Genomic DNA, 55,763 nt, shown 5'->3' on the forward strand with positions numbered 1-55,763 from the left:
CACCACCAACTGGAACAGCTCCCACAGCTCGTCCGGCACCAAGCGCTCCACGATCGTCACGCGAGCAGCTTACAAGCCCAAATGAGATAGCTTCTTACTCGTGGCCAGCCGTTCGGCAATGTCATCGAGGGTGAGGACCACGAAGCCGCCGTCGGTCATCTCGCCCAGCACCGTGTGCCAGACGTCGTACTGCAGGATGGTCAGTCGGTACAACGGCAGGGCCCGGGACAGATCCTGTGCGGTGAAGACGCTGCCTTCGGCGGTCAGGAAGGTTTCCGTGCCAGGGAAACGGTCAGCGGCGGTCATCACAGCGACTCCAGCTTCGGTCGACGGGTGCGGCGGGGCGGACGAACCTCGCCCTCGGGCAGGCGGATCTCGGGGATGGAATCCGGCATCAGCTCCAGGGCGCGCTGCTGTTCGGCGCTGGACCCCCAGAAGGCGATGCGCGGTTGATCCGGTAACGGCCTCACCGCTCCAGCCAGATGAAGCCCATCTCAAGGAAGCGGGCCAGAGCCTCGCCCGCTTCCTTGCGGCCGATACCGAGCCGTTCGCCGAGCTTGATGACGGTGATCGGCACGATGCCGCCTTTGAGCTGAGCACCGAGCACGGTGTGCCAGACGTCGTACTCCGTGGCGGTCAGTCCGATGAACGGCAGCTTGGCGGAGAGCTCCTTCGATGCCATGTAGAAGGTGTGGCCGAGGAAGTCAAAGTTTTCCTGCTTGCCAGTAGCCGGTTCCAGCTCAGGAGACGGATTGACCGTGACCGTCTCACCTGGCTGAAGCCGGATGGCAACCACGTTGTGCGTACCCGCTGGCTCAGTGGAGGGCAGCGCGGCAGGTTGGCCGGGCCGCGAAGCGGGGAGGCGGGCCACACGGCCACCCTTCGATGCACTGATCACCCTCAAGGGTTATCTCAGGGCATAACTTTTGTAGGGTTCCAACCCGCAGTTGGCGCGCTGGTCCGACGAGTGTGGGGTTATAACCCCCGGTTACCAGTGAGTAACGGGGGTTATAACCCCACACTCGCGCGACGTTTCCTCAGGTCAGCGCGTTGCGCCTCTTTTAATGCAGAGCCAACCGTCACACCGTCCCCGACGCCGGGCCTCCGGCGGGCTGACTGTCCGGGCCGCTGCCGCCGGACCCGGGCCCTTGGGGGCCCTTTCCGCGCCTACCGACCCCGATGCCGATGCCCCTGCCCTGCCGCCGGCCCTCCAATCGGCAGGACGTCCTGTGCCCTGCGGCGCACAGGACGGGCAGGGGCGAAGCCGAGCAGTCCACCGGAAAGGCGGTACCCACCGAGGGGTCGGCCCGGGTCTGTCCATGCTTGCGGGGGGGGGGGCGACCAGGGCCGGGAGGGGGTGTGGTGGAGGAGGAGGGCTGCGGCCAAGGGCTGGTTTTTCGGACCTTGGGTCCGAAAAACCAGCCCTTGTGGAGGGTTTTCGCAGGTGAGGCTCCGGGCTACTGCTGGTCGGGGACGGCCTTGATGGTCCGGCGGCGGCGGGCCTCGGTGTTGCCGATCTTGCGGGGGCCGGTGGCGCGGGCGTCGGGGGTGATCTGCGGGGCGTCCAGTGCTTCGCCGACCAGGCGGCGGATCTCCGGGTTGGCGGCGAAGAAGTAGCGGGGGTTGACGCGGTAGCGGGTGGGGTCCGGGTTGTCGGCCAGGTGCAGGGCTTCGAGGCGGGCGAGGGAGTCGTAGACGGTGGAGACGGAGGTTCCGCAGTCCGCGGCGATCTCCTCCACGTCGGCGGTGACCGTGTCGAAGACCGCCCCCCGGCTGACCAGCCATTCCAGGACGCTGCGCTGGCCGGCGGAGAGGTTGAGGGTGTAGACGGGCGGCATGCCGAGGTCGTCCGGGTCGAATCCGCCGCGGTGGTCGTGGGTGGCGGCGCTCATCGGTCGGCTCCGATCGTGGTGGTGCTGCGGGTGCGGCGCGGGCCGGAGGGTTTCTGCGCCTGCTTCGCGGCCGCCTTCTGCGCCGCGGCGACGGCTTTGGCGTCGGGGACGATGGCCGGCGGGTCGAGGCGGCGGCACGCCTGCACCTGGGCTTCGCCGCTGCCTTCCCAGAACCGGCGGGGGTTGAGCTGGTAGGTCTGGCTGCGCGGGCTGGTCTTCAGCAGGATGTTCAGCTTCACCAGGCGGGCGAGCGCCGTCTTGGCGGTCGTCTCGGTGGCGTGGATCTCGGTGGCGACGGCGGCCGGGGTGACCTTGACGGCCGCGCCGGCGCCGCCGTTGGAGCGGACCCAGTCGATCGTCGCCCACTCCGCGCCGGACAGCGCCAGGCTGTAGAGCGGGGCGTCGTCGGTGTAGGCGTTGAGGGTGTAGGAGCCGTCCATGGTGTGCGGCGTCCGGCTCTTCGGCGCCGGCAGTACCGCGCCGGTGTCCAGGTTCACCAGGGCGATGTTGCCCCTGCGGGCCATCGTTGCTCCTCATCACGTGTGGTGGTCGTTGCGGGGCGCCGGTTCTGCCAGTCGGCGCCGTCTCGCTGCACAAGGGCTGGTTTTCCAGACGTTGGCTCCAGAAAACCCGCCCTTGTGGACGTGAACCTACAGGTCTTCGGCCGAAGGACGCGGTCAAGTCGGGGTGTGTCGGTTCGCTTCCTTCCGGCCCTTCCACCGCCGGTACCGCTAACGTCTGGTTTTCTGACCTTAACGGCTGGAAAACCAGACGTTAGCTCGGGCATCGCCGCAGGTCAGGGGATGTTCCCCCTTCTTAAGTAAAGGCACGCGTGCCCCGGGGCCCCACCCCGCTTCGGGTTTCAGCTCCGCTCTCGGCGCACCGGTGCGATCGCGGCCGGGGGTCGACGGACCGGACAGGACCCCTGGCTGCGGGTTCCAGTGGTCACTACCGCGCGCCCGTCTGCACCAGCCATCGCACGGGACCCCGGCCGTTGCTGAAGGGGCTTTCCCGCCCCTGCCAACGGCCTTCGGTGGCGACTCGGGAACCACTGTGTCCTGGGTGGTGACCCCCGCCGCTGCCGGGGCCCGGCGTCCTTCGAGGGCCTGGCCCGGGCGGAGGGTGGTGCGGTCCGCAGTCCGGCGGCGCCAGCTCGGGCGGAGGGGCCGCCCCGGGTGCCCGTTGGTCGTACGGGCAGAGACCTGTCGGCAGGGCGGCTACCGGTGCGGCGGGGTGGGGTGGTCAGCCGATGCGGCCGAGGTGGATCACGATGATGGTGACGGTGGTCTCGGTGATCTCGTACATCACGCGGTAGCGGCCGACGTGCATCCGGCGGAGGTCGGCGGAGCCGTACTCGGCGCTGCCCGGCGGGCGGGGGGAGTTCGCGAGCAGGTCGACGGCGTCCATGAGCTGCCGCAGGCCTTCCGGGTCGTCCTGGAGGAACCGGGCGGCGGCGTTGATGGCCGACTCGTCCCAGATGATCGTGTAGCTCAAGCAGCGGGCCCCAGTCCGAGCTGGGTGCGGACCTGCTCGTGCGGGACGCCGGTGGTGGCGCCGGTGGCCTGCTTGGCCCGGTACTGGGCGAGGGCGAGGGCGTCTTCGAGGTCGGCCAGTTCCTGGGGGTTGATCAGGACGGCGGCGGGCTGGCCGTGGTCGGTGATGGTGATGCGTTCACGGGCGTGGGAGGCGCGCCGGACCAGCGAGCCGAGGCAGGCCCGGGCTTCCGTGATCGGCAGGGTGTCACTCATGTACAGAACTGTACACTTCCTGCTCTTTCTGTACAGTCGGCTCGGGGAATGGCCTGGTAACGCGGGCGCCGTACAGAAGGGGGCTGGCCCCAGGCACGAGGCCAGGGGCCAGCCCCGGGTAAACCGGGTTTATGCCGGGCCCGCTCAGGCCGGCTCCTCGGAGAGCTCGATGCTGTGCTCGGTGTTCAGCAGGTCGATCAGGGCGCGGGCGATGGCGGCGGCCTGACGGGGGGTGGTGGCCGAGCGGATGCTCTTCGCGAAGGTGTCCGCGTCGGCGGGGTCGACGGTCAGCGTCGCCAGCGCCGGTGCGGTGGTCGCGGGTTCCGGTTCGGTCGGTCGGCCCTCGGAGTAAACCGGGTTTACTCCGGGCCGGGGCGCGGGGGCTTCCGCCGGGGCGGTGGGGGAGGGGTAAACCGGGTTTACATCGGCTGCGGTCCGGGGGCGGGTGACCGTGGCCTTCGGCTTGTCCTTGGCTTCGCGGGCCCGGGTGACCTGCTCGTCGGTTGTCAGGGTTCCGGCGCGAGTCGCGGCGCCGAGGCGGCGGGCTTCCTTGACGCCGATCTCCTTGCTCTCCACCATCTCCTTGACCTCGGGGGCCAGGTGGAGGAGCGCCAGGCGCTGGCCGACCCAGGCCGGGGTCTTCCCGAGGCGGCGGGCCACGGCGGCCTGGTTGCCGTCGTGGACGGTGTCGAGGAGTTCCTTGATGGCCTCGGCCTCCTCGATCGGCGGGACGTTCTCGCGGTGGATGTTGGCGATCAGCGCGGCTTCGAGCATCGCGGCGGCGGTCGGGGCGAGGTCGTCCTGGAGGTCGACCCGGATCCGCTCCAGGCCGGCGCGTTCGGCCGCGCGCAGGCGCCGGTTGCCGTCGAGGGCGACGAACGAGGCGTCGCCGAGGTGCTCCTCGGGCACGCCAGGGTGGGCGTCGAGGAAGGCCATCCGCGACACCACGGTGATGGCGGTGATCTGCCCGCTCTCCCGCATGCTCGCCGCGGTCTCGTCGATCGCCTCCTCGCTGTAGGTCTTGCGGTGGTTGCGGGGGTTGAAGACGACATCCGTCAGCGGGACGCTCGATGCCTTGCGGGCCCGGCCGAGCGCCTCGCTGCGGGCTTCGGCCGAGGCCAGGTCGCCGCCCTTGGCGGCGCTGAGGCTGCTGAACGCGGACCCGCCGCCGGCGCTGGCGAGCTTCTTGGCGATGCTCATCCGAGCCTCCGGCGGATCTCGCGCATGCGCTGCGCCTGGGTCGAGGACGGGGCGTACTGCAGGAGCGGCTGCTTCACGTGCACGGCCTCCCGCTGTTCCTTCAGGTCGGGTACGACGCTGAGCACCGGCGGGTCCTGGAGGGACTGCCACTGTTCGAGGGCGGTGGCCACGACGTAGCCCTTGCGGACGTCGTACTTGTTGACGACCAGGCCGAGGCGGTCGATGTCGACCTCGTAGTCGAGGGAGACCGTGTTGATCTGGCCTTCGAGCATCAGGTAGGCGTGGGCGGAGGAGTCCTCGGCCTCGACCGGGATGACGACGCCGGAGTTGCCCTTCGCCTCGTTCTTGCGGCGGTGCGCGTAGTAGATGCCGGCGTCCATGGCCAGGCCGAGGTTCGGCGGGGCGTCGATGACGATGACGTCGAAGTGCTCCTCCAGCGGGGCCAGGGCCCGCTGCAGGAGGGCTTCGCGGGGGCCCCGGACGCCGCCGAGCTTCGAGTCGAGGAGGAACGCCTCGAACGAGGACGGCAGGAGGAACAGCCGGCCGTCGAAGTGCTCGGGGGCGATCGGGACGATGTGGTCCATCAGGGAGCCGACCACGCGCTCGCGTTCGACCATGTGCGTCACCAGGCTCTCGGTGCCCGGTGCGATCTGCTTGCACGCCAACTGCTCGGTGAGGTGGCCCTGCGGGTCGTAGTCCACGAGCAGGACGCGCAGGCCCGGCATCGCCGGGAGCTTCGAGGCGCCGGTGGTGGCGGGCAGGCCGAGCGCTATGGCCTGCGCGAGGCCGGCGGCCACCGTGGTCTTGCCGACGCCGCCCTTCTGGTTGCAGACGATGAAGCGCCGGGTGAGGCGGGGGATCGTCAGGTCCGTCAGCGGCGCGGCGTGGGAGTCCACCCACGCGCGGATGGCCTGGGCCAGGCCCTGGACGAAGGAGATGTCCCGGGCGCTGCATTCGGCCTTGAAGGTGTCGTACAGGCCGGCCGGCAGCCAGGTGTTGAAGCTGTCGGCGCCCGCGGTGTCGACGGTCGCGTCCTGGCCGGCTTCGCGGCCCAGCCACCGTTCGACCGCCTCGGTCACCGCGACCTGCATGTCGATGCCGAGTTGGGCGGCCCGGGTCTTCAGCGCTTGGCGGAGAGTCGGCGGAAGCTTGGACGCAACCTTTTCCCGCTCTCCATCGGAGTATGGAGATGCCATGACGTCACCATAGTGGCGTCGGGGTGGATTTGATGCACTGCGGGCGGGATCCGGCGTGCCGCTGGGAGCGGGAGGGGGAGGGTAAACCGGGTTTACATCGCCCTCGGCGGAGGCGCGGGGGAGGGGGAGGGTAAACCGGGTTTACATCGCCCTCGGGGCAGGCGCGGGGGAGGGGGAGGGGGAGGGTAAACCCGGTTTATGTCTCTCCGTCAGCGGGCGGCGGGGTCCGGTGGCTGCCTGCGCAGCTCGCCGTCGGCTACTGGAAGGTGACGCGGTGGGGGAGCAGTCCGACCATGACCCGGCGGGGGGCGTCGGGGATCGGGCGCTCGAAGTCCATGCCGTACCGGGCGGCGAGTTCGAAGAAGCCGTCGGTGGAGGTGTCCGGGACGAACGTGTCGACGGTGCCGCGCACCTCCAGGTAGCGGTAGGGCTGGTCGGGGTCGTTGACCGACAGGGCCGCGTTCGGGTTGGCGGCGAGGTTGCGGTACTTGTAGCGGGCGGTTTCGGTGGTGAACCACAGCCGCTCGCCGTCCCAGCGGAACCAGACGGGGTTGACCTGGGGCGTGCCGTCGGGCCGGATCGTGGCCAGGTGTCCGAACAGCGGGCGTTCGAGCAGGTCGAGGTGGCTGTCGGGGATCTTCGTCACAGCAGGGCTTCCTTCAACTCGGATTCGGAATCGGACTCGGTGACGGCGGTGGCGGTGGCGGCGGGTCGGTGCCCCTGCGCCGGGAACGCGGTCCGCAGCCAGTCGCGGACCAGTTCCGGTCCGCGCCCGCCGCCGCACACCGCGACGTACCCGTCGGGCCGCACCAGCGCCAGCGCGAACCGGCCGTCGTTGCGCTTGAGCCCGGCGTCCCGGGGCGCGGTGTCCGACAGCAGCGCGTCGGTGGTGTCCAGGTAGCGGGTCTCGACCAGGTCCCCGTACTGCTGCTGCAGGGTGGCCGCCAGCGCGGTGGCCGCGGCCGGTACCGCGTGGTCGCCGGGGCCGGCGACCAGCAGCGTCATCCGCAGGTCCGTCAGCGCCAGGCGCAGTGGTACCCGCCGGGTGGTGCGCCGGTCCCACACCGTGCGGTCGGGTGCCAGCGCGCCGGTGGTGAACCCGCCCACGGAACCGGCGGGTCCGACGGCGGCGCCCTGCCGGTAGACGTAGGTCAGTCCGGCCAGGCCGGGCACGTAGGCGATGTCGCCCAGCCGCAGTGCCGAGGCGACGCGCAGGGCGGTGTCCCGGAGGGCGACGTGCCAGCGCTTGGTGGGCGTCCAGGCCCGGGTCTGCAGGTCGGCCTGGCGGATGACGGTCCGGGCGACCTGGCCGCGTTCGTCGGCGTAGCTGTCCAGCAGCGTCTCGTGCGCGCGGCCGGCGTGGACCAGGGCGAGCTTCCAGGCGAGGTTGTGGGCGTCCTGGACCCCGGTGTTCAGGCCCTGTCCGCCGGCCGGGCTGTGGATGTGGGCGGCGTCCCCGGCCAGGAACACCCGTCCCACCCGGGTGCGTTCGGCGTGCCGGGCGTGGACCGAGAAGCCGGTGGTCCAGGTCGCGTCGTGCAGGGTCAGGCCGCCGGGGCCGCGGTCGTCGAGCAGGCGCTGGATCAGGGCGAGGTCGATGTCCTCGCGGGTGGTGCCCGCCGGGGCGGCGGTGAACACCCGGAACCTGCCGCCGGGCAGGCCGACCAGCACCACGACGCCCTTGGGGCCGCAGAAGTAGTAGTTGGCGTCGTGGACCAGCGGCCCTTCGACGCGCACGTCGGCCAGGGCGAACAGCGGGGCGTAGGTGCTGCCGTCGAAGGCGATGCCGAGGCGCTCCCGCACGGTGCTGCTCGCGCCGTCGCAGCCGAGCACGTAGGAGAACTCCTCGCGCACCGCGGTGCCGTCGGCCGTGCGCAGTTCCACCGTCACGCCGTGGGCGTCCTGTTCGAGCGCGACGAGTTCGGTGCCCCACTCGACCTCGCCGCCGAGTTCGGACAGGCACTCGCCGAGCAGGGCCTCGACGTCGGGCTGGGGCAGCGTCACCGGCCGGGTCCGGTCGTCGAACCGGATCCGGGCGACCTCCCGGTTGTTGGAGTGGTAGCGCAGCGATTCGATCGGCAGTCCGTGGGTCTCGATCCGCTTCCCGCCGCCGAGCCGGCGCAGCACCTCCAGGGTGCGCGGCCACACCGCCAGTGCCTTGCTCAGCGGGGAGGGGCCCTGGGCGCGGTCCACGCAGCGCACCGGGACGCCCCGGCGCCGCAGTTCGGCAGCTGCGGTCAGCCCCACCGGCCCGGCGCCGACCACCAGGACCGGGCGCCGGTCGGCCCCTGCCTCCTGCTCGTACATCTGCTCCACGTTCCACCTCTGGGTGAGTTCCGCAAACTGGACAGGCCGCTCCGGGCGCCGTGCTCCCGCCGCGACGGCGGCGGCCCGGGGTTCTTCCACCGAGGCTAGGGACCGGCCGGTCGGCGCAGAACGGAACTGCCCCCGAAGTGGCACGGCGCTGTCCCGCAGGTGGCACCGCGGTCCCGCAACGCGCGCGGTCCCGCCCACCGGGACGGTGGACGGGACCGCGGCGGGGGCGGTGCGGCTCAGTCGCGGCGCAGCCCGGCGCGCACGATCACCGCGCCCAGCAGGACGACGACCGCGTCGATGAGCAGGGCGTCGTGGATGCCGTTGAGCACCGAGCCGGAGGCGGCGGCGCGGGCGGTGGCGATCGAGGACAGCACCGGGATGCCGACCGTGATGCCGACCTGCTGGGTCATGGACGCCAGGCCGCTGGCGAGGCCCTGCTCGCTGTCCGGCAGGTTGGAGGTGGCGGTGACCATGTAGCCGACGATCGCCGAGATGTGGCCGAACGCGCCGGCGGAGGAGGCCGCGAGCATCAGCGTCAGCGCGCCGCCGCCGCCGTTGCCGACCAGGAACAGCAGGCTGGTGGCCACGGCCTGCAGCAGCAGGCCGCAGGTCAGCACCGTGCGGTTGCCGAAGCGTCCGATCAGCCGGGGGGCGGTCATGCCGCCCACGAACGCGGCCACGCCGATGCCGCAGAAGGTGAAGCCGGTCTCCAGCGGGGTGTAGCCGAACACGTCCTGCAGGTAGAGGGTGAGCAGGAAGATGACCGAGCTCTCCATGGTGAAGGTGATCAGGCCGCCGAAGTTGCCCCACTTGACGCTGGAGCGGCGCAGCACCTGCACCGGCGCGAGGGGTGCCTCGCTGCGCAGTTCGATCATCCAGAACGCGGCCAGCAGCACGGCGGCGGCGGCCAGCGGGATCAGTGCGGCGGCGCTGCCCCAGCCGTGCTGCCCGGCGGCGGTGACGCCGTAGACCAGGGCGAGCAGGCCGGTGGTGACGGTCGCCGCGCCCGGGAGGTCGAGCTTGGCGCGCTCGCCCCGGCTCTCCGCGAGGATCTTCGGGGCGATCAGCAGGATCGCGACGGCCACCGGCACGTTGATGAAGAACGCCCAGCGCCAGCTCAGCAGCGAGGTCAGGATGCCGCCGAAGATCGCGCCGACGGTGAATCCGGCCGAGATGAGCGTGCCGTTCAGTCCGAGGGCCCGTGCGCGCAGCGGTCCTTCGGGCAGTGAGGTCAGCAGCAGGGACAGCGCGGCCGGGGTGGCCAGTGCCGCGGCCAGGCCCTGGGCGACCCGCGCGGCCAGCAGCATCGCCGGGGTGGTGGCCAGGCCGCCGACCAGGGAGCCGGCGGCCAGCAGCACCATGCCGATCAGCAGCATCTTGCGACGGCCCGCCAGGTCGCCCAGCCGGCCGAACAGCAGGGTGAAGCCGGCCGAGGGCAGCATCATCGCGGTGGAGACCCACTGCAGGTTGCCCAGTGAGAAGCCCAGGTTGTTGCCGATCTCCGGCAGCGCCACGTTCAGCACCGAGAAGTCGACGGCAAGCATGAACTGCGAGCCCAACAGCAGTGTCAGCGTCAACCGTTGACGCGAGGTCATACGGGGCGCCACCTCTTCAGCGGGCTGCGCCTCAAGAACGGCGGAGGTCATAGCGGTCCAATCGTGAGTTCGGCTGCTCGTCTTTCGGAGCGTAGGAAGCGCCGTGGTCCCCCTCAACGGAACTGCGCCCAAAGTGCTCCCGCCCTGCCTCCAAGGGGACAGGCGGGCGGGTCAGCTAGCTGCCAGGGGGCGGGGCGGGGGCGCAGGTTGATGCCGATTCCGGTGGGTGGGCGGTCGGGGGGCGGGAGCATCCGTGCATCCGAGGAACCGCCGTGCGGCGGGGAGGGAGAGGCGATGCCGGGACCCAGGGGCTTCTACATAGGCTTGATGTTCGACCGGGCGGCGGCCAGGCACGGCCGGGCGCCGGTGTTCCTCGACCGGCCGCTGGACCTCGCGCCGGACGAGGGGACGGAGTTGACGGTGGGCCGGCTGGCCGCGCTGGTGCGCGGGGCGGCCGGGCGGCTGGTCGGGGCCGGTGTGCGGCCCGGTGACCACGTGGCGCTGTACAAGTCGGACAACTTCGACATCGCGCTGCTGGCCGCCGCGGTGCAGCGGGTGGGCGCGGTGCCGGCGCTGCTGTCGCCGAAGCTGGAGGGTGCCGTCGCGGCGCGGTTGCTGGAGCGGCTGGAGCGGCCGTGGCTGCTGACCGATGCGGGGAAGCTGGCGCTGCCGGGGTTCGTGCCGGCGGCGGCGCGCGAGGTGCTGGTCGTTCCCGGGCCGGGCCCGGGCGGCGGCGGGGCGGTGCCGGCGGGCGGGCGGGCGCTGGCGGGGTGCCCGGTGGCGCCGTTGGCGGGGGTGCGGGTGCCGGGGGTGCGCGAGCCGGCGTTCATCAGCCACACCTCGGGCACCACCGGTCTGCCGAAGCTGGTGGTGCAGTCGCCGGACGCGCTGTGGCAGCGGCTGCGGTTGCAGCGGCTGGTGGCGGCGGCCACCTGGCGGCGCGAGACGGTCGCCCTGCACCTGAGCTTCGTGCACGCGCGCTTCTACAGCGCCCTGGACCTGGCGCTGAACCACGGCAACCCGCTGCTGGTGGCGGTGGACGGCGGCCCGGAGTCGATCGGGCCGTGGTTCGCGCGGCACCGGCCGGGGGCGGTGGAGACCCAGCCCAACGTGTACATCGACTGGGAGGAGCTGGCCGGCCACCCGGGCCGGCCGCTGGCCAACGTCCGCTACTACAGCGCCACGTTCGACGCGATGCACCCGCGGACCGTCCGGACCCTGCTGGAAGCCTCCGAGCGGCGCCGTCCGGCCTTCATCCAGCTCTACGGCCAGTCGGAGACCGGGCCGGTCACCGGCACCTGGTACACCCGGCGGGACCTGCACCGGCTGGACGGCCGCCGGGTCGGCCGCGGGCTCCCGGGGATCACCCGGCTGCGGATCGTCGGCGACGACGGGGCGGTGCTGCCCGCGGGCGCCACCGGGCACATCGAGGTCAGCAGCCGCACCCGGGCGCAGACCTACCTCGGGGAGGACGCCCGGTTCCGGGCGAGCCTGCACGGCCGGTGGTGGCGGATGGGCGACACCGGTTTCATGGACCGGCTGGGCCGGGTGCACCTGCTGGACCGGGCGGTGGACCGGGTGGAGGAGGTCGACTCGAACCTGCGGCTGGAGGACGACCTGATGGAGCGCCTGCCGGAGCTGCGGGAGGTGGTCATCGTGGCCGGCCCGGACGGGCAGGCGGTGCCGGTGGTGTGCACGCGCGGCGACCTGGCGCTGGACGCCGCCCGCTGGCGGCGGGCGACCGAGGGGATGCCGGCGCTGGGGCCGGTGCGGCACCTGCCGTTCGACGAGGTGCCGCGGACCTCGACCTGGAAGGTGCGCCGGCCGGAGCTGGCGGCGCTGCTGGCGGACGGGGGCCCGGTGCCCGCGCGGGGAACGCGCGGGCGCTGACCCCCCGTCCGGTGCGGGGGCGCCGGGTCGGCCCGGCGCCCCCGCCGCGGCTTCAGCCCTGGTCGGCGAAGCCGGTGCGCCAGCTGCTGTGCCGCGGGCTCCACCCCAGCGACTTGGCGCGGGTGTTGAGGGCGCCGCGTTCCCAGGGGGCGCCGCCCGCGGTGCGCTGCGGGGCGGGCCGGTCCAGGGCGGCGGCCAGCGCGGGGACCCACTCGTGCGCGGGGGCCGGTTCGTCGTCGACGACGTTGACCGGGCCGCTGGGCCACTGCAGGGCCTGCAGGGTGGCCCGGGCCGCGTCGCGGACGTGCACGAAGGAGCTGACGCCGTCGTCGGCGGCCAGCACGCCCCCGGCGAGCTTGCCGGCCATCAGGCCGCCGGGCGCGTACCAGGTGCCGGGGCCGTAGAAGGCGCCGAAGCGCAGGAGGACGTGCTCGTCGATCTCGGCGACGGCCTCCTCCAGGGCGGTGACGCCGCCGATGGTGGTCTGCCGGGGCTGGGGCGCGCCGGTGTCCAGCGGGGTGTCCTCGTCGGCGGGCCCCTCGCCGGGCCGGTAGGCCCAGGAGACGGACTGGGCGACGATCCGGCGCACGCCGGCCCGCTTGGCGGCGTCGACCAGGTTGCGGGTGCCCTCGACGCGGATGCGGGCGTTGTCGGCGGAGCTGCCCCCGCTGAGCGAGGTCAGCTGGTGGACGACGGCGTCCGGGGCGGCGTCCTCCAGGGCCGCGGCGACGGCGTCGCGGTCGAACGCGTCGAGCCGCACGCCCCGGGCGCCCAGGGCGGCGAGCCGCTCCAGGCCCTCGGCGGTGCGGGTGCCGCCGGTCACGGTGTGGCCCGCGCCGACCAGCAGCGGCACCAGGAGGGTGCCGATCGCGCCGGTGCCGCCGGCGATGAAGATGCGCATGATGGGGCGTTCTCCTCGGGGTTGTCGGGGGCCGGACGGCGTGTCCGGCCGCTGTGCGCCGGCACCCGGCCGCCGTCGCGGGTTCCCGCTCCGCGGGGGCGGAGTCGTGACCCGGCGGCCGGGTGCCGTCAGGGCGTCCCGCGGCCGGCCTCGGCCGCGAGGGCGTCGGCCGCGGGAGCGGGCAGGGGGGCCGGTCCGGCCGGGGCGGACCCGGCGCGCCGGTCGGTCGTCCACAGCGCCAGCCCGGCCAGCGCCATCACCGCGCCGGCGGCGCACACCCCGCCCCAGCCCCACAGCGGGTACAGGGTGACGGCGACGGCGCCGCCGGCCGAGCCGCCGAGGAAGTAGGCGGACATGTAGGCGGTGGTGGTGCGGGCCCGCAGCTGCGGCGGGAACAGGTAGATGCGTCCCTGGTTGAGCACGTGGACGCCCTGGACCCCGATGTCGAGCAGCACGATGCCCAGGACCAGCGGCAGCGGGTGCCGGCCGGCCGCGAGCAGCGCCCAGGACCCGGCCAGCAGGGCGAGCAGCGCGCCGGTGGCGCCGTGGGCGACGCCGCGGTCCTGGAGCCGGCCGGCGGGCTGGGCGGCGGCGGCCCCGGCGGCGCCCAGCAGGCCGAACAGGCCGATCACCGAGGAGCCGTAGGAGTAGGGGCGGTCGCTGAGCATGAACGGCAGCGCGGTCCACAGCAGTTGGAAGGCGCCGAAGCCGAGCGCCCCGGCCGCCATCCGCCGGCGCAGGAACGGCTCGTCGCGGACCAGGGCGGCCACCGAGCCGAGCAGTCGCAGGTAGCCGGCGCCGGGCGCCGCGGGCAGGTCGGGGAGCTTGGCGTGCAGCGTCACCGCGAGCACGGCGGCGGCGACGGCCGCGATGCCGTAGACCGGGCGCCAGCCGACCGCGGAGTCGATCAGGCCGGCCACCGTGCGGGCGAGCAGGATGCCCAGCAGCAGGCCCGTCATCACGGTGCCCACGACCCGTCCCCGCTGGTGGTCGCCGGCCAGGGTCGCGGCGGTGGGGACGAGCACGTTGATGGCGGTGCCGGCGGTGCCGGCGGCGGCGAGCAGGCCGATCAGCGGCCAGATGCCGGGGGCCAGGGCGGCCCCGGCCAGGACCACCGCGTCCACGGACAGCAGCAGGGTGACCAGGCGGCGGCGGCCGGCCAGGTCGCCCAGCGGGACGATGAACAACAGCCCTGCGGCGTAGCCGAGTTGGTTGAGCGTCACGCACAGTCCCGCGGTGGCCGGGCCGGTGCCGAAGGCGTGCTGCAGCGCGGGCAGCAGCGGCTGGGCGTAGTAGTTGTTGGCCACGATCACCCCGCAGGCGGTGGCCAGCAGCAGGACCAGCCCCCGGGACAGGCCGGCCGGTCCCGCGCCGGCGGGCGGCGGTTGACTGTTGCTCATGTCAGCACCGTAGGCATTCCGTTCGGGCGGCACATGCCGCGTAGGGGGATCCGGGATGTTCCTTTCGGGGTGCGCCGCGGCGCGGGTGCGTCCTCGGGGGCGGCGCGGGTGCGTCCTTGGCGGCAGTGGCGTTGCCGGGCCCCGCGGGGGCTGCCTAGCGTGGTGGGCGCGGTCGTCGGGAGCCACTCCCCCGGGCTCCCGGCCCGCCGCCCGCCCCGGTGCTCCCGGGCCCGCCGTGCCGTCCGCGCGCGCCGTGCGCCCGGGGCCCCGCGCATCCCGCCCACACGTCCTTGGAGGAAGCATGTCCCGTTCCGTCTGCCGTCCCGGTGCCCTGCGATGAGGGCGCTGGTTCCCACCGGGCGTCCGGAGGAGATGGTGGTCCTCGCCGAGGCGGAGCTCCCCGAGCCCGCGCCCGACGAGGCCCTGGTCGAGGTCCGGGCGTTCTCGATCAACCGCGGCGAGGTGTTCCAGCTGCACGGCCCGCTGGAGCGGATCGGCCGGCCGGGCAAGGACGTCGCCGGCGTGGTGGTGCGGGCGGCCGCGGACGGCTCGGGGCCGGCCGTGGGCCAGCGCGTGGTCGGCCACCCGCCGGCCCGGGGCTGGGCCGAGTTCGTCGCGGTGCCGACCTCCTCGCTGGCGGTCCTCCCGGACGGGGTGTCCTTCGAGCAGGCCGCCGCGCTGCCGTTGGCGGGCCTGACGGCGCTGCGGCTGCTGCGGCTGTGCGGGCCGCTGGCGGGCCGCCGGCTGCTGCTCACCGGCGCCTCCGGCGGCGTCGGCCACTACGTGGTGGAGCTGGCGCTGGGCGCCGCGGCCGACGTCACCGCGGTGACGGCGACCGCGGAGCGCGGCAAGCGGCTGGCGGAGCTGGGCGCGGAGGTCGTGCACGAGGTCTCCGACGCGGTCGGCCCCTACGACGCCGTGCTGGAGTCGGTCGGCGGCACCTCCACCCCGCAGGCGCTGGCGCTGCTGGCGCCGCGCGGCCAGCTGGTGTGGTTCGGGCAGGCCTCGCGGACCCCGGCGCAGCTGAGCTTCTTCGAGTTCTTCAAGGGCCCGCGCTCGGGCGTGATCCGGCACTTCCACTACGAGCACTCCGACGAGCCGTTCCGTCCGGACCTGGAGGAGCTGGTCGAGCTGGTGGCCGAGGACCGGCTGCACCCGCACATCGGCCGCCTCGCCGACTGGCGGGAGACCGCCGCCGCGCTGAACGACCTGCGCGACCGGAAGATCGTCGGGAACGCCGTGCTGACCGTGAGCGGCGGCTGAGACCCGCCCCCGCCGGGGCGCCCGCGCCGGGCCCGCCGCGGCCGTCCGCGCGCACCGCGACCGCGGTGCGGCCGGACGGCCGCGGCGGGCCCGGCGTCCGTTCACAGGGCGTCGAAGTCGACGGTGACCCGCTCGCCGCCGACGGTGCTGCGGCAGGTCAGCACGTAGCCGTCGGCGCTCTCGTCGGCGCCCAGCGCCAGGCTGCCCTCGGTGTCCACCCGGCCCAGCACGACCTTCGCCCGGCAGGTGGCGCACACCCCGGTGCGGCAGGAGTACGGGGTCTCCGGCCGGGCGGCGAGCGCTGCGTCCAGGACGTTGGCGCCGGCCGGGACCCGCAGCACGCTGCTGCGGCCGTCCAGCCGGACCGTCAGCTCGCACCCGGCCGCCGCCACCTCCGCCCCGGCCGACCCGGCTGACCCGTCCGGCGGGCGCGGCGGCGCGGGCGGCGGGCCGGCGGGCAGCGCGCGGGTGGTGAACAGCTCGGTGCGCACGTGCGCCGTCCCCCGCTCGGCCAGGACCTCCTCGGCGGCCTCGACCATGCCGGGCGGCCCGCAGACGTACCACTCGTGGGCGCCCGCCGGCAGCAGGCGCGGCAGCAGCGCGCGCAGCCCGGCCCGGTCGAGGCGCCCGGCGGGGAGCCCCGCCTGCCGCTCCTCCCGGGAGAAGACCCGCAGGACGCGCAGGCGGTGCCGGTGCCGGTCCTTGAGGTCCGCCAGTTCCTCGGTGAGCATCGCGGTGTCCGCCCCGCGGTCGCCGGCCAGCAGGGTGACGGTGCTGTCCGGTTCGGCGGCCAGCACCGCGGCCGCCATCGACAGCAGCGGGGTGATCCCGGACCCCGCCGCCAGCGCGGCGATCCGCCGGCCCCGGCCCCGGCCGGGGTCGCCGGGGGCGAGGGCGAACCGCCCGGCCGGGGGCAGCGCCTCCACCAGGTCGCCCGGCCGCAGGCGGCGGGTGGCGTAGGACGAGTAGGCGCCGCCGTCGACGGCGCGGACCGCGATCCGCAGCGTCCCGTCCCGGGCCAGCTCGGCCGGGACGGAGCACAGCGAGTACGAGCGGCGGGCCTCGGCGCCGTCGAGGTCGGCGCGGACCACCAGGTGCTGCCCGGGCGCGAAGGCGAAGCCGGCGCGCAGTTCCGGCGGGACGCGCAGGGTGATCAGGACGGCGCTGCCGTCGGCGGCGGCCGGCCGCACGGCGGCGACCGGCAGCGGGTGGAAGCGGGTGCGCGGCCGGGGGCGCGCCGGGGCGGGGGCCGTCACACGTGCTCCTTGAAGTGGTCGAACGGTTCGTCGCAGGGCGCGCAGCGCCACAGGCTCTTGCAGGCCGTGGACCCGAAGCGGGCCAGCAGGGCGGTGTCGGGGGAGCCGCAGCGCGGGCACGCGGGCCCGGGCCGCCGCACCGGGGTGAGCGGCAGCAGCCGCCGCTCGGGCGGCAGCGCGGGCCCGCCGGCGCCCGGCCGGGGCGGGGCGATGCCGGCGGCGGTGAGCTTGGCCGCGGCGGCGGGGGTGATCCAGTCGGTGGTCCAGGCCGGCGACCAGCGGGTGTCCACCCGTACGGCCGTGGCGCCCGCGCCGAGCGCGGCGGTGCGGATGCCCGCGCGGATGGCGTCCATCGCGGGGCAGCCGGTGTAGGTCGGGGTGATGGTGACCACCGTCGCGCCGTCCGCCGCGGTGCGCACCGCGCGCAGGATGCCGAGGTCGTCGATGGTGACGGTGCCGATCTCCGGGTCCGGGACGGCGCGCACGGCGGCGGCGATCCGCTCTGCGGCGCTCACCAGCGGGCCCCGGGGTGGGCGCGGTGCAGGGCCTGCATCTCGGCCAGCAGCGGGCCGAACGCCTCGGTGTGCAGGCCCCGGCGGCCGCCGCCGGGGCGCCAGTCCCCCTCCGGCCGCACCAGGGTGGCGCGGGCCAGCACCGCGGTGACGTACCGCGTCCAGTCGGGCAGCAGCGCGGCGGGGTCGACCCCGGTGCCGTCCGCGGCGGCGGCCGTCCACAGCGGGTCCTCGGCGAACAGTTCGTGGGTGTAGGGCCACAGGGCGTCGACGGCGTCCTGCATCCGCCGACGGGACTCGCTGGTCCCGTCCCCCAGCCGCAGGGTCCACTGGGTGGCGTGGTCCACGTGGTAGGCCGACTCCTTGGCGAACTTGCCGCCCAGCGCGGCCAGCACCGGGTCGGCGCAGGAGGCCAGCGCGGTGTGCAGCAGCTCCTGGTAGGTGCCGAAGAACAGCAGCTTGGCGACGGCGTGGGCGAAGTCCGCCTCGGGGAGTTCCACCAGCTGCGCGTTGCCGAACTCGCGGTCCCCGCGCAGGAAGGCCAGGTCGTCCTCGGTGCGGCCGGCGCCCTCCAGGTCGCCGGCGTGGGCGAGCAGGGCCCGGGCCTGGCCCAGCAGGTCCAGGGCGACGTTGGCCAGCGCGACGTCCTCCTCCAGCTGGGGCGCGCGGGTGCACCACCAGGACAGGCGCTGGGCCGCGATCAGGGCGTCGTCGCCGAGCCGCAGCGGGTAGCGGTGGTCGGTCACAGGTGCCGCACCCCCTCCGGGAGCTCGAAGTGGCCGGGGAGGCGGTAGTCCTTGTCGGCGGCCGGGTCGAGGAGCGCCCCGTGCTCGTCCGGGTCGAACGCGAAGACCGCCTCCGCGGGCACCACCCACAGCGAGACGCCCTCGCTCCGGCGGGTGTACAGGTCGCGGGCGTTGCGCAGGGCCATGGCGGCGTCCGGGGCGTGCAGGCTGCCGGCGTGCAGGTGGGCCAGGCCGCGCCGGGCGCGGACGAACACCTCCCACAGCGGCCAGTCCGGGGCGGGCGCGGTGCTGTTCATGCGGCGTGGTCCTCCTCGCCGGTCGGTGCCGCTCATGCGGCGTGGTCCTGCTCGCCCGCCGTCCCGGCCGGGGCGGCGGGCCCGGCGGGAGCCCCGGCGCGAACGGTGGTGGTGGGAGCTCCGGTACGAGCGGTGGTGGTGGGAGCTCCGGCGCGAACGGTGGTGGTGGGAGCTCCGGTACGAGCGGTGGTGGTGGGAGCTCCGGTACGAGCGGTGGCGGTGGGAGCTCCGGTACGAGCGGTGGCGGCGCGGGCGAGCCCGCCCGGGGCCGCGGGGGCGTGCTTGGCCGCGTAGGCGGCCGCGGCCTCCCGGACCCAGGCGCCCTCCTCGTGGGCGCGGCGGCGGTGGGCCAGGCGCTGGCGGTTGGCGGGCCCGTCGCCGCGCACCACGCGGGCGAGTTCCGCGTAGTCGGGCTCGGTGAAGTCGTAGTGCCCGCGCCCGGCGTTCCAGCGCAGGCCGGGGTCGGGCAGGCGGACGCCGAGCGCCTCGGCCTGCGGGACGCAGATGTCGACGAACCGCTGGCGGAGCTCGTCGTTGGTGAAGCGCTTGATGCGCCAGGCCATCGACCGCTCGGAGTGGGTGGAGGCGGTGTGCGGGGGGCCGAACATGGCCAGTGCCGGGTACCACCACCGGTCGACGGCGTCCTGCGCCATGGCCCGCTGGGCGGGCGTGCCGCGCATCAGCGTCCACAGCGAGTCGAAGCCCTGCCGGTGGTGGAAGGACTCCTCCTTGCAGACGCGGACCATCGCGCGGGCGTAGGGGCCGTAGGAGGAGCGGCACAGCGGCACCTGGTTGACGATCGCCGCCCCGTCCGTCAGCCAGGCCAGGGCGCCGGTGTCCGCCCAGGTCAGGGTCGGGTAGTTGATGAAGGAGAGGTACTTCTGGCGGCCCTCGTGCAGCGCGTTGAGCAGGGCGGCCCGGTCGGTGCCGAGGGTCTCGGCGGCCGCGTAGAGGTAGAGGCCGTGGCCGGCCTCGTCCTGGACCTTGGCCAGCAGGACGGCCTTGCGCTTGAGCGAGGGCGCCCGGGCGATCCAGTGGGCCTCCGGCTGCATGCCGACGATCTCGGAGTTGGCGTGCTGGGCGAGCTGGCGCAGCAGGTTCTCCCGGTAGGCGTCGGGCATCCAGTCGCCGGGTTCGACCTTCCGGTCGGCGGCGATCAGCGCCTCGAAGCGCGCCTGCCGCTCGTGCGGCTGCGGCACCGCGGCCGCCGCCCGTCCCGCGGCCCTGACCTCCGTCCGTCCCTCGGCCCGCCCCGGGGCCCCGGCGTCCGCCCGTCCGGCCCGGTCGACCTCCGCGAGGAGCCGGTCCAGGCCCGGCGGCACGGGCGCCAGGTCACCGCTGTCTGCCGGTCGTCCCACGGTGGAGCCCTCCCTGTTCCGGGGCCGGTGCCCTGATGGCGGCCCCTGCCGTGGCAGCACCGTAGGAAGGCGCGGGGGCCGGTCCGGGGGCGGTTTCAGTTAGCTGCCGCGGTGCGGGCCGGGCTGTCAGCTAGGTGCCAGCGCCCGCGGCCGGGCGGGCCCGGCCGCGCAGAGTGGTCCGCCGTCGGGATCACACGAGGGGAGCGGGGCCGATGGCCGAGCGGGGAGCTGCGCGGACGACCGGGCGGTCGGGGCCGGAACCGGGGCCGGAGCCCGCAGCGGTGCTAGTGCCGGTGTCGGAGCTGGAGCTGCGGCTGGGCATCCGGGTGCTGTCCGGCACGCCGCGGACGGTGGTCGCCACCATGCCGGTGCCGGGCAACCGCCAGCCCTTCGGGGTGCTGCACGGCGGGGCGTCCCTGGCGCTGGCGGAGACGGCCGCCTCGGTCGCGGCGTGCCTGCACTTCGCCCCGGGCACGGCGGCCGGCACCGAGCTGAGCGCCACCCACCTGCGCCCGGTCTCGGCCGGCCTGGTCACCGCGACGGCGAGCGCGCTGCGCCTGGGGCGCACCCACGCGACCTACGAGATCTCGGTCCGCGACGAGGCGCAGCGCCTGGTCTGCAGCGCCCGGATGACCTGCGTGGCCGTCCCGGACGCGGCCCGGAGCCGCTGACCCACCCAGTTCAGGAGGCACCATGACTTCACCGGCCCCGCCGTCCGCGCGCCCGGCGGCCCTGTCGCCCTCCGCGCACGCGGACACCTTCGCCCGCGACCGCCTGCCACCCCGGCACGAGTGGCCCGAGCTGCACTTCGACCTGCCCGAACTGCGCTACCCGCAGCGGCTGAACTGCGCGCAGGAACTGCTCGACGGCACGATCCGGCGGCTGGGCGGCGACCGGCCGTGCCTGACGGACGGATCGGGGACGACCTGGTCCTACGCGCAGGTGCGCGACCGGGTCGACCGGGTCGCCCGCTACCTGGTCGAGGAGAAGGGCCTGGTCCCGGGCAACCGGGTGCTGCTGCGCGGCCCCAACTCGCCGTGGCTGGCGGTGTGTTGGCTGGCGGTGCTGAAGGCGGGCGCGGTGGTGGTGGCCACCGTGCCGCTGCTGCGCCCCGCGGAGCTGCGCACCGTCGCCGACCGGGCGCGGGTGCAGCTGGCGCTGTGCGACGAGCGGTTCGCCCGGGACTGGGAACTGGCCGCCCCCGGCGTGCCCACCGTGCTGTTCGGTACCGGAGGCGCCGGAGACAACGGAGGCGACGGCGACGACCGTAAGGACGGCGGCGACGGCGGCGAGCTGGGCCGCGCGGCGCGGGAGCGGCCGGCCGGCTTCGCGGCGGTGCCGACCGCCGCCGACGACGTCGCGCTGATCGCGTTCACCTCCGGCACCAGCGGCGAGCCCAAGGCCACCGCGCACTTCCACCGCGACGTGCTGGCCGTCGCCGACACCTTCTCCGCGCGCGTCCTGCGGCCCGGGCCCGAGGACGTGTTCGCCGGCAGCCCGCCGCTGGCGTTCACCTTCGGACTGGGCGGCCTGCTGGTGTTCCCGCTGCGGGCCGGCGCCCGGGCGGTGCTGCTGGAGGACGCCGGCCCGCGCGCCCTGTTCGCGGCGGTTCCCCGGTTCGGGATCACCACCCTGTTCACCGCGCCGACGGCCTACCGCGCCGCGCTGGACCTACTCGACGGGACGGACCTGTCGCCGCTGCGCCGCTGCGTGTCGGCCGGCGAGCCGCTGCCCGAGGCCACCTGGCGGAAGTTCCACGAGGCCACCGGGGTGCGGATCGTCGACGGGCTCGGGTCCACCGAGATGCTGCACGTCTTCATCGCCTCGGCCGGGGACGAGATCCGCCCCGGCTCCGCCGGCCGGGTCGTGCCCGGCTACCGGGCCCGGGTGGTGGACGCCACCGGGGAGCCGGTGCCCGACGGGGTGCCGGGCCTGCTCGCGGTGCAGGGCCCGACCGGCTGCCGCTACCTGGACGACCCGCGCCAGCGCGTCCAGGTCGAGCGGGGCTGGAACCTGACCGGCGACACCTGCGTCCGGGACGCCGACGGCTACTTCTGGTACCGGGCGCGCGCCGACGACATGATCGTCTCCTCCGGCTACAACATCGCCGCCCCCGAGGTCGAGCAGGCCCTGCTGGAGCACCCGGCGGTGGCGCTGTGCGCCGTGGTCGGCGTGCCCGACGAGCGCCGCGGCCACCTGGTGAAGGCGTTCGTCCAGGTGTCCGCCGGCGCCCGTCCGGGCCCCGACCTGGTGGCGGAGCTGCAGTCCTTCGCCAAGCGGCGGATCGCCCCGTACAAGTACCCCCGCCTGATCGAGTTCGTCACCGCGCTGCCGCACAGCAGCACCGGCAAGCTGCAGCGCGCCGCCCTGCGCGGGGCCGGCCCGCGCCACCCCAGCGAAAGCGAGTCCCCGTGCTGAACCAGGACGCCCCCCGCCCGGCCCCGGGCGGCTCCGACCGATGGACGACGCCCGGCGGGGTCGGGGTGGACCGCGCGGTCCGCCCCGCGGGCCGCGCCGCCGACGCCCGCGCGGCCCTGGAGGAAGCCCTCGACCGGCGCCGCGGACTGCTGCTCTTCCGTGGCCGGGACCGGGCCGTCGGCTACACCGACCCGCCGGTGGAGGTCACCGTCCGCGGCGACCGGATGACCCTGGCCGCGCTGAACGACCGCGGCCGGGTGCTGCTGCCCGTGCTGCGCGACGCCGTCGCCCCGCACCTGCGGCTGGACCCGACGAACCGGGCCGACCTGGTCAGCGGGTGCGCGCCGCCCCCGGCCGCGGGCTTCGCGGAGGAGGAGCGCACCCGCCAGCGCGGCGTCTTCAGCGCCCTGCGCGCGCTGGCCGGCGCGCTGGCCTCGCCCGGGGACGGGCTGCTCGGCCTGTACGGCGCCTTCGGCTACGACCTGCTGTTCCAGGTCGACCCGGTCGAGCTGGTCCAGCCCCGCGGCGCCGCCGACCGGGACCTGGTGCTGCACCTGCCCGACCGGATCCTGGAGCTCGACCTGCGGCGCGACGAGGCGGTGTGCCACGCGTACGAGTTCTGGGCCCGCGGGCTCGGCACCCGGGACCTGCCCCGCGGCACGCCGTCCCGCCCGTTCGTGCCCCGTGCCCCGGCGCGCCGCCGCGACCACGAGCCGGGCGAGTACGCGCGGCTGGTGCGCCGGGCGATGCCGCTGTTCGCCGCCGGGGACCTCTTCGAGGTCGTCCCCGGGCAGGTGTTCCACCGGGCCGGGCGGCAGCCGTCCGAGCTGTTCCGGCGGCTGCGGGCGACCAATCCGGCGCCGCACAGCCTGCTCGCCAACCTCGGGGGCGGCGAGTACCTGGTGGGCGCCTCCCCGGAGATGTTCGTCCGGGTCCGCCGGGAGGCGGGCGGGTCCGGCCCGCGACTGGTGGTGGAGTCCTCCCCGATCAGCGGCACCGTCGCCCGCGGCGCCGACGCCCTGCAGGACGCGGCGCGGGTGCGCGAGCTGCTGGGCTCGGTGAAGGAGGAGTCCGAGCTGACCATGTGCACGGACGTCGACCGCAACGACAAGGCGAAGGTCTGCGTGCCGGGCACGGTGGAGGTCACCGAGCGGCGGCGGATCGAGATGTACTCGGCCGTCATCCACACCGTCGACCGGGTCCGCGGCGAACTGCGCGCCGACCGGGACGCGCTGGACGCGTTCCTGGCGCACCTGTGGGCGGTGACCGTCACCGGCGCGCCCAAGCTGGCGGCGGTGGAGTTCATCGAACGCCAGGAGCGCTCGCCCCGGCGCTGGTACGGCGGCGCGGTCGGCCGGCTGGGCTTCGACGGGACGCTGGACACCGTGCTGACCCTGCGCACCGTCCAGCTGCGCGACGGGGTGGCCACGGTGCGGGCCGGCGCGACGCTGCTGTACGACTCGGACCCGGACGCCGAGGAGCGCGAGACGGAGCTGAAGGCCGCCGCGCTGCTGCGGGTGCTGGAACCCCCGGCGGAACCCCCGGCGCCACCCGCCGCGGCCGCGCCGGCCCGGGCGGCGGCACCGGGGCCGGGCAGCGGCCGCCGGGTGCTGCTGGTGGACCACCGCGACTCCTTCGTCCACTGCCTGGCCGACTACCTGCGGCAGACCGGCGCCCGGGTCGACACCTACCGCAGCGGCCGGCACCTCGCCGCGCTGGAACGGGAGCGGCCCGACCTGCTGGTGCTCTCCCCGGGCCCCGGCCGGCCCGGCGACTTCGACGTCAGCGGCACCCTGGCCGCGGCCGAGCGGTTGGGCGTGCCCGTCCTGGGGATCTGCCTGGGGCTCCAGGGCCTGGTCGAGCACTACGGCGGCGAACTGGCGACGCTCGGGCGCCCGGTGCACGGCAAGCAGTCGGCGGTCCGGGTGGTGGCCCCCGACAGCGCGCTGCTCGCGGGGCTGCCGCCGGTGTTCGAGGTGGGGCGCTACCACTCGCTGCACGCGCCGGCCGGCGCCGTGCCCGAGGAACTGCGGGTCACCGCGGTCTCCGACGACGGCGTGGTGATGGCGGTGGAGCACCGGCGGCTGCCGATGGCGGCGGTGCAGTTCCACCCCGAGTCGATCATGACGGCGGACGGCGGGGCCGGGCACGCCGTGGTCGCCAACGCGGTGGCGGCGCTGTGCGGCCGGACGGTGCCGGTCGCGGTGCCCGCCTGACGGCGGCGGGCGGCGCGGACGGCGGACCCGGTGCGGGCGGCGGGGTGCGGGCGGCGGGGGTGGTGCGGCCCCGCCGCCCGCCGGCTCACGCGGGTTCCACCAGCCCGGACTGCGAGGCGCGCACGCCCGCCTGGAAGCGGGAGGCGGCCTGGAGCCGGTTCATCAGCTCGGCGACGTAGCGGCGGTAGGTGCGCACCGACATGCCGAGCTCCCGGGCGGCCCTGGCGTCGGTGTAGCCCTGACCCAGGGTCCGCAGCGTCCGGGCCATGGTGTCCTCCTCGTCCCAGTCCACCCGGGCCCGGGCCAGTACGGCGAGGTCCGCGGCCTGGTTCCACACGGCGGTGTGCAGCAGCCGCAGGGCGCGGACCTGGCCGGGGTCCAGGACCACGGTGAGGCCCTCGCCGCCGGCGACCACGGCCGCGCTGCTGTCGTACACGGTCATGGTCGGCAGCGCGGAGGGCGACAGCCGCACCTGCGCGCCGCGGGCGGCGAGGTCGCGCAGGCCCGCCACCGCGTCCTCGTCGCCGAGCAGGCCGGAGGGGAACAGCAGCCGCACGTCGGCCCGGTGGGGCGGCAGCCGGGCGTGCAGCCGGGCCAGCGGGAGCGGCGCGCTGAGGGTGGAGTTGAAGGCCCGCACGGTCACGGTGGTGTGGCTCGCCCGGTGCAGCAGCCGGGCGGCCAGTGCCTGCACCTGGTCGGGCCCGGGCGGGGCCGGCTCGTCGACGGGGACGAGGTCGTGCAGCCGGGCGGCCAGCTCGGCCAGCTGATCGGCGTGGTGGCGCAGCGCTTCGAGGCGGTGGAGGCGCGGCCCCTGGGCCGCTCTCGCATAGGAGGTGCTCACGGTGGGTCTCCTTCGCGGGCGCCGGTGCGGCTACCGGCCGTCTCCCGGGCCGGTGGCGCGGCGGACGGTGGCGTGGGTGGGCGGTTCGGCCCGCCAGGTCCCGGCGGCCGGGCGGGCCGAACCGAGCGACCACCGGGCGGTGCGGCGGCCCCGCCCGGCCGGGGCGGCGGGGCGGGCGGTGGCGGACAGCGCCCGCAGCACCGCCAGCAGGGCGGCGAGTTCCTGCGGCGTGGGGTTGCCGCGCACCAGCCGCACGGTCGGCGGCGGGGGCGCGGCCGCCGGTACGGGCGCGGGCGGCCGTGCCGGGACGGCGACGGCGAGGGCGACGGGCGCGGGCGTGGAAGGCGCGGGCCGCGCGGGCCGCGCGGGAGCGGTGGGGGTGCGGGTCGCGGTCATACCGGCTGGTTCCCGTGCTTGCGCTGGGGCAGGTCCGCGTGCTTGGCCCGGAGCATGCGCAGCGAGCGGATGAGCACCCGCCTGGTGTGGCGCGGGTCGATGACGTCGTCGACCAGGCCGCGTTCGGCCGCGTAGTACGGGTGCATCAGTTCGCCGCGGTACTCGGCGACGCGCTCGGCCCGGGTCAGCTCCGGATCGGCCGAGGCGGCGATCTCGCGGCGGAAGACGACGTTGGCGGCGGCCTCGGCGCCCATCACCGCGATCTCGTTGGTGGGCCAGGCGAAGGACAGGTCGCAGCCGATGGAGCGGGAGTCCATCACGATGTAGGCGCCGCCGTACGCCTTGCGCAGGATCACCTGGACCCGGGGGACGGTGGCGTTGCAGTACGCGTACAGCAGCTTGGCGCCGCGGCGGATGATGCCCTCGTGCTCCTGGTCGGTGCCGGGCAGGAAGCCGGGCACGTCGACCAGGGTGACCAGCGGGATGTTGAAGGCGTCGCACATCTGCACGAAGCGGGCGCCCTTCTCGGAGGCGTCGATGTCCAGCGCGCCGGCGCCCGCCATCGGCTGGTTGGCGACGATGCCGACGACCTGCCCGCCGATCCGGGCGAGCGCGCACACGATGTTGGGCGCCCAGCGCTCGTGCAGCTCCAGGCTCTCGCCGCCGTCGACGACCTCCCGGATCACCGCGCGCATGTCGTACGCCTGGTGCGGGTCGGCCGGGACCAGGTTGACCAGCGCGTCGCCCCCGTCCTCCTCGTCGTCGGGGCCGCCGTCGTCGGGGGGCAGTTCGCGGTTGTTGGCGGGGAGCATGTCCAGCAGGTAGCGGACGTCCTCCAGGCAGGACTCCTCGTCGTCGTGCAGGAACGTCGAGACCCCGGAGACGGCGGCGTGCACGTCGGCGCCGCCCAGCTGCTCGTGGGTCACCCGCTCGCCGGTGACCGCCTGGACCACGTCCGGGCCGGTGATGTACATCTGCGCGGTGCCGCGCACCATGAACACGAAGTCGGTCAGGGCGGGCGAGTAGGCCGCGCCGCCGGCGCACGGCCCGAGGATCACGCTGATCTGCGGGACCACGCCGGACATCCGCACGTTGCGGGTGAAGATGCCCCCGTAGCCGGCCAGCGCGGTGACGCCCTCCTGGATGCGGGCGCCGGCCCCGTCGCACAGGGCCACCAGGGGCGCGCCGGCCGCCTCGGCCAGGTCCATGACCTTGTGGATCTTCTCGGCGTGGGCCTCGCCGAGCGCGCCGCCGAAGACCCGGAAGTCGTGCCCGTAGACGAAGACCTGACGGCCGTTGACCGTGCCCCACCCGGTGACGACGCCGTCGCCGGGCGGCTTGCGGCGCTCCAGCCCGAAGCCGGTGGCGCGGTGCCGGCGCAGCCCCTCCACCTCGGTGAAGGAGCCCTCGTCCAGCAGCATCGCGATGCGTTCGCGCACGGTGCGCTTGCCGCGGGCGTGCTGGCGCTCGGTGGCCGCCGGGTCGGGGCCGTCGAGCAGGGCCGCGCGCAGCCCGGCCAGCTCGTCCAGCCGTTCGCGCATGGACGGCGCGGTGTGCCGGAACGAGCGCTCCAGCTCGCCGACCAGGTCGTTCGCCGGGTCGGCGGCCGGGCCGTTCGCCGGAGTGCCCGCCGGGGTGCCCGGGGCGGGGCGGGGGGACGGTGCGCCGGACGGCAGGTCCTGCCGGTCGGCCGTCGGGGATGAGAGCGGTGCTGATGCGGTCATCGGTGCTCCGTAAAGTCGTCCGTCGGGCGGCCACGCTAATCCGATTCGCCGTCCCGACGGCCCCCACCTTCCCCAAGGAGGCCGCGGCGGCCCGTTGGGAACACGCGGGATGCCACTTAAGGGGAAATGCCGAATGCACCCCGCATTCCTCCGCCGGACCATTTCCGGAACCACCTGGGGCGCACCCGGAGGGAGGATCGGAACAACGGGCGCCCCCACCGCCGGAACGGGCGGTAGCGTCGCGGGGAATTCCCCCACGACGACCCGTCACCATTCCGATCCCTCCGGACGGCGCTCCGGAGGACCGGTGAAAGGAAGCGGACATGGCTGATCCGCCGGCGACGCCCTCCTACTCCCGGCACCGCGCGGTGGTGGTGGCGGACCCCTTCCCCGTCCCGCGGGCCGCGATCGCCGCCCTGCTGCGGCGGAGCGGCGCGGCGGACGAGACCGTCGAGGCCGCCTCCCCGCAGGCCGCGCTCGACGCGGTGCGCCGCCTCGACGCGGCCGTGCTGATCACCGAGGTGGACCTGCTGGCGCCCGGGGACGGCGTGCTGCTGTGCCGGCAGGCCAAGGCCCTCGCGAAACCGCCGTCCGTGCTGGTGTTCACCGGCGCCGACGACCCGGCCGTGGTGGCGGCCTGCCTGAGCGGCGGCGTCGACGCCCTGGTCCACCGGACGGCCTCGCCCGAGCGCCTGGTGCGGGCGGTGGAGGCCGTCGCCGTCGGACGCCCGGTGTGGTACCTGAGGGAGCCGCAGCCCGGCACCCTCCCGTTCCCCGCCGGCCGCGACCGCCTCCCGGGCATGACCGGGCGCGAGCAGGAGGTCCTCGGGCTGCTGCTCAGACGCTTCTCCAACGAGGAGATAGCCCTGGAGCTCCATTTGGCGCGGCAGACCGTCAAGAACCACGTGAGCAGCGTCCTGCACAAACTCGGAATGGCCAACCGGCGGGAACTCCTCGGTTCCGTCCGGGGAATCCACGGGTCCGTCCCGGCCGGCCCGCTCCGGGTGCCGGCCGCTGCCTCCTGAGTGGTACCCGGGCACCCCGGAAGGGGAATTAAGAACGGCGCCGGGAATTCCTAGGATCGACGCAGGACGAAGGGCCGGACGGTTTCTCCCCGGATCCGCGCCCGCCGTCCGGCACCCGTTCGGCGGCGGTCTCCCCTGACCGCCGCCGGACCGTCCGCCCGAACCGCCCGCTCGAACCGCCCGCCCGGGCGCGCCCCACCGCGCCCGGGCCCCGGTCCGTCCCGCCCCGCTATGGAGGAACAAGTCGTGATCACCAACTCCGGTCGCTTCCACGGCAAGGTGGCCCTGGTCACCGGCGCCAGCCGCGGGATCGGCCTCGCCGTCGCCCGGCGGCTCGTGGCCGAGGGCGCCCGCGTGTGCGTCACCGCGCGTTCCCCGCAGCCGCTGGCCGAGGCCGTGGCCGAGCTGGGCGGCCCGGAGCACGCCATCGGCGTGGCCGGCCGCGCCGACGACCCGGAGCACCGGGCCGACGCCGTGCGCCGCACCCTCGACGCCTTCGGACAGCTGGACGTGCTGGTCAACAACACCGGCATCAACCCGGTCTTCGGCCCGGTCCTCGACATCGAGGAGTCCGCGGTCCGCAAGGTGTTCGAGGTCAACGTGCTGGCGGCCCTGGGCTGGCTGCGGGAGGCCCGGGACGCCTGGTTCGCGGAGAACGGCGGCGCGGTGGTCAACATCACCGCCGTGGCGGGACAGCGCCCGGCCACGGGCATCGGCGTGTACGGCGCCAGCAAAGCCGCCGTGATCCACCTGACCAAGCAGCTGGCCCAGGAGATCGGCCCGCGGATCCGGGTCAACGCGGTCGCGCCGGCCGTCGTCCGCACCCAGTTCGCGGCCAAGCTGTACGAGGGCCGCGAGGAGGAGATCGCGGCCGGCTACGCGATGGGCCGGCTCGGCACGCCCGAGGACATCGCCGCCACCGCGGCCTTCCTCGCCTCCGCGGACGCCTCCTGGATCACCGGCCAGACCATCACCGTGGACGGCGGCCTGATCGCCGCCGGCGGGGGGATCTGACCCCCGTGGACCCGCGACCGGTCGGGCTCCGGCTGCGCCGGCTGACCTGGCGGCTGGTGTCGCTCCCCCTCCCGGCCCCGCTCCCCCTCCCGGCCCCGTCCGCCCTCCCGGCGCTGACCACCCTCGGCGTCCTGTGGGTGCCGGTTCCCCGGGCCGGGGCGGCCGGCCGCTGACGCCCCGCCCCTGATGCCCCGCCCCGGGAGACCGGGCGCGGGGCATCGGCGTGCGCGCCGCGGGACGCCGCGGGACGCCGCGGCCCCGGAGCGTCCCGGCGGCCGGACGGCCGTGCGTCCCGGTGGCCCGGTGGCCGGACGGAGCGCAAACGCGTGCCGCCCCCGGGGGGAGGCCGGGGGCGGCACGCGGGCGGTGCGCGGGCGGGGAGCCGCGCCGTTCAGTCGGCGAGGTAGTAGCGGCTGATCGTCCGGGCCGCGCACACCGGCCGGTCGGCGCCCTCGGCCTCGACCTCCACGGCGAGGACCACCTGGACCCCGCCCGCGACGTCCTTGACCTCGTCGACGGTGGCGGTGGCGCGCAGCCGGGAGCCGCTGGGGACGGGGGCGAGGAAGCGGATCCGGTCGGCGCCGCAGTTGACGCCCATGGTCGCGCCGCCGACCTCGACGAGCTGCGCCTCGAAGGAGGGCAGCAGCGAGACCGTCAGCCAGCCGTGGGCGATGGTGGTGCCGAAGGGCCCGGCCGCGGCCCGCCCGGGGTCGGTGTGGATCCACTGGAGGTCGTCGGTGGCCTCGGCGAACCGGTCGATGCGCGGCTGGTCGACGACGGTCCAGTCGGTGGGGCCCAGCCGCAGGCCCGTCGCGGCGTGCAGGTCCAGCGGGCTGGTGAAGTGCCGGGGCGTTGCCACGGGGTGGTTCCTTCCTGCTGCGGTCGGCCGCTGCGGCCGGGTGGGGGTGGGGGAGAGGTGGCCGGGCGGGGTGGCCGGGCGGGGCCGCTTCAGCCGAGCGGGCCGCCGGCGACGTACAGGACCTGCCCGGAGACGAACCCGGCCCGGGGGCCGGTGAAGAAGGAGACGGCCTCGGCGACGTCCTCGGGGGTGCCGACCCGCTGGACCGGGATCGCGGCGGCGCCGCGGGCCTGGAACTCCTCGAAGGTGATGCCCATCCGGGCGGCGGTGGCGGCGGTCATCTCGGTGGCGATGAACCCGGGGGCGACGGCGTTGGCGGTGACGCCGAACTTGCCGAGTTCGAGCGCGAGCGTCTTGGTGAAGCCCTGCAGGCCGGCCTTGGCGGCGGCGTAGTTGGCCTGGCCGCGGTTGCCGAGCGCGGAGGAGCTGGAGAGGTTGACGATGCGTCCGAAGCCGGCGGCGACCATGTGCCGCTGGACCGCGCGCGACATGAGGAACGCGCCGCGCAGGTGGACGCCCATGACGGTGTCCCAGTCGGTCGCGGTCATCTTGAACAGCAGGTTGTCGCGCAGCACCCCGGCGTTGTTGACCAGGACGGTGGGCGCGCCCAGCTGCTCCGCGACCCGGGCGACGGCGGCGGCGACCCCGTCCTCGTCGGCGACGTCCGCGCCGACGGCCAGGGCCCGGCCGCCGGCCGCGGTGATCCGCTCGGCGGTGGCGGCGGCCGCGTCCCGGTCCAGGTCGAGGACCGCGACGGCGTGGCCGTCGGCGGCCAGGCGCAGGGCGGTGGCGGCGCCGATGCCGCGGGCTCCCCCGGTGACGACGGCGACGCGCTGCTCGGTGGCGGACATCGGTGGGTCCTCCTCAGTGTCGGGTGGCCGGAGCCTACGGCGGGCCGCGCGGGAAAAGCCGCGGAACACCTCCGAGGAAACACCCGCAAAAAAGCGCCGGTGCCTCTTCCGACACACGGCCGGAATCGATGGGTGAATTCTCCTTGGCCGGTCCCCGGGCGGGCCGTAGCGTTTTCCTCATCCCGGGCGGCCGGGAATCGGGACTCCCCGGGCCCCGACCGCCACCGCATTACTGGAGGATGAAATGCCGATCGTTACCGTCCAGCAGGGCCCGCGCACCGTCGAGCTGAAGCGCGACCTGGTCGCGCGGATCACCGACGCCTTCGTGGAGGCGTACGCGATTCCCGCCGAGACCGTCCAGGTGTGGATCCAGGAGACCGGCCCGGAGAGCTGGGGCGCGGGCGGCAAGCTCATCGCGGACAGCTGAGCGGCTTCCCGAGGTCCTGGACGCACCCCCGGCGTCCGGGACCTCGGCCGCGCCGGTCGAGGAGCCCGTACGAAGTGGAGAGCACATTGGACACCGGCGCACCGCCGGCCCGGACGGCGGCACTGGACGCCGCCCGGCTGTCGGCCTGGCTAGAGCACGCCCTGCCCGCGACGCCCGGGCCGCTCGGCCGCGTGGAACTGCTCGCGGGCGGCCGCTCGAACCTGACCTACCGGCTGAGCTGGGGGGAGCGGGACCTGGTCCTGCGCCGCCCGCCGCTGGGCCACGTGCTGCCGACCGCGCACGACATGGGCCGCGAGTACCGGGTCCTGGCCGCGCTGGCGCCGACCCCGGTGCCGGTGCCCCGCCCGTTCGGCCTGTGCGAGGACACCTCGGTGATCGGGGCGCCCTTCTACGTGATGGAGCTGGCGGTGGGCGGCACCTACCGCAGCGACGCCGACCTGGCCCCGCTGGACGCCGGGGCCGCGGCCCTGACCACGCACGCCCTGGTGGACACCCTGGCCGAGCTGCACGCGGTGGACCCGCGGGCGGTCGGGCTGGACGGCTTCGGCCGGCCCGAGGGCTTCATGGAGCGCCAGGTGCGGCGCTGGCGCAAGCAGTGGGACGCCTCCCGCACCCGCGAGGTCGCCGGCGCCGACGAGCTCAACGACCTGCTGGCCGCGCGCCTGCCGCGCTCGTCGCGGGCCGCGCTGGTGCACGGCGACTACAAGCTGGACAACCTGCTGTTCGCGCCCGGCGACCCCGGACGGGTGGCCGCGGTGCTGGACTGGGAGATGTCCGCCCTCGGCGACCCGCTGTCCGACCTGGGCATGCTGTGCATGTACTGGGACGGCTTCGCCGGCATCGCGCGCGCCCCCGTCCCCTCGCCCGGCGTGCTGCCCGGGTGGCCCGACCGGGCGGCGGTGGTGGAGCGCTACGCCCGGCACGGCCGGGTGCCGCTGGACGACCTGGACTGGTACGTCGCGTTCGCCTTCTACAAGATCGCCGCGATCCTGGAGGGCATCCACTGCCGCACGGTGCAGGGGCTGACCCTCGGCGAGGAGTCCGCCGACCTCGCGCCGGCGGTCGCGCTGCTGGTCGACCGCGGCCACGCCGCGCTGCGCGCCCTGGGCTGACCCGGGCCGACCAGGCCGGCGCCCCGCCCGCTCGCGCATCCGCACCGCCCCCGCACCGCCCCTCCCGCACCCCGTCCGCGCCCGCCCGCGGCGCCCGCACCCCCGTACGCGCCCGCGCCCCGATTCGGAGATGACCCGATGGACTTCGCCTACGACGCCCGCACCCAGGACCTCCTGGCCCGCATGCGGGCCTTCCTGGACGAGCACGTGCTGCCCGCCGAGCCCGTCTTCGCCGCCCAGCACCTGGCCGGCGACCCCTGGGGCCGCCCGGCGGTGCTGGAGGACCTCAAGGCGGAGGCCCGGCGCCAGGGGCTGTGGAACCTCTTCCTGCCGGGCGACGAGTTCGGCGCCGGCCTGACCAACCTGCAGTACGCGCCGCTGGCCGAACTGACCGGCCACAGCCCGCAGTTGGCCCCCGAGGCGGTCAACTGCGCGGCGCCGGACACCGGCAACATGGAGGTCCTGGCCGCGTTCGGCACCCCGGAGCAGCAGGACCGCTGGCTCAAGCCGCTGCTGGAGGGCGAGATCCGCTCGGCGTTCTGCATGACCGAGCCGGAGGTCGCCTCCTCCGACGCGTCGAACATCGGCACCCGGATCGAGCGCGACGGCGACGAGTACGTGATCAACGGCCGCAAGTGGTGGTCCTCGGGGGCGATGGCGCCCGAGTGCGAACTGCTGGTGGTGATGGGCAAGACCGACCCCGGCGCGCAGCGCCACCGCCAGCAGTCGATGGTGCTGGTGCCCCGGGACACCCCGGGCGTGCGGGTGGAGCGCGGGGTCACCGTCTTCGGCTACACCGACGGCGCCCACGGCGGCCACGGCGAGGTGGTCTTCACCGACGTCCGGGTCCCGGCCGCCAATCTGATCGGCGAGGAGGGCGGCGGCTTCGCCATCGCGCAGGCCCGGCTCGGGCCGGGCCGGATCCACCACTGCATGCGGCTGATCGGCATGGCCGAACGGGCCTTCGCGCTGATGTGCGAACGGGTCTCCCGGCGGACCGCGTTCGGCAAGCCGCTGGCCGAGCAGGGCGTGATCCGCGAGTGGATCGCCGAGTCCCGGGTGCGGATCGAACAGGCCCGGCTGCTGGTGCTGAAGACCGCCTGGCTGATGGACACCGTCGGCAACAAGGGCGCGCACACCGAGATCCAGGCCATCAAGATCGCCGTTCCGGTGATGGCGGAGTGGGTCCTCGACAAGGCGATCCAGGCGCACGGCGGCGGTGGCGTCTCCCAGGACTTCCCGCTCGCCCAGCTGTGGGCGCACGCCCGCACGCTGCGCCTGGCCGACGGCCCGGACGAGGTGCACCGCGCCTCGCTGGCCCGCCGCGAGCTCAAGCGGTTCCAGCCGGAGTGAACCGGCGCCACCGGGAAGCCGGTCCCCTCCCGGAAGCGGGCGGGAGCCGGCTTCCCGGCGTTCGCGGACCACGCGGCGGGCACCGCCCGGGAAACCACCCGGAGAACCGCCGGGGAAAGCGTCCGGAAAGCACCGCCCGGTACCCGCGGTACCGGGCGGACCGGAATTCGAGTACCGGAGAGCCCATGGAATTCCCGGTCCGCGTTCGTAGTGTTTCCCGCATGACGAGCAACGATTCCGAACGGAACACCCGTAAGAGTTCCCCATCGTCATTCCTCAGCCAGGGCGCCGACCGCGTCGTGGTCACGGGAATCGGTGTGGTCCTCCCGAACACACTGTCCGTCGACCAGTTCTGGTCCAACATCTCCGGCGGCCGCTCCCAGGTGGGCCGGCTGACCCGATTCGACGGCGCCGAGGCCGGCCTGCCGGTGTACGCCGCGGCCGAGATATCCGGCTTCGACCACCACCCGTTCCTCCCGGAGCTCACCGACCCGCACGCCGCCAAGTACTCCCGGGAGATCCTGATCGCGATGTCCGCGGTCGCCGAGGCCCGCCGCGACGCCGGACTCGCCACGGGTGACGTGGACCCGCGCCGGCTGGGCATCATCATGTCCTCCTCGCGCGGCCCGTTCTCCTGGTGGCGCGACGTGCTCACCGGCGCGGACCCGGCGGCGTTCGGCGACAAGGGCGCCATGTTCCGCGGCCTGCCCGGCTGCCCCGCCAGCCTCTCGGCCATCTACAACGGCGCCCAGGGCCTGGTCACCACCGTCAGCAACGCCTGCGTCGGCGGCCACCAGGCGATCGGCCTGGCGGTGCGGGAACTGCGCTCGGGCGCGGCGGACGCGATGCTGGTCGGCGGCCACGAGTTCCCGATCGTCCCCGAGGTCGCCGCCTGCTACCGGGCCATGGGCCACGGGGTGATCTCCTCCGAGCGCGAGGACCCGACCCGCGCGGTGCGCCCCTACAGCAACGACCGCGAGGGCTTCGCCCTGGGCGAGGGCTCCGTGGTGCTCTGCCTGGAGCGCGAATCGGTGGCCCGGGCGCGCGGCGCCCGGGTGTACGCGGAGATCCTGTCCGTCGCCTCCCTGAACGAGGCCGCGCACCCCACCACCATGGACCTGACCGGCAAGGTCACCGCGTCCGTGGTCGAGGACGCCCTCGCCGTGGCCGGGCGCTCGGTGGCCGACGTCGACTACTACTGCGCGCACGGCACCGCCACCCGCTACAACGACATCGCCGAGTCCCGGGCCCTGCGCGCGCTGTACCCGGAGCTGAGCGCCGGCAAGCTGCCCCCGCTCAGCTCCAACAAGCCGATCTACGGTCACACCTTCGGCATCGCCGGCATCATCAACACCGCCGCGACCAGCCTGATGCTGCACCACCAGACGATCGCCCCCACCATCAACCTCAGCTCGATCGACCCCGAGTGCGACCAGGACCACGTCTTCGAGGGCGCCCGCCGCACCGAACTCGACCTGGCCGTCTCGATGTCCTTCGCCTTCGGCAGCCAGACCTCCGTGGTGGCCCTGGGAGCGGCGGCGTGAACGCGCCGCTGATCGCCGCGGACCCCGACGCGCTGGTGCGCGCCCTGGTCCGGCCCGGGGAGCACGTCCACCTGGCGGGCACCCCCTCGCGGCCCAACGCGCTGACCCACGCCCTGTGCCGGGTCCTCGGGGACCGGGGCCACCTGACGGTCAGCACCACCGCGGTCCACTCCTCCGCGCACGCGTTGGCGCTGTCCGGCGTCGCCGACAAGGTCATCGCCGGCTTCGCCGGGGACACCTACCCCTCCCCCCGCCCCAACCCGCTGTACGAACGGCTGCCGCAGGGCGAGCCGTTCGCGTTCGAGGCCTGGTCGCTGCTGAGCTACGTGCAGCGGCTGATCGCCGGAGCCACGGGCGCCCCGTACGCGGCCACCGGGTCGCTGGCCGGGACGGACCTGGCCGAGGACAAGCCGGACACCCTGTTCCGGGTGCCCGACCCGGCCGACCCGCGGGCCGAGGTCACCCTGGCCGCACCGCTGCGGCCGGACGTCACCCTCATCCACGCGGTGGCCGCCGACGAGGACGGCAACCTCGCGCTGGTGCCCCCGCTGGGCGAGGGCGCCTGGGCGGCCTACGCCGCCAAGCGCGGAGTGGTCGCCTCGGTCGAACGGATCGTCAGCCGCGAGGAGCTGCGGGCGATCGCCGACCGGGTGCTGATCCCCGGCACCCGGGTGCTGGGCCTGTGCGAGGCGCCGATGGGCGCCCACCCGCAGGCGCTGCGTACCGGCGGCCTCGCCGGGGTCACCGGCTACCGCGACGACTACGCCTTCCTGGAGGAGATCGTCGACTCCTGCCACGGCCCCGAGCGCGGACGCGACTGGTACCGCACCTGGGTGGAGGGGACCGGCTCGCACGAGGGCTACCTGAACCGCCTGGGCTGCGTCCGGCTCGCCGAACTGGCCGAACCCGCCGAACCGGCCGCCACCGCCACCGGTACCGGCCCCGGCACCGGAGCGCACCCGCGCGGCCCGGAGCAGCGGGCGGGCCGCACCGCACCCGTCCCGGTGCCCGCGCCCCGCGCACCCCTCGGCCACCAGGTCGCCGCCCGGGCGGCCGGCCGCGCCGGCACCGCGCTGCTGGAACGTCCCGCCGAACTCCCCGCCCCGGCCGCGCCGCCGCCCCCCACCCGGCAGGAACGCCTGATCGTCCTGGGCGCCCGGGAGGTCGCCGCGCAGGTCCGCGCGCACGGCTACGACACGCTGCTGGCCGGCATCGGCTCCTCGCACATGGCGGCCTGGCTGGCCGCCGACCTGCTGCGCGACGAGGGCCGCGACGTGAAGGTGACGGCCGAACTCGGCATGTACGGCTTCACCCCGCAGCAGGGCGACGTGTTCCTGTTCAGCCTGCTGCACGCGGCCGGCAGCGAGATGCTGGCGGGCATCCCGGAGATCCTCGGCGGCATGGTCGCGGCCAACCCGCGGGCGCTCGGGGTGCTGGCCGCCGCCGAGATCGACGGCACCGGGACCATCAACACCAGCGTCTCCGGCGACGGCCGCTGGCTCACCGGCTCGGGCGGCGCCAACGACATCGCCTCCAGCACCGACTGCGTGGTGATCGCCCCCTCCTCGCGGCGCCGCTACGTGGAGCGGGTCGCCTACCGCACCAGCCCCGGACACCGGGTCAAGTCCGTGGTCAGCGACTTCGGCAGGTTCGTCCGCGACGCCCCCGAGGAGCCGTTCCGGCTGGCCACCTGGCTGTCCGACGCCGACCCGGCGGAGCACGCCCCGGAAGAGGTCGCCCGGCAGGCCGCGCACGCCGTCGCCACCCGCACCGGCTGGAACGCCCGGACCGACACCGCCGTGCCCGAGGAGCCCGTCACCGAGCGGGAGCTCGCGGCGCTGCGCGCCCTGGACCCCGACGGCCGCTACCGCTGACGCCGCCCCGCCCACCCCACACCCCGCACCGAGGAGCCCGACCATGCACACCCGCACCGAAGGCAGCACCTGGACCGGATCCGGCCTCAGGTTCTCCGGCTTCGGCCACTACTTCCCCCGCGAACTGCGCAGCCACCAGGGCGAGGTGACCCTCGGCGGCCGCACCTACCCGCCGGGCGCCGCCGACGAGTTGGGCGTGCGCAGCCTGCACGTCGCCGCCGAGGACGAGACCGTGGAGTACATGGCGGTCCGCGCGGCCCGGGCCGCGCTGGAGGACGCCGGGCACGCGGCCGAGGACACCGACCTGGTGGTCCTGGCCAACTGGACCGACCGGCAGTGGATCCCGGAGATCGCGCCGGGCGTCGCCACCGCCCTCGGCGCGCACGGGGCGCTGGCCTTCGACGTGTGCGGCGCGTGCACGGGCTTCGTCCACGGGGTGCAGATCGCCGCCTCGATGCTGACCGCCCACCCGGGCTGGCGGCGCGCCGTGGTGGTGGCCGCCGACCGCTTCTCCCACCGGGCCCGCCCCGGCACCCGCGGCCAGCTGGTCTTCGGCGACGCGGCCGGCGCGGTGGTGCTGGAGAAGGGCGACCCGGGCGACGGCAGCGCCCTGCTCGACTCGGTGCTCGACTGCGACTCCACCCAGGCCGACACCGTCGCGGCCCGGCCGCCGGAGGGCTGGCTGCGGCCCCGCCCCGAACTGATCGACCTCGCCGTCGGCTCCAGCCTCCGGGTCGCCGGCGACGTGCTGGAGCGCAACGGGCTCAAGACCTCGGACCTGGACTGGCTGGTGCCCCACCCGGGCAACAACGCCATCCACGCCGGGGTGCGCGACGGGCTGGACCTGCCCCGGGAGAAGTTCCTGACCAACTTCGCCACCCGCGGCAACACCGGCTGCGCCTCCATCCCGATCGCGCTGTCGGAGTACCTGCGCACCGGGGTCCTGCACCGCGGCGACCTGGTGCTGTCCACCGCCGTCGGCTCCGGCTGGTACTTCGGCGGCCTGCTCTACCGGCTCTAGCCGGCCCGTGCCCCGCCGCCGGCCCGGCCCGCCCGTGCCCCGCCGCCCGCCCGTCCTCCGTTCCGCCCCGTCCTCCGTTCCGCCCCGTCCGCCGTCCCGCCCCGTCCCGAAGGAGCCCCCGCGGTGTCCTCCCCCCTGTCCTCCCCCGCTTCCGCCGCCGCCCCGCCGTTCGCCGTGTGGACCGACTTCGGCGGTGTGCTGACCCAGCCGGTCGACACCACCTTCCGCGAGTTCAGCACCCGCTACGGCATACCGCTGCACGCGCTGAAGGAGTCGATGCGGCTGGTGGGCGAAGCCCACGGCACCGACTCCATGGGCGTGCTCGACATACCGCTGCTCGACGAGGACACCTGGGCCAAGGAGGTCGAGGCGGAACTGGAGCGCACCTTCGGCCTGGAGTGCGACCTGTCGGACTTCGGCGACCGCTGGTTCGCCGGCCGGCCGGCGAACCGGGCCTGGGCCGCGCACCTGGCGGCCTTCCGCGCGAGCGGCGCGTTCGTGGGCCTGCTGTCGAACCTGCCGCCGTCGTGGGAGCGGCACCGCGCGGCCGTCGCCGACGACTCCCGTTTCGACGCCGTCGTCTGCTCCCACCGGGTCGGCACCCGCAAGCCGGAACCGGAGATGTTCCGGCTCGCGGCCCGGCTGGCCGGCGTCGAGCCGCAGGCGTGCGTGCTGGTCGACGACGTCGAGAAGAACACCGAGGGCGCCCGCGAGGCGGGCTGGCACGCGGTGCTCTTCCGCGACGCCGAGCAGGCCGCCCGCGAGGTCGGGGAACTGCTCCGGCAGGCGCTGGACGGCGCGGCCCCCGTCCCCGCCCCCTGAAGCCCCGGCCCGAGCCCTCCCACCTCCTGGAGCCACCGCCATGACCGTCATCACCTTCCCCCGCGACGCGGCCCGCCCCGCCGGCGCCCCCCGCGCGGACGCCGCCCGCGGCGCCGGCACCGCCCGCACGGACACCGCCGACCTCGCCACCCAGCGCACCGTCTCCCGGCACCTGGTGCACCGGGCCGCGCTGGCCGAGGTCTTCCTGACCGACTTCCGCTCGGTGGACGCGACGACCTTCCACGCCGCGGCCCAACTGCCCGCCGACCACGCCTACTACGGCGACCACACCGGCAGCCCCGCCATGCACGACCCGCTCGCGGTGTTCGAGGGCGTGCGGCAGATGCTGCTGTGCGCGATGCACCTGCAGCACGACGCGGGCTCCGCCACCAAGTCGATCACCGCGACCGCCCGGATGGAGATCACCGACCCCGAGCCGCTGCGGGCCGCCGGACCGCTGGACCTGGTCCTGCTCGGCTCGGTGCTGCTGGTCAAGGAGTACGAGGGGGCGGTCTCCCGGGTCGTCCACCAGGTGCGGGTCACGGCCGGCGGCCACGAGGCCGGCACCGTCACCGTCGACACCGCCCAGCGCCCCGACGCGGTCTACCAGAAACTGCGGATGGGCCACCGCGACACGCTGCCGCCCACCTCCGACACCGTCGAGCGGCACACCGGCGGCGCCCCGCTCGCCCCGCACCTGGTGGGCCGCGAGCGCGACGCGAACGTGGTGCTGCGGGACGTCCGGCCGAGCGCCGACGGCGCGGTGGCCCGGCTGCGGGTCCCGGTCGCCCACCCGAGCATGTTCGACCACCCCCAGGACCACGTGCCCGGACCGGTCATGATGGAGGCGGCCCGGCAGGCCGCCCTGTTCGCCGCCGGCGAGCACCTGGGCCTGGCCCCGTCCAAGCTGTTCCTGCGCCGGGTGGACGCCTCCTACCTGCGCTTCGCCGAACTCGACTCCGACATCACCGTGCGGGTCGGACCGGTCGACGGCAGCGTCCCCGGCCGGGTCGGCGCCCGGGTCGACTTCGAGCAGGACGGCACCGCCGTCGCCTCCCTGTACGTCGAGCTGGGCAGCACCGCGGCCCGGCGCCCCGCCGGGGAGGTGCGCGATGCGGTTTGACGCGGTCTACCTCAGCGCCCCGGCGACCGTCCTGGGCGAGGGCCTCCACACCCGCGAGCAGGCCGTCGCCGACGCCCTGATCAGCGCGCAGGACGCCGAGCGGTACGGCTACCGCGGGCTGCCGACCGCCACGGCGGCCCCGGTGGAGCTCGCCGAGCGCGCGGCCCGGCGCACCCTGGCGGAAGCCGGGCTGCCGGCGGCCGACCTGGGCGCGCTGCTGCACGCCTGGACGCACCACCAGGGCCACGAGTTCTGGTCCCCGGCGCACTACCTGGCCGACCGGCTGGGCGCCGCCGCCGCCGTCCCGCTCGGCATCCAGCAGATGTGCAACGGGGGGCTGACCGCCGTCGACCGGGCCGCGCGCGACCTGGCGGTCGACCCCGGCGCCGGGCCGGCCCTGGTGACCACGGCCGACTGCTTCCCGGCGCCCGGCTTCGACCGCTGGGGCGGGGACTACGGCGTCGCCTACGGCGACGGCGCGACCTCGGTGCTGGTGGACCGGGTGCCGCACGCCGGCGCGGTGCGGCTGCTGTCGGTCGCCACCGTCGCGGTGGCCGCCCTGGAGGGCATGCACCGCGGCAACGCCCCGTTCACCCCGGCGCCGGTCAGCGGCACCAAGACGCTGCTGCCCCGGGTGTCGAAGAAGGAGTTCCGCGCCCTGCGCCCGGAGCTGGACTTCGGCCCCGTCGCCTGCCGGGCGGTGGTCGACGTGGTGGGCCGGGCGCTGGCCGACGCCCGGGTCGCGCCCGACGACGCCCGGCTGCGGGCGGCCGGGCTGCCCCGGCTGGCCCGCCACGTGATGGACGGCCCCTACCGGCTCGCGTTCCTGGCGGCCTGCTCCGCCCCGGTCGTCGACCTGGGCGGGGACACCGGCCACCTGGGCGCCGGCGACGCCGTCGCCAACCTCGCCGACCTGCTCGCCACCGGGGCGGCCGGCCCCGGCGAACTCCTCGTCCTGCTCAGTGCCGGCGCAGGTTTCACCTGGTCCGCCGCCGTTGTGGAAGTGATGTGAGATGACCACCGCAATCCAGACCCCGACCCAGACCCCGCCGCGCCCCGCCCGCGACACCGCGGCGCTGCCCGACCCCACCGCGATGTTCCGGCTGGACGGCCGCGTCGCGGTGGTGACCGGCGCCTCCAGCGGGATCGGCGCGCACTTCGCCCGGGTGCTCAGCGCGGCCGGCGCCCGGGTCGTGCTGACGGCCCGCCGCGAGGAGCCGCTGCGCCTGCTGTCCGAGGAGCTGCCGGGCAGCCTGCCGGTGGTGTGCGACGTGACCCGCGCCGACCAGCGCGAGCAGCTGGTGCGCACCGTCGCCGAGCAGCTCGGCCCGATCGACGTCCTGGTCAACAACGCGGGCCTGTCGGAGGTGGTGCCCGCGGAGCGGCAGAGCCCGGAGAGCTTCGACGCCATCGTCTCGGTCAACCTGTCCGCGGTGTTCGCCCTCAGCAGCGTCATCGGCGCGGGCATGCTCGAACGGGGCCGCGGCAGCATCGTCAACGTGGCCTCGGTCTACGGGATGGTCGGCAGCGGGAGCCTGCCGCAGGCGGCGTACGCGGCGAGCAAGGGCGGGGTGGTGAACCTGACCCGGGACCTGGCCGCCCAGTGGGCCCACCGGGGGGTGCGGGTCAACAGCCTGTGCCCCGGCTGGTTCTGGTCGGAGATGACGGCCGACATGCTGGAGAACGACAAGGGGCGCTCCTGGGTCGAGCGCCGCACCCCGATGCGCCGGGCCGGCGAGCTGTACGAACTGGACGGGGCGCTGCTTTTCCTGGCCGGCGACGCCAGTTCCTACGTGACCGGCAGCGCCATCCCGGTGGACGGCGGCTACCTGAGCATCTGAGCGCCCGGCCCCCGCGGGCCGGGCCGTCCGGGCCCCGCCCCGCGGTCGCAGCGCTCAGGCGGCCGAGCGCTGCGACCGCTGCGGCTGGTGCGGCCGGACCAGGCCGGTGGCGACGGCCTTGTTGACGGCGTCTATCCGGGAGACGGCGCCGAGCTTGTCGAACAGGTTCCGCAGGTGGCGCTTGACGGTGCCCTCGGTGATGCCGAGCCGGGCACCGATCTGGCGGTTGCTCAGGGCGGCCGCCACCAGCGTCAGCACCTCGATCTCGCGGGCCGACAGCCGCCGCTCGTCCGCCGTCCCGTCCCCGGTCCCGGGGTCGGCGGCGCGGCCGGTGGGCAGGGAGAGGGTCACCACCGCCTGCTCGGGGCCGCGGGTCTGGCGCACCGCCGCGGTCATGGTCTGCCACGAGGCGCTCTTGTGGACGTAGCCGCACACGCCGGAGGCGACCAACTGGCGTACCAGCAGCGGGTGGTCGTCGGTGCTGACGATGACGATCCGCAGCCGGGGGCAGTACTGGAGCATGCGGCGCACGGTGGCGACCGGGTCGTCGTTGTGCGGCATCCGGATGTCGAGCAGCGCGACGTCGGGGCGGTGCTCGGCGACCAGCCGCACGGCCGACACGGCGTCCCCGGCCTGGGCGACGACCTCGAAGTCGTCCTCGGTGCCCAGCATCTCGCACACCGCCTCGCGCAGCAGGGTGTGGTCGTCGGCGACCAGGATGCGGATCCGGCGGTCAGTCATGGTCGTTCTTCCTCTCGTCGATCGGGATCCACAGGGACACCTCGGTGCCCTGCCTGGGTGCGGAGGAGACGGTGGCGGTGCCGCCGAGCGCGGCGGCGCGCTCCTCCATGGCGAGCAGGCCGTTGGCGCGGCCGGGGCGCCGGACGGCCGCCGGGTCGAAGCCGTCGCCGTCGTCGCGCACCGTCGCGCAGACCTCGTGCGGGGCGACGGTGACGATCGCGCTGACCAGGCCGGCCCCGGCGTGGGCGAGGGCGTTGCGCAGGGCCTCGCGGACGATCACGAACACCTCGTCGCCGACGGGCCCGGGCAGGCGGCTGTCGTCGCCGTAGACCCGCAGCCGCACCTCGGTCCCGGCGGGGGCGGCGGCGCGCAGGTAGTCGCGCAGCGCCGCCTCCAGCGGCGGCGCCGGGGCGCTCGCGCCGTCGGCGGGCGGGGCGCCGCGCAGGGTGGCGACGAGTTCGCGGGTGGCGCCGAGGGCCTCGGACAGGGCGGCCCGGACGTCCTCCAGCCGGCCGCTCCGGCTCTCGGCCTGGCTCGCCGGGGTGTGTTCCAGCAGGTCGAGGCGGCGCAGGACCAGCGCCAGTCCGCTGCCGATCCGGTCGTGCACCTCCCGGGCGACGAGCGTGCGCAGGTCCGCGTCGGGGACGGTACCGATGGAGGTCACCGTCATGGCTGTCCGCCTTCCTCTGTCATCGCTGTGGACCGTCCCCCAGCCGCATCAACACAATAGCGAATGCTCGCTTTGTTTTACAGGGCTACTTCGGATCGGCATATGCTGATCGTGACGGGCGTTCTCCTGCGGCTCACGACCGGCTCACGACGCGGCGATGCCCCGCTCCAGCAACTCCCACAGCCGCGCGGACTGCAGCGGGTACACCCCGCTGTCCCGGCCGCGCACGGCCGCCTCGACGCCGACCATCAAGTACTGGACCAGCGCCGCGACCTCCTCCGGCTCGGCCCGGGGGGCGAGCAGGCCGGCCCGGGCGGCGCGCGCGAACTGCAGCTGCACGGCCACCGCCCACTCCACCATCCACCCGGGGCCCGCGCCCTCGCGCTCCCGCAGCAGCCGCGCCGCACCGCGCACCCGGTCGTCCCGCTCCAGCGCGCCGACCAGGTCCCGGGTCAGCAGCCGCGCCGCCTCCAGGGGTTCGGCCCCGGCGATCGCGGTCTGCGCGATCAGGGCCCGGACCACGTCGCGGGCCTGCCGCTGCACCTCGTCGGCCAGCGCCGACTTCGAGGGGAAGTGGAAGGTCAGCGCCCCGAGCGAGGCGGACGCCTCGCCGCTGATGCGCAGCAGCGAGGCCCCGCCGAAGCCGTCGCGGTCGAAGGTGCGGGCCGCGGCCCGCACCAGCTCCGCCCTCGTCCGCTCCGCGCGGACCGACCGTTGCCCCTCACGTGCCCGCCCCATGGCCACACGTCCCTTCCGGCGCCGGACGGCCCGGCGCGCCTCTGTTCACGGGATGACTGTAGCGCCGCAACCCCGCAAAAACAAAGCGGTTGCTCGCTTTATTCTTGTGGAGTTCCGATCCGAGGCCGGAGCCCGGGCGGGGAAGGGCGGGAGCAGGGCGGGCGGGGCGGGCGGAGCGGGAACGCCGGATCCCGGCCGCGCGTCCGTCCGGGACGCGCGGCCGGGCTCCGGCACCGGCGGGGCTCAGCTGGCGGTGGCCCCGCCGCCGTTCTTCGGCATGGCGGGCATCCGAGCCTGCGGGCAGTTCCGGACGCCGCCGACGTTGACGGCCAGGGTGCGCTCGAAGACGTCGCGCGGGATCTCGTGCAGCGGCACGCCGGCCGTGCCGTAACCCGCGTTGCTGAAGGCGCGGTCCAGCCCGCCGAAGGAGTCGAGCGCGGCGGTCACCGCGCGCCCGGGGTCAGCTCCCGGTGGCGGCGGCCGCGTACAGGCGCGCGCCGCTGAGGTCGATCCGGGCGACCACGGCGGGCACGGCGACGCCGGGCAGCACCATCTGCCACATCCGCACCAGGCGTTCGGTCAGGTCGGCCCGGCGGGTGGCGGCCTCGGAGTAGATCTGGATGCCGGTGCAGCAGGAGACGATGTACTCGGCCAGTTCGTGGACGTCGACCCCGGCCTGGAGTTCGCCCCGCTCGGCCCCGGTGCGCAGGAACCCGGCCAGGATCTCGGTCCAGGCGTCGAAGGTGGTGGCGTCGTGCAGTTCGAGCGCGTCCCGCTCGACGCCGAGCCGCACCCCGGCCCGCAGCACCGAATCCGTCCGCAGCTGCCTGGCCCACAGCAGCGTGGTGTCCACCGCCCGCTGGATGCCCTCGGACTCCAGGTGCGGTACGACCGTCTGCTGCTGGGAGGCGGCCACGGCCGTGGCGAGCGCCTCCTTGTTCTTGAAGTGGAAGTACATCGCCCCCGGGGTCAGTCCGGCCCGCTCCAGGATCTTCGCGACGCTGGCGCCGGCGTAGCCGGACTCGTCGAAGGCCTCCGCCGCCGCCATGAGAAGGGCGGCGCGGGTCTGCACCGCCCGCTCCTGCTTCAGCTCTTCACGCACCACGATCCCTCCAAAACGTTAAGAACGATCGCTATCGTATCGAACTTCACCCCTCCTCAACTTATCTTTTCTTTACTTTTCTTTACCTTCTCTTGGTAAAGCCCCGAGCCGGATTGGCGCCTTCCTCCTAGGCTGCATGTCCAAATTGACTGCTATGTAGGGCTTTTGAGTCATCTTGGGGGTGGCTGGCTTGTGACCATCGACAGAATCGACATTCTCCACCGTTATCAAAAAGTTACTCGATCTCTGTGACAATAAACCGAGCACTCGTTATGTTGTGCTGGTCGGGGCGGCCTCCGCCGCCTCCTGTTCTGACCCAGGGGGGCTTCGCATGTCCACGGATCTCGAGCACGACACGACCGTCACCACCGACCTCTCCCGCACCATCGCGACGCTGGTGCACAAGAGAAACCCCTCCGAGGTCCTCCCGACCCGCTGGCACGAGGGCGCCCCCGGCACCCACCACGTCACCGCGGTGCTGCCCGACGACCACTGCATCTACCGCGCCCCCCACGCCGGCCTCGACCCCGTGCTCGTCGTCGAGGCGTTCCGCCAGGCCGTCCTGCTGCTCGGCCACGCCGAACTCGGGGCGCCGGCCGCGGACCGCCAGACCTGGATGGACTTCGAGGCCGCCTTCGACCCCGAGGGCCTCGCCATCGGCCCCGGCCCCACCGAGATCGACCTGCGGATGACCGCCTCCGACACGGTGCGCCGCGCCGGACGGCTGGCCTCGGCCAGGGTGCAGGCCGACATCACCGCCGACGGACGCCCGCTGGCCACCGCGGCCACCTCGTTCACCAGCCAGTCCCCGGCCGTCTACGCCCGACTGCGCGGCGAGTACGCCGACCTCGAACGCTCCGTGGCCCGCGCCGTCCCGCTCGCCCCCCCGCTGTCCGCGTCCGGCGCCGGCCGCCAGGACTTCCGCGACGTGGTCCTGTCCGCCACCAACTCCCCGACCTGCCACCAGCTGCGCGTCGACGTCACCCACCCCGGCTTGTTCGACCACCCCGTCGACCACGTCCCCGGCATGCTCCTGCTGGAGGCCGTCCGCCAGGCCGCCTACACCGGCCTCGGCACCCCCGCGGCCGACCTGGTCGCCCTGCGCTGCTCGTTCAAGCGCTACACCGAACTCGACAGCCCCTGCTGGCTCCACAGCACCCGGCTGTCCGACAGCGAGTCGGGCGACGCCCGTTTCTCGGTCACCGCCGTGCAGAACGGCCGGCCGGTGCTGGCGGCCACCGCCGCCCTGCGGCCCCACCGCGCCTGACCGGCACCCCGCCCGCCGCGGCCCGCCGAAACCACCGCACCGTCGAGAGGAAGCGACCCATGCGCCCCGAGCACTCCGGCCCGCCCCGCGCGGCCCAGGGCCGGCCCGTGCGCCCCGCCCGCGGCCCCGCGGACGGCCGCGGACCCCGCTTCCCCGCACCCCCGACCCCTCCCCGGAACCCCCACGACCGCCGGGGAGGACACCAGTGAGCCGGGTACCGCGTGCCTTGCCGGCCGACGCGCGGTACCCGGCCGCGGCCGGCGCCGCCGCCGCGACCCGCCCGGACCCCGCACCCCGGCCCGCCACCGGGTACCGCCCGACCTGGACCGACCCGCTGGACGGCGCCGCCCGGCTGTTCGCCTCGCTGTACGGCGACAGCTTCCGCCACGTCCCGGGCCTGGGCTGGTACCGCTGGTCCGGCCACCGCTGGCAGCCCGACGCCGAGGGAGCCGCCCTGTGGGCCGCCGGCGAGATGGCCGACGCGCTGACGGCCCCCGCGTTCGAACACCGCGGCGCCCCCCTCCTGCACGGCCTGTCGGAGAACGTGCTCTCCACCGACGGGATCACCGGCCTCCTCGACCGGGCCCGGCACCTGCCCGGCCTGGCCGCGCCCGCCTCCCGCCTCGACAGCGACCCGTACGCGCTGTGCACCCCGGCCGGCGTCGTCGACCTGCGCACCGGCACGCTCACCGCGCCCGAACCGCACGGACACCTCCACTCCCGGTCGACGAGCGTGGGTCCGGCGGACACCCCCACCCCGCGCTGGAACCGCTTCCTGGCCGACACCTTCGGCGAGGACGCCGCCGGCCGGGAGACCACCGGCTTCCTCCACCTGCTCCTCGGCCGCTCCCTCACCGGCCGGGCCGAGCAGCAGGTGATGCCCTTCCTCGTCGGATCCGGGAAGAACGGCAAGTCCGTGCTGACGGACGTCCTGATGAAACTGCTCGGCGACTACGCCGACGCCGCCCCGCCCGGCTTCCTGATGACCCGCCCCTTCGACGAACACCCCACCACCCTGGCCGAGTTGCACGGCCGCCGCATCATCGTGTGCACCGAACCCGACCCGGAGGACCGCTTCGACGAGGCCCGGGTGGAACTGCTCACCGGCAACGGCCCCGTCACCGCCCACCGGATGCGCCGGGAACCGTTCACCTTCACCCCCACCCACACCCTGTGGCTGCTGGGCAACCACCTCCCGCGCGTCGCCAACGGCGGAGACGCCTTCTGGCGCAGGATGCGGCTGATCCCGTTCCCGAACGTGGTGCCGGACGAACGCAAGATCGACAACCTGGCCGGAGTGCTGGTCGCCGAGGAAGGACCCGGCATCCTCAACTGGCTCATCGACGGCGCCCGCCGCTACCTCGGCGGCGACAAGGACCTCACCGGCCCCGCCGGCGTCCGCACCGCCACCACCGCCTACGCCGAGACCGAGGACCACACCGCGCGCTTCCTCGACCAGCACCTCGCCGCCGCGGACGACCCGGCCGCCCGGACCCGGCTCTACCGCACCTACCAGGACTGGTGCGGCACCGAGGACGCCGCACCGGTCCCCCGACGCACCTTCGCCGCCCGGGTGGACCAGACGCTCTCCACCGTCCGCGGCACCGGCCCCCGAACCACCGACCCCAGGGGAGGCACCCGATGAGCGCCCTGATCGAGCCCGCCGAACTCGCCGACGAGAGCGAACTGGTGTGGCTGGAGGACATCACCGCCCTCGACTACGTCCGCCAGAGCCTGGACCGGCTGCCCGACCGCCACGACCGGCCCCGCCACCAGCGCGCCGGCCGACTGGTCGGCTACGCCGTGCTCCACCCCGACGCCCCCGCCTCCCCCGCCTCGGGCACGTTCCGCCGCCGGGTGTTCTGGCTGCTGCCCCACGACCGCGACACCCGGCCCGAAGGGCCCTACGCCTACGGCGCGCCCTCCGAGTCCGTGGACCCCCGCACCGTCGGCCCCGGCTGGCGCGGCAGCCAGACCCCCCGCTGCGTCGCGGCCGCCGACCGCCCCGCCGCCTGGCAGGACACCCCGGGCCTCCCGCCCGGCTGACCGGAACCGCGCCCCGCGCGCACCGCACTCCTTTCCGAGAACCGATGACTGACAAGGTGAAGAGAATGATCCTGGTGACTGGCGGCAGCGGCACGGTGGGGCGCAAGATTCTGCGCCGACTCCCCCAGGACACGCCGGTGAGGGTCCTGAGCCGCAGCGGCACGGGCGTCCCCGAACGCCCCGGCAACCCCTTCGAGGTCGTGCGCGGCGACTACGACCGGCCGGCGAGCATCCACGCCGCCATGGCCGGCGTCGAGACCGTGTTCGTGGTCACCTGCGACCCCTGCCGCCCCTGGCAGGACGAGATCCTGGTCGAGGCCGCCGCCGCGGCCGGCGTCCGCTCCCTGGTCAAACTCTCCGCCCTCGCGGTCGAGGACCAGGGCGCGCACGACCTGGTCACCCGCTGGCAGCGCGACAACGAGGAACTCATCCGCACCTCCGGCATGGAGTGGACCTTCCTGCGGCCGCGCGCCTTCATGACCAACACCCTCGGATGGGCCCGGACGATCCGCGAGGACGGCGTGGTGCGGGCCCTGGGCGGCACCACCCGCAACGCCTGCATCGACCCGCGCGACGTGGCCCGCGCCGCCGTCCAGGTGCTCACCAGCCCCGGCCAGCACGGCCGCACCTACGCGCTCACCGGCCCCGAGGCGATCAGCCCGGCCCAACAGGCCGACGCCATCGGCCGGGCGCTCGGCCGACCCGTGCGCTTCGAGGAACTGCCGCCGCACGAAGCCCTGGCCGGCCTGTGCCGCCGCTACCCGCTGCCGGTGGCCCAGGCCCTCCTGGAGAGCGCCGAGCGCCAGCACGCCGGAGCCAAGACCCGGGTGAGCACCGACCTGGCCGCCCTCACCGGACGGCAGCCCACCGACTACCTGACCTGGGCCCACGACAACGCCCACGCCTTCGGCGCCACCGGACTGCGCACGCTCACCACCGCGGCGTAGCCCCGCCGCACCGGGCCCCCGCCGGAACGGGGGCCCGGCCTCACAGCGGCAGCGTGATCCCCAGCTCCCGCATCGCACTGGAGGGCGGCCCGCCCTCCGAACGCTCCGTCTTGCGACCCCGCGTCCCCGGCGCCAGCGTCCCCGGATCGACCGCCTCCGCCGGAGCCCCCGTGGCGTACAACCCCTCGGGCCGGGCGTCGCGGTCGTGCGGCAGCAGCCAGAACACCCGCCGCCGGAACGTCCCCGAAGACCGCGACGCCTTCGCCTCCCGGCCCAACTGCGCGTACCCCACCAACCGGCCCGCCCGGTGGTACGCGGGCCGACCGCGGCGGTTCGGCAGCCGGTCCAGGCTCTGGCGGACGTAGTCGAGGGCGCTGATGTCCTCCAGCCAGACGAGTTCCGCCTCGTGGACGAGTTCGTCGTCGCTGATCAGGGAGCTCACGGCTGCTGCTCCTGTCCGGTGAGAAGACCGATCCCCGGATAGTACTTGCGGCTGTTGGACAGGACCATTTCCTTGGGGGAGCCGAGACCGACGAGTTCACGGGCGCGCTGGGCGAAGGCCCGGGAGGACAGGGCCACCGCGCCCTCATTGTGGCACCAGGTCCGGTACGCGGCGTACAGGGCGGTCTGCTCCGCCCGCTGGTCCGGGTGCACGGCACAGGACTCGTCGAAGAACCGCGCGGTGTGGTCCTCGGTCTCGGCGTAGGCGGTGGTGGCGATCCGCACGCTGGCCGGACCGGTGAGGTCCTTGTCGCCGCCCAGGTAGCGGCGGGCACCCTCGATGAGCCAGTTGAGGATGCCGGGCCCTTCCTCGGCGACCAGCACCCCGGCCAGATTGTCGATCTTGCGCTCGTCCGGCACCACGTTCAGGAACGGGATCAGCCGCATCCTGCGCCAGAACGCGAACCCCCCGGTACCGACCTGGGGCCGGTGGTTGCCCAGCAGCCACAGCTTGTGGGTGGGCGTGAAGGAGAAGAAGTCCTGGCGCATCCGGCGCGCCTTGATCCGGTCCCCGCCGGTCAGCATCTTCACCCGGGCCTCGTCGAACCTGTCGTCCGGCTTGACCTCCGCGCAGACCACCACCCGGCGGCCGTGCAACTCCGCCAGGTCGGTGGGATGGCCCTCGAAGGGACGCGCCATCAGGAACCCGGGCGGAGCCGCGTCCGCGTAGTCCCCGAGCAGCTTCATCAGGACGTCCAGCAGCACGGACTTGCCGTTCTTCCCCGACCCGAACAGGAACGGCATCACCTGCGCGCCCACGTCCCCGGTGATCGAGTAGCCCAGCAGCAACTGGAGGAAGCCGGCCATCTCCCGCCCCGCCGCGTCCTCCCCGAAGGTGTCGGCCAGGAACCGGTCCCACCGCGGAGTGGGCGTGTCCGCCGGACCCACGCTCGTCGACCGGGAGTAGAAGTCCTTGTCCGGCTCGGACCTGCGCACCACCCCGGTGCGCAGGTCGACGACACCGGCCGGCGTGCACAAGACGTACGGGTCGGCGTCCAGCTGCACGGCGGACAGCACCATCCCCGGCGCCGACTTCGCCTGCGCCAGCATCGCGTTGATCCCGGCGGTGGACAGCGACCGCCGACGGTGCTGCTGCAGCGCCTGCATGGAGAACAGCCCGCGCGGATCCTGCACCGCGATGCTCTCCGCCAGGTCCCCGGCCGCCCACAGGATGGTGTCGTCCTCGTCGGCGGTCCACCGGGTACCGTCCCAGCGATACCAGCCCAACCCCGGGACGTGCCGGTAGTCACCCGCGTACAGGCGCACGAAGAGCTTCGCGTTGCCCCGGTCGGACAGCGTGTCGGGCAGCAGGCCCCGCGCCGCGGCCGGCTGCTCCGCGACCGGCACCAGGGCCGGCACGGACGGCTCCAGCACCCGCGTCTGCTGGGCGAGGATCTGCGCGGCCACGGCCTGCGGATCGAAGCCGAACAGCGCCTCGGCCCCGGAATCGAAACTCAAGGCCGCCTCCCGGGGCGCAGCGGGTGGCGCTCGCCGGCGGCGAGGCCACTGCGGATGATCTGCTCGGCCCGGCGCTCCTGGCCGGGACGGACGGCCTCGGCGACCCGCTCCACGGCCGCAGCCACCAGCCGGGCCGTCCCGGGAGCCGCCCCGCCCGCCGCGAGCACCGCCTGCCGGGCCCGCGGCGGCACCGGCCGCGGCCCGACGGGCGCGGCCCCGGACGGGGGCTGGTGCCCGGTGCGCCGCAACTGCCGCGCCAGCCAGTCCGGGAGGACCGCCGGCTCGGTCGCCCCCGGGAGCGGGTGGTAGCGTCCGGCCGCCGTGACCGTCCCGGGCGCCACGATGTAACCGCCCTCCGCCCGGACGTCGACCTGCCAGGCCAGCCCCCGGCCGCCGCCGTTCCCCGAGGAGCACGACCAGCGCCCGCCCCCGGCCAGGTACCAGACGTGCATGCCCCCCGACGGAGTGCGCACCCGCAGGGTCGAGGCGTCGTCCACCGGAGTGGGCCGCCCCGACAGCGCGGCCAGCACGGCCAGCGAGTGGAAACCGTTGGCGAGGCCCGTCAGGTCGACCGCCTCGCCGATGCCGGTGCCCGGCAGGATCCGGTCCCGGGCCGGAACGGCCCCCGGGTGCGCGTCGATGTCGATGACCACCAGCCCCGCGGGCCCGCACGCCACCCCCACACCGAAACCCGGCCGCCCGCCCCACCACTGCCCGATCCGCGCCTGGTCCGTGGTCGCGGCATGGAACCCGTGGCACCACCGCCCGGCCGCCCGGCACCCGCACTCCTGCGGCCGGTGCGGAGCCCCACCCGGACCGCCCGGCCGGCACTCCGGACAGTTCGCCGCCGGAACCTTCCCCCCGGGCGCGAGCGGATGCACCGGCCACCCCCGCGCCGCACAATTCCGCGCGATCTCCAACGACCCGGGCCAGACGCCCCCGAGAGCCACCTCACCCGGGGGAAGGCTCAGTTTGGCAACCACCCGTCACCCCCCGACCAGCGACTCAAGCTACCCAATGACTGAGACAGACTAGCGAACCCGGTGTGACAGGAAGAGTCCCCTGAGCAACGGGTGATCCACCGACCACCACACAACCCCCACCCCCACCCGAGCGACCGACTCCCCGCCCGAGCGACCCAACCCCGCTGCCCCGCTCACGGCACGGATCCCCATCACCCCAGCTCAGTGCAGCAGCCGCTCGCAAAACAGCGACTGAAGCGACTGAAGCCCCCCATATATGACGACCACGACCCAGCACGCTGACCCGATATACAGCGCCCTTTGGTCGCTCCAGTCGCTCCCGTCCCACTGGTAAGCCCATGACCAGCTTTTTCCCAGGATTTTTGAGCCAGTGACCCAAAACCAGAGTCACTGCCCCCCGGAACGGCCCCCGCACCGACGTCTCCCTGCTGCGTTCTGTTGTGTTCGTCGCTCCCTGCAGCTGGCTCTGACCGGTAGCCGGTCCGGCAGGCCGGCGCCACCGGGGCCGTTTCCGCGGCCAGCGGCCCCCAGCAGGCCCCGGGAAGGGCGGCGGCCCTTGGTCAGAGAGGGGCCGGACGCCGGACACGGCAACGTCCGGCCGACCGAATGCGCAGGCCCGTACCTGCTAACAACCTGTTCCATCCGACCTCACCGACTACCAGGACGAACACCTCACCGACCACAACGGGAGCCGCAGCAACCGGCACGTCCTGGTCCTCCGGTTCCCCGGCCCGAGACGACGCCAGGCATCCCCTGACCGGTAGGCGCGGGAAGGGCCCCCAAGGGCCCGGTTCCGGCGGCAGCCGGAATCCCGCGACTTGCGCGGTAGCCGCAACCAGCAAGAACCAGTAGGGCCAAACCATGCCGAGCCCGGGGAGCGGAAGCGGCACGGAGCGGTAGCCCTGCCGGAGGCTTTCGATGGATGAAACAGCAGGTCAGGTCACCTTTTGTGGGGAGCGAGTGGATGGTCGCCGATGACCTGCGGGCTCGGGAGCGCCGGTTCTCCCGCACGGCGGGAGTATAAGAGGGCGCCGCCGAGAAGACGCTGCCGAAAACCGTGTTTGACCTGCAGAAACACCAGTTTTGTATCAGGCATCGTTTGGCCCTGGCCAGTAGGGCCAAACGGTTGCGGTTTTGGCCCTACTGGCCAGGCCAAAACCGGCGGAGTTCATCCACCGGCTCCGAAGCCTGCGGTCGGGCCAGCGAGGAGGACTCGCCGAGCCGTTCGGTCCTGAGGGCAGGACCAAACGTCGAACCCCACGCATCCGAGGACCTACTGGCAGACACCTTAAGCAGCTCTGCCGGGAGGCCGACCCATTTGATTCGCAGATGGATGGGGCCTCCCAGTGCACCCATGCCGACGCTCCGCCCGAGACGCTGAAGTATCGTGCCACCCGACAGAACGTCAGCCCGGCCGACATTTTGGTGTGATTAATGTCAGTCTCACCGACATTTTCCAGGTGATCTGTCCCCTCAGCCGGGACAGATCGCCTTCGATGTGTCCCGGCTGAGGGGACAGATCGTTGAGCCGATACTCCTTTGACCAGCGCAAACACGCCATCTCCCTCTTCTAAGTGGGTGCTGAGCTACGAGACGGGGCTGCGGCGCCTGCCGCAGTATCGCCCTTCGGCCAATTCGGAGGTTCCCGTACGCAACCTCGTTAGACAGGGGAGATTCGGTTTTGAGGGCTTGGCATCGGCTGGCGGCAGAATCCGGCAGCGGGAAGGCCTGTAGCCGCCGACCAGGTGGAGTTTCCCTGCAGTGGGCGCCGGGATGGGGTTGTGCGTGTTCGGGGTTGTTGGGGTCGCTCGGGGCCGAGGTCGACTGTCCTGGGTACCGCCTTCCTGGTGAACTGCCTGGCTTCGTCCTGCTCGCCCTGTGTGCAGCGAGGCGAGCTGCTGCGGTGGGTACTGGTCGTCCTGCCGGTTGGGGGCCGGCGGCAGGGTGGAGGGGGTTCGTGCCTGGGTGGGGAGGCGCGGAAAGGGCCCCCAAGGGCCCGGGTCCGGCGGCAGCCGGACTTCCGCGACTTACGCAGTAAGCCCCGCCCCTGACCGGCCTGCAGACTGTCCTGGGTACCCGACCCGGGCGGCGGCAGCGGCACGGACAGCCAGCCCGCCGGAGGCCCCCGGTTGAGGCGGTGGACGTCGCGTTGGGCTGCTGAGGCCTGGTGTTACGCACGTCACGACGGCGGGTTCCTGTCACAGATGAGAGGCAGATCCGCTAAAACGGCGGTTGACCTGCACTTATCTGGGGGCGTCTGTTTCAGATATCTGAAACACCAGGGTGTGCTGGTGTTAGGCATCTCTGAAACAAACCTCCTCCAGCGGGGTGCGACTCCTGCTTTCGTACGCCGGCAGTTGCTCGGTAGCACTGACTTGGCCGTGTTGTTCTGAAAATCTGAAACCGAGTGGTTAAGTCTGTGCTACCGTCTTGATCGTTCCGTTCATGACCAGAGATGGGTGCCGCGATGGCCGACCGCCTGCTCCCCGCCAAGGGCCAGCGCGTGATCACCGAACTCGACCGCAAGGGCAACGTCATCGTCCGTGTGCAGACTATTAGGTCTCGGGAGTTCGAGTCCGGCTACGACTCGCTCGGCGAACCTGTCCTCGGCTACGTCACCGATGCGCGGATCATGCTGGAGGTACTCGGCAGCCTGCGTGCTCCGGGCGGCTGGTTCCAGACCTGGTGCAAGGTGCTTTCACTTCAGAGGATGGGCGGAGGCACCCCAAAGCGCCCCAACACCTCTGGTTACGTTCGAACCACCCAACGTGATCTTCAGTCTCGCACGGGTCTTTCGGCCGCCACGGTTTCTGAAGCGATGCAGTACTTCTCCTCGCTTCCCTGGATCCGCCCAGCAGGACGTGGCCTGCTCCAGCTGAATCCCTTCCTGACGGTCGCCATCGGTTCGGGGGATCATGAGAGGGTGCAGCAGGAGTGGCTGGGCGCCGTTGGCGACACCTTCCTGCTGCCGGGCCCCGATCACCCGGCGGAGTGGCGTGAAATCCGCGCCACGGCCAAGGACGCGGCGAAGAAGGCGAAGCAGGCGGCAGTGAGTGAGAACGTGGTGCCGATGAAGCGTGCGCCCGGCCGGAAGGCCCAGCCAGGGCGCTCTGCCGCCCTCTGACCCCGATCCCCGCCCCGCCAGCCTCCATCACAGCTCCAAGATCAGGAAGGACCAGCACCATGGCGTACATCGCCCCACTTCCGTCAGCTCCGGTTGTCCTTAGCCGGGAGACGTTCGAAGTGCTCTCGTTGGTCG

The 55,763-nt window shown here is 74.4% G+C and carries 54 protein-coding genes and 1 pseudogene (1 of these 55 running past the window's edge); 24 read left to right on the forward strand and 31 right to left on the reverse strand.

Features of this window, described 5'->3' with window-relative positions:
* Positions 1 to 69: 69 nt before the first annotated feature.
* From ABD345_RS30640 to ABD345_RS30690, 11 genes are all read right to left on the reverse strand, one after another.
* Positions 70 to 306, reverse strand: a complete 237-nt coding sequence (locus ABD345_RS30640) for a hypothetical protein (protein ID WP_344556869.1) — start codon at positions 304 to 306, stop codon at positions 70 to 72.
* A gap of 160 nt (positions 307 to 466) precedes the next feature.
* Complete coding sequence (locus tag ABD345_RS30645; RefSeq protein WP_344556871.1) at positions 467 to 796, reverse strand: hypothetical protein; 330 nt, start codon at positions 794 to 796, stop codon at positions 467 to 469.
* Positions 797 to 1,457: 661 nt separating this feature from the next.
* Positions 1,458 to 1,892, reverse strand: a complete 435-nt coding sequence (locus ABD345_RS30650) for a MarR family transcriptional regulator (protein WP_344556875.1) — start codon at positions 1,890 to 1,892, stop codon at positions 1,458 to 1,460.
* Positions 1,889 to 2,416, reverse strand: coding sequence for a MarR family transcriptional regulator (locus ABD345_RS30655; protein ID WP_344556877.1), 528 nt, complete (start codon positions 2,414 to 2,416; stop codon positions 1,889 to 1,891). The genes ABD345_RS30650 and ABD345_RS30655 overlap by 4 nt, the downstream gene beginning before the upstream one ends.
* A 718-nt stretch (positions 2,417 to 3,134) precedes the next feature.
* Positions 3,135 to 3,386 (reverse strand): type II toxin-antitoxin system RelE family toxin, encoded by a 252-nt coding sequence (locus ABD345_RS30660; RefSeq protein ID WP_344556878.1) that lies wholly within the window; start codon positions 3,384 to 3,386, stop codon positions 3,135 to 3,137.
* Entirely contained in the window at positions 3,383 to 3,640 is a 258-nt protein-coding gene (locus tag ABD345_RS30665; protein WP_344556880.1) for a type II toxin-antitoxin system Phd/YefM family antitoxin, read from the reverse strand. The genes ABD345_RS30660 and ABD345_RS30665 overlap by 4 nt, the downstream gene beginning before the upstream one ends.
* Positions 3,641 to 3,784: 144 nt before the next feature.
* Positions 3,785 to 4,840, reverse strand: a complete 1,056-nt coding sequence (locus ABD345_RS30670; protein ID WP_344556882.1) for a ParB/RepB/Spo0J family partition protein — start codon at positions 4,838 to 4,840, stop codon at positions 3,785 to 3,787.
* On the reverse strand, positions 4,837 to 6,036 hold the full coding sequence (locus tag ABD345_RS30675) for a ParA family protein (protein WP_344556884.1): 1,200 nt from the start codon (positions 6,034 to 6,036) through the stop codon (positions 4,837 to 4,839). Before ABD345_RS30675 ends, ABD345_RS30670 begins: the two co-directional genes overlap by 4 nt.
* Positions 6,037 to 6,292: 256 nt before the next feature.
* Entirely contained in the window at positions 6,293 to 6,682 is a 390-nt protein-coding gene (locus tag ABD345_RS30680; protein WP_344556886.1) for a PPOX class F420-dependent oxidoreductase, read from the reverse strand.
* A complete protein-coding gene (locus ABD345_RS30685; RefSeq protein WP_344556947.1) occupies positions 6,679 to 8,343 on the reverse strand; it encodes an FAD-dependent monooxygenase in 1,665 nt (554 codons plus the stop codon). The genes ABD345_RS30680 and ABD345_RS30685 overlap by 4 nt, the downstream gene beginning before the upstream one ends.
* Positions 8,344 to 8,588: 245 nt before the next feature.
* The gene (locus ABD345_RS30690) at positions 8,589 to 9,947 is read right to left on the reverse strand and encodes an MFS transporter (RefSeq protein WP_344556887.1); all 1,359 of its coding nucleotides are present in this window, start codon (positions 9,945 to 9,947) and stop codon (positions 8,589 to 8,591) included.
* 294 nt (positions 9,948 to 10,241) lie between these two features.
* Here ABD345_RS30690 and ABD345_RS30695 point away from each other — a divergent pair, with 294 nt between their 5' ends.
* Positions 10,242 to 11,837 (forward strand): class I adenylate-forming enzyme family protein, encoded by a 1,596-nt coding sequence (locus ABD345_RS30695; protein ID WP_344556889.1) that lies wholly within the window; start codon positions 10,242 to 10,244, stop codon positions 11,835 to 11,837.
* A gap of 52 nt (positions 11,838 to 11,889) precedes the next feature.
* Here the strand turns inward: ABD345_RS30695 and ABD345_RS30700 are convergent, their stop codons facing one another.
* Together ABD345_RS30700 and ABD345_RS30705 are read right to left on the reverse strand one after the other, a co-directional pair.
* On the reverse strand, positions 11,890 to 12,738 hold the full coding sequence (locus tag ABD345_RS30700) for an NAD-dependent epimerase/dehydratase family protein (RefSeq protein WP_344556891.1): 849 nt from the start codon (positions 12,736 to 12,738) through the stop codon (positions 11,890 to 11,892).
* A gap of 128 nt (positions 12,739 to 12,866) precedes the next feature.
* On the reverse strand, positions 12,867 to 14,138 hold the full coding sequence (locus ABD345_RS30705) for an MFS transporter (protein ID WP_344556893.1): 1,272 nt from the start codon (positions 14,136 to 14,138) through the stop codon (positions 12,867 to 12,869).
* A gap of 336 nt (positions 14,139 to 14,474) precedes the next feature.
* Here ABD345_RS30705 and ABD345_RS30710 point away from each other — a divergent pair, with 336 nt between their 5' ends.
* Entirely contained in the window at positions 14,475 to 15,401 is a 927-nt protein-coding gene (locus ABD345_RS30710; RefSeq protein ID WP_344556897.1) for a zinc-binding dehydrogenase, read from the forward strand.
* Between the two features lie 101 nt (positions 15,402 to 15,502).
* On the opposite strand, the gene ABD345_RS30715 is transcribed toward ABD345_RS30710, so the two are convergent.
* From ABD345_RS30715 to paaA, 5 genes and pseudogenes are all read right to left on the reverse strand, one after another.
* On the reverse strand, positions 15,503 to 16,657 hold the full coding sequence (locus ABD345_RS30715; RefSeq protein ID WP_344556899.1) for a 2Fe-2S iron-sulfur cluster-binding protein: 1,155 nt from the start codon (positions 16,655 to 16,657) through the stop codon (positions 15,503 to 15,505).
* Positions 16,654 to 17,172 carry a 1,2-phenylacetyl-CoA epoxidase subunit PaaD gene (paaD, locus tag ABD345_RS30720; RefSeq protein WP_344556900.1) on the reverse strand — a complete coding sequence of 173 codons (519 nt, stop codon included), beginning with the start codon at positions 17,170 to 17,172 and terminating at the stop codon, positions 16,654 to 16,656. Before paaD ends, ABD345_RS30715 begins: the two co-directional genes overlap by 4 nt.
* Positions 17,169 to 17,915: a 1,2-phenylacetyl-CoA epoxidase subunit PaaC gene (paaC, locus tag ABD345_RS30725; RefSeq protein WP_344556902.1), complete on the reverse strand. Its 747-nt coding sequence runs from the start codon at positions 17,913 to 17,915 to the stop codon at positions 17,169 to 17,171. The genes paaD and paaC overlap by 4 nt, the downstream gene beginning before the upstream one ends.
* Complete coding sequence (gene paaB / locus ABD345_RS30730; protein WP_344556903.1) at positions 17,912 to 18,211, reverse strand: 1,2-phenylacetyl-CoA epoxidase subunit PaaB; 300 nt, start codon at positions 18,209 to 18,211, stop codon at positions 17,912 to 17,914. Before paaB ends, paaC begins: the two co-directional genes overlap by 4 nt.
* A 278-nt stretch (positions 18,212 to 18,489) precedes the next feature.
* Positions 18,490 to 19,410 (reverse strand): annotated as a pseudogene (paaA, locus tag ABD345_RS30735) (1,2-phenylacetyl-CoA epoxidase subunit PaaA); the annotation flags it as partial.
* Positions 19,411 to 19,862: 452 nt separating this feature from the next.
* Between paaA and ABD345_RS30740 the strand changes: the two are divergent.
* The 3 genes from ABD345_RS30740 to ABD345_RS30750 are packed head-to-tail and all read left to right on the forward strand — an operon-like array spanning position 19,863 to position 24,203.
* Positions 19,863 to 20,240 (forward strand): hotdog fold thioesterase, encoded by a 378-nt coding sequence (locus ABD345_RS30740; RefSeq protein ID WP_344556904.1) that lies wholly within the window; start codon positions 19,863 to 19,865, stop codon positions 20,238 to 20,240.
* A gap of 22 nt (positions 20,241 to 20,262) precedes the next feature.
* Positions 20,263 to 21,987, forward strand: a complete 1,725-nt coding sequence (locus ABD345_RS30745; RefSeq protein WP_344556905.1) for an AMP-binding protein — start codon at positions 20,263 to 20,265, stop codon at positions 21,985 to 21,987.
* Positions 21,981 to 24,203, forward strand: coding sequence for an anthranilate synthase component I (locus ABD345_RS30750; protein WP_344556906.1), 2,223 nt, complete (start codon positions 21,981 to 21,983; stop codon positions 24,201 to 24,203). The genes ABD345_RS30745 and ABD345_RS30750 overlap by 7 nt, the downstream gene beginning before the upstream one ends.
* An 85-nt stretch (positions 24,204 to 24,288) precedes the next feature.
* Here the strand turns inward: ABD345_RS30750 and ABD345_RS30755 are convergent, their stop codons facing one another.
* From ABD345_RS30755 to ABD345_RS30765, 3 genes are read right to left on the reverse strand one after another with little or no spacing between them, the layout of a single operon-like run.
* Complete coding sequence (locus ABD345_RS30755; protein ID WP_344556907.1) at positions 24,289 to 25,044, reverse strand: DNA-binding response regulator; 756 nt, start codon at positions 25,042 to 25,044, stop codon at positions 24,289 to 24,291.
* A gap of 30 nt (positions 25,045 to 25,074) precedes the next feature.
* Positions 25,075 to 25,440: an acyl-CoA carboxylase epsilon subunit gene (locus ABD345_RS30760; protein WP_344556908.1), complete on the reverse strand. Its 366-nt coding sequence runs from the start codon at positions 25,438 to 25,440 to the stop codon at positions 25,075 to 25,077.
* Positions 25,437 to 26,981 (reverse strand): acyl-CoA carboxylase subunit beta, encoded by a 1,545-nt coding sequence (locus tag ABD345_RS30765; RefSeq protein WP_344556951.1) that lies wholly within the window; start codon positions 26,979 to 26,981, stop codon positions 25,437 to 25,439. The genes ABD345_RS30760 and ABD345_RS30765 overlap by 4 nt, the downstream gene beginning before the upstream one ends.
* A gap of 506 nt (positions 26,982 to 27,487) precedes the next feature.
* Between ABD345_RS30765 and ABD345_RS30770 the strand changes: the two genes are divergently transcribed.
* From ABD345_RS30770 to ABD345_RS30780, 3 genes are all read left to right on the forward strand, one after another.
* Complete coding sequence (locus ABD345_RS30770) at positions 27,488 to 28,189, forward strand: LuxR C-terminal-related transcriptional regulator (RefSeq protein WP_344556909.1); 702 nt, start codon at positions 27,488 to 27,490, stop codon at positions 28,187 to 28,189.
* Positions 28,190 to 28,420: 231 nt separating this feature from the next.
* Positions 28,421 to 29,203, forward strand: a complete 783-nt coding sequence (locus ABD345_RS30775) for an SDR family oxidoreductase (protein WP_344556910.1) — start codon at positions 28,421 to 28,423, stop codon at positions 29,201 to 29,203.
* 5 nt (positions 29,204 to 29,208) lie between these two features.
* Positions 29,209 to 29,376: a hypothetical protein gene (locus ABD345_RS30780; protein WP_344556911.1), complete on the forward strand. Its 168-nt coding sequence runs from the start codon at positions 29,209 to 29,211 to the stop codon at positions 29,374 to 29,376.
* Positions 29,377 to 29,594: 218 nt separating this feature from the next.
* On the opposite strand, the gene ABD345_RS30785 is transcribed toward ABD345_RS30780, so the two are convergent.
* Positions 29,595 to 30,062 carry a MaoC family dehydratase gene (locus ABD345_RS30785; protein ID WP_344556912.1) on the reverse strand — a complete coding sequence of 156 codons (468 nt, stop codon included), beginning with the start codon at positions 30,060 to 30,062 and terminating at the stop codon, positions 29,595 to 29,597.
* 89 nt (positions 30,063 to 30,151) lie between these two features.
* Positions 30,152 to 30,913 (reverse strand): 3-oxoacyl-ACP reductase FabG, encoded by a 762-nt coding sequence (fabG, locus tag ABD345_RS30790; protein ID WP_344556913.1) that lies wholly within the window; start codon positions 30,911 to 30,913, stop codon positions 30,152 to 30,154.
* A gap of 244 nt (positions 30,914 to 31,157) precedes the next feature.
* Here fabG and dmpI point away from each other — a divergent pair, with 244 nt between their 5' ends.
* From dmpI to ABD345_RS30840, 10 genes are all read left to right on the forward strand, one after another.
* Positions 31,158 to 31,340: a 4-oxalocrotonate tautomerase DmpI gene (gene dmpI / locus ABD345_RS30795; RefSeq protein WP_344556914.1), complete on the forward strand. Its 183-nt coding sequence runs from the start codon at positions 31,158 to 31,160 to the stop codon at positions 31,338 to 31,340.
* Positions 31,341 to 31,414: 74 nt separating this feature from the next.
* Complete coding sequence (locus ABD345_RS30800) at positions 31,415 to 32,473, forward strand: phosphotransferase family protein (RefSeq protein WP_344556915.1); 1,059 nt, start codon at positions 31,415 to 31,417, stop codon at positions 32,471 to 32,473.
* A gap of 138 nt (positions 32,474 to 32,611) precedes the next feature.
* Positions 32,612 to 33,826, forward strand: a complete 1,215-nt coding sequence (locus ABD345_RS30805; protein ID WP_344556917.1) for an acyl-CoA dehydrogenase family protein — start codon at positions 32,612 to 32,614, stop codon at positions 33,824 to 33,826.
* A gap of 299 nt (positions 33,827 to 34,125) precedes the next feature.
* Positions 34,126 to 35,370, forward strand: a complete 1,245-nt coding sequence (locus ABD345_RS30810) for a beta-ketoacyl-[acyl-carrier-protein] synthase family protein (protein WP_344556953.1) — start codon at positions 34,126 to 34,128, stop codon at positions 35,368 to 35,370.
* Positions 35,367 to 37,244 carry a CoA-transferase gene (locus ABD345_RS30815; protein ID WP_344556918.1) on the forward strand — a complete coding sequence of 626 codons (1,878 nt, stop codon included), beginning with the start codon at positions 35,367 to 35,369 and terminating at the stop codon, positions 37,242 to 37,244. Before ABD345_RS30810 ends, ABD345_RS30815 begins: the two co-directional genes overlap by 4 nt.
* Positions 37,245 to 37,287: 43 nt before the next feature.
* A complete protein-coding gene (locus tag ABD345_RS30820) occupies positions 37,288 to 38,265 on the forward strand; it encodes a ketoacyl-ACP synthase III (RefSeq protein WP_344556919.1) in 978 nt (325 codons plus the stop codon).
* 123 nt (positions 38,266 to 38,388) lie between these two features.
* Positions 38,389 to 39,087: an HAD-IA family hydrolase gene (locus ABD345_RS30825; RefSeq protein WP_344556920.1), complete on the forward strand. Its 699-nt coding sequence runs from the start codon at positions 38,389 to 38,391 to the stop codon at positions 39,085 to 39,087.
* A 40-nt stretch (positions 39,088 to 39,127) separates the two neighbouring features.
* Complete coding sequence (locus ABD345_RS30830) at positions 39,128 to 40,210, forward strand: AfsA-related hotdog domain-containing protein (protein ID WP_344556921.1); 1,083 nt, start codon at positions 39,128 to 39,130, stop codon at positions 40,208 to 40,210.
* The gene (locus ABD345_RS30835; protein ID WP_344556922.1) at positions 40,200 to 41,222 is read left to right on the forward strand and encodes a ketoacyl-ACP synthase III family protein; all 1,023 of its coding nucleotides are present in this window, start codon (positions 40,200 to 40,202) and stop codon (positions 41,220 to 41,222) included. Before ABD345_RS30830 ends, ABD345_RS30835 begins: the two co-directional genes overlap by 11 nt.
* A gap of 1 nt (position 41,223) precedes the next feature.
* Entirely contained in the window at positions 41,224 to 42,051 is an 828-nt protein-coding gene (locus tag ABD345_RS30840) for an SDR family NAD(P)-dependent oxidoreductase (protein ID WP_344556923.1), read from the forward strand.
* Between the two features lie 54 nt (positions 42,052 to 42,105).
* Here ABD345_RS30840 and ABD345_RS30845 read toward each other — a convergent pair whose 3' ends face one another.
* From ABD345_RS30845 to ABD345_RS30865, 5 genes are all read right to left on the reverse strand, one after another.
* The gene (locus ABD345_RS30845) at positions 42,106 to 42,792 is read right to left on the reverse strand and encodes a response regulator (RefSeq protein ID WP_344556924.1); all 687 of its coding nucleotides are present in this window, start codon (positions 42,790 to 42,792) and stop codon (positions 42,106 to 42,108) included.
* On the reverse strand, positions 42,785 to 43,462 hold the full coding sequence (locus ABD345_RS30850; RefSeq protein ID WP_344556925.1) for a sensor histidine kinase: 678 nt from the start codon (positions 43,460 to 43,462) through the stop codon (positions 42,785 to 42,787). The genes ABD345_RS30845 and ABD345_RS30850 overlap by 8 nt, the downstream gene beginning before the upstream one ends.
* Positions 43,463 to 43,606: 144 nt before the next feature.
* Positions 43,607 to 44,200, reverse strand: a complete 594-nt coding sequence (locus tag ABD345_RS30855) for a TetR family transcriptional regulator (RefSeq protein WP_344556926.1) — start codon at positions 44,198 to 44,200, stop codon at positions 43,607 to 43,609.
* Positions 44,201 to 44,443: 243 nt separating this feature from the next.
* On the reverse strand, positions 44,444 to 44,647 hold the full coding sequence (locus ABD345_RS30860; RefSeq protein ID WP_344556928.1) for an SDR family NAD(P)-dependent oxidoreductase: 204 nt from the start codon (positions 44,645 to 44,647) through the stop codon (positions 44,444 to 44,446).
* 13 nt (positions 44,648 to 44,660) lie between these two features.
* Positions 44,661 to 45,302, reverse strand: a complete 642-nt coding sequence (locus tag ABD345_RS30865; protein ID WP_344556930.1) for a ScbR family autoregulator-binding transcription factor — start codon at positions 45,300 to 45,302, stop codon at positions 44,661 to 44,663.
* 331 nt (positions 45,303 to 45,633) lie between these two features.
* Between ABD345_RS30865 and ABD345_RS30870 the strand changes: the two genes are divergently transcribed.
* The 4 genes from ABD345_RS30870 (at position 45,634) to ABD345_RS30885 (ending at position 49,562) form a co-directional block, all read left to right on the forward strand.
* Positions 45,634 to 46,569: a ScbA/BarX family gamma-butyrolactone biosynthesis protein gene (locus tag ABD345_RS30870; RefSeq protein WP_344556932.1), complete on the forward strand. Its 936-nt coding sequence runs from the start codon at positions 45,634 to 45,636 to the stop codon at positions 46,567 to 46,569.
* Positions 46,570 to 46,795: 226 nt separating this feature from the next.
* On the forward strand, positions 46,796 to 48,214 hold the full coding sequence (locus tag ABD345_RS30875) for a DNA primase family protein (protein WP_344556934.1): 1,419 nt from the start codon (positions 46,796 to 46,798) through the stop codon (positions 48,212 to 48,214).
* Positions 48,211 to 48,615, forward strand: a complete 405-nt coding sequence (locus ABD345_RS30880) for a DUF6009 family protein (RefSeq protein WP_344556936.1) — start codon at positions 48,211 to 48,213, stop codon at positions 48,613 to 48,615. Before ABD345_RS30875 ends, ABD345_RS30880 begins: the two co-directional genes overlap by 4 nt.
* 65 nt (positions 48,616 to 48,680) lie before the next feature.
* Positions 48,681 to 49,562: an SDR family oxidoreductase gene (locus ABD345_RS30885; protein ID WP_344556938.1), complete on the forward strand. Its 882-nt coding sequence runs from the start codon at positions 48,681 to 48,683 to the stop codon at positions 49,560 to 49,562.
* A gap of 40 nt (positions 49,563 to 49,602) precedes the next feature.
* Here the strand turns inward: ABD345_RS30885 and ABD345_RS30890 are convergent, their stop codons facing one another.
* From ABD345_RS30890 to ABD345_RS30900, 3 genes are read right to left on the reverse strand one after another with little or no spacing between them, the layout of a single operon-like run.
* Positions 49,603 to 50,004, reverse strand: coding sequence for a DUF6009 family protein (locus tag ABD345_RS30890; protein ID WP_344556940.1), 402 nt, complete (start codon positions 50,002 to 50,004; stop codon positions 49,603 to 49,605).
* Complete coding sequence (locus ABD345_RS30895; protein WP_380276756.1) at positions 50,001 to 51,521, reverse strand: DNA primase family protein; 1,521 nt, start codon at positions 51,519 to 51,521, stop codon at positions 50,001 to 50,003. The genes ABD345_RS30890 and ABD345_RS30895 overlap by 4 nt, the downstream gene beginning before the upstream one ends.
* A complete protein-coding gene (locus ABD345_RS30900) occupies positions 51,518 to 52,435 on the reverse strand; it encodes a bifunctional DNA primase/polymerase (protein ID WP_425556897.1) in 918 nt (305 codons plus the stop codon). Before ABD345_RS30900 ends, ABD345_RS30895 begins: the two co-directional genes overlap by 4 nt.
* 2,536 nt (positions 52,436 to 54,971) lie before the next feature.
* Between ABD345_RS30900 and ABD345_RS30905 the strand changes: the two genes are divergently transcribed.
* Positions 54,972 to 55,628, forward strand: coding sequence for a hypothetical protein (locus ABD345_RS30905; RefSeq protein WP_344556942.1), 657 nt, complete (start codon positions 54,972 to 54,974; stop codon positions 55,626 to 55,628).
* Between the two features lie 59 nt (positions 55,629 to 55,687).
* A protein-coding gene (locus tag ABD345_RS30910) for a helix-turn-helix domain-containing protein (protein WP_344556943.1) crosses the window boundary here: on the forward strand, positions 55,688 to 55,763 show its beginning. 329 nt of this gene lie beyond the right edge of the window; 76 of the gene's 405 nt are visible here — the first part of the coding sequence; its start codon is at positions 55,688 to 55,690; its stop codon lies off the right edge, out of view.

Origin of the sequence: Kitasatospora saccharophila (assembly GCF_039529925.1) — a bacterium.
Classification (GTDB): domain Bacteria; phylum Actinomycetota; class Actinomycetes; order Streptomycetales; family Streptomycetaceae; genus Kitasatospora; species Kitasatospora saccharophila.

What these genes read in the sequence shown, in the direction of transcription:
- ABD345_RS30640 (WP_344556869.1), bottom strand. Translation starts at nt 306, where the DNA reads ATGACCGCCGCTGACCGTTTCCCTGGCACGGAAACCTTCCTGACCGCC.
- ABD345_RS30650 (WP_344556875.1), bottom strand. Translation starts at nt 1,892, where the DNA reads ATGAGCGCCGCCACCCACGACCACCGCGGCGGATTCGACCCGGACGAC.
- ABD345_RS30655 (WP_344556877.1), bottom strand. Translation starts at nt 2,416, where the DNA reads ATGGCCCGCAGGGGCAACATCGCCCTGGTGAACCTGGACACCGGCGCG.
- ABD345_RS30665 (WP_344556880.1), bottom strand. Translation starts at nt 3,640, where the DNA reads ATGAGTGACACCCTGCCGATCACGGAAGCCCGGGCCTGCCTCGGCTCG.
- ABD345_RS30670 (WP_344556882.1), bottom strand. Translation starts at nt 4,840, where the DNA reads ATGAGCATCGCCAAGAAGCTCGCCAGCGCCGGCGGCGGGTCCGCGTTC.
- ABD345_RS30675 (WP_344556884.1), bottom strand. Translation starts at nt 6,036, where the DNA reads ATGGCATCTCCATACTCCGATGGAGAGCGGGAAAAGGTTGCGTCCAAG.
- ABD345_RS30685 (WP_344556947.1), bottom strand. Translation starts at nt 8,343, where the DNA reads ATGTACGAGCAGGAGGCAGGGGCCGACCGGCGCCCGGTCCTGGTGGTC.
- ABD345_RS30690 (WP_344556887.1), bottom strand. Translation starts at nt 9,947, where the DNA reads ATGACCTCGCGTCAACGGTTGACGCTGACACTGCTGTTGGGCTCGCAG.
- ABD345_RS30695 (WP_344556889.1), top strand. Translation starts at nt 10,242, where the DNA reads ATGCCGGGACCCAGGGGCTTCTACATAGGCTTGATGTTCGACCGGGCG.
- ABD345_RS30700 (WP_344556891.1), bottom strand. Translation starts at nt 12,738, where the DNA reads ATGCGCATCTTCATCGCCGGCGGCACCGGCGCGATCGGCACCCTCCTG.
- ABD345_RS30705 (WP_344556893.1), bottom strand. Translation starts at nt 14,138, where the DNA reads ATGAGCAACAGTCAACCGCCGCCCGCCGGCGCGGGACCGGCCGGCCTG.
- ABD345_RS30710 (WP_344556897.1), top strand. Translation starts at nt 14,475, where the DNA reads ATGAGGGCGCTGGTTCCCACCGGGCGTCCGGAGGAGATGGTGGTCCTC.
- paaB (WP_344556903.1), bottom strand. Translation starts at nt 18,211, where the DNA reads ATGAACAGCACCGCGCCCGCCCCGGACTGGCCGCTGTGGGAGGTGTTC.
- ABD345_RS30745 (WP_344556905.1), top strand. Translation starts at nt 20,263, where the DNA reads ATGACTTCACCGGCCCCGCCGTCCGCGCGCCCGGCGGCCCTGTCGCCC.
- ABD345_RS30760 (WP_344556908.1), bottom strand. Translation starts at nt 25,440, where the DNA reads ATGACCGCGACCCGCACCCCCACCGCTCCCGCGCGGCCCGCGCGGCCC.
- ABD345_RS30765 (WP_344556951.1), bottom strand. Translation starts at nt 26,981, where the DNA reads ATGCGCGAACGGCTGGACGAGCTGGCCGGGCTGCGCGCGGCCCTGCTC.
- ABD345_RS30770 (WP_344556909.1), top strand. Translation starts at nt 27,488, where the DNA reads ATGGCTGATCCGCCGGCGACGCCCTCCTACTCCCGGCACCGCGCGGTG.
- ABD345_RS30775 (WP_344556910.1), top strand. Translation starts at nt 28,421, where the DNA reads ATGGAGGAACAAGTCGTGATCACCAACTCCGGTCGCTTCCACGGCAAG.
- fabG (WP_344556913.1), bottom strand. Translation starts at nt 30,913, where the DNA reads ATGTCCGCCACCGAGCAGCGCGTCGCCGTCGTCACCGGGGGAGCCCGC.
- dmpI (WP_344556914.1), top strand. Translation starts at nt 31,158, where the DNA reads ATGCCGATCGTTACCGTCCAGCAGGGCCCGCGCACCGTCGAGCTGAAG.
- ABD345_RS30805 (WP_344556917.1), top strand. Translation starts at nt 32,612, where the DNA reads ATGGACTTCGCCTACGACGCCCGCACCCAGGACCTCCTGGCCCGCATG.
- ABD345_RS30820 (WP_344556919.1), top strand. Translation starts at nt 37,288, where the DNA reads ATGCACACCCGCACCGAAGGCAGCACCTGGACCGGATCCGGCCTCAGG.
- ABD345_RS30830 (WP_344556921.1), top strand. Translation starts at nt 39,128, where the DNA reads ATGACCGTCATCACCTTCCCCCGCGACGCGGCCCGCCCCGCCGGCGCC.
- ABD345_RS30835 (WP_344556922.1), top strand. Translation starts at nt 40,200, where the DNA reads ATGCGGTTTGACGCGGTCTACCTCAGCGCCCCGGCGACCGTCCTGGGC.
- ABD345_RS30840 (WP_344556923.1), top strand. Translation starts at nt 41,224, where the DNA reads ATGACCACCGCAATCCAGACCCCGACCCAGACCCCGCCGCGCCCCGCC.
- ABD345_RS30845 (WP_344556924.1), bottom strand. Translation starts at nt 42,792, where the DNA reads ATGACTGACCGCCGGATCCGCATCCTGGTCGCCGACGACCACACCCTG.
- ABD345_RS30850 (WP_344556925.1), bottom strand. Translation starts at nt 43,462, where the DNA reads ATGACGGTGACCTCCATCGGTACCGTCCCCGACGCGGACCTGCGCACG.
- ABD345_RS30855 (WP_344556926.1), bottom strand. Translation starts at nt 44,200, where the DNA reads ATGGGGCGGGCACGTGAGGGGCAACGGTCGGTCCGCGCGGAGCGGACG.
- ABD345_RS30870 (WP_344556932.1), top strand. Translation starts at nt 45,634, where the DNA reads ATGTCCACGGATCTCGAGCACGACACGACCGTCACCACCGACCTCTCC.
- ABD345_RS30880 (WP_344556936.1), top strand. Translation starts at nt 48,211, where the DNA reads ATGAGCGCCCTGATCGAGCCCGCCGAACTCGCCGACGAGAGCGAACTG.
- ABD345_RS30885 (WP_344556938.1), top strand. Translation starts at nt 48,681, where the DNA reads ATGATCCTGGTGACTGGCGGCAGCGGCACGGTGGGGCGCAAGATTCTG.
- ABD345_RS30905 (WP_344556942.1), top strand. Translation starts at nt 54,972, where the DNA reads ATGGCCGACCGCCTGCTCCCCGCCAAGGGCCAGCGCGTGATCACCGAA.